This window comes from Dryocola mayonis (assembly GCF_051307045.1).
Lineage (GTDB): Bacteria > Pseudomonadota > Gammaproteobacteria > Enterobacterales > Enterobacteriaceae > Dryocola.
The window spans coordinates 4,200,666-4,258,336 of sequence record NZ_CP150452.1 but is presented as its reverse complement, the minus strand read 5'-3'; the positions used below and the strand labels follow the sequence as shown (position 1 = coordinate 4,258,336).

37 protein-coding genes, 1 tRNA gene, 3 rRNA genes and 13 pseudogenes (2 of these 54 cut by a window edge) are annotated in these 57,671 nt (G+C 53.9%); 22 read left to right on the top strand and 32 right to left on the bottom strand.

What is annotated here, in order from left to right:
- Positions 1–299, bottom strand: the 5' end (the start) of a protein-coding gene (locus tag WLO32_RS20550) for a LacI family DNA-binding transcriptional regulator (RefSeq protein ID WP_435946737.1). It extends 730 nt beyond the left edge of the window; only the first 299 of its 1,029 coding nucleotides appear in the window; it begins with the start codon at positions 297–299; the stop codon falls past the left edge of the window.
- 271 nt (positions 300–570) lie between these two features.
- Here WLO32_RS20550 and WLO32_RS20545 point away from each other — a divergent pair, with 271 nt between their 5' ends.
- From WLO32_RS20545 to WLO32_RS20535, 3 genes and pseudogenes are all read left to right on the top strand, one after another.
- Complete coding sequence (locus WLO32_RS20545; protein WP_435946736.1) at positions 571–1,014, top strand: PTS sugar transporter subunit IIA; 444 nt, start codon at positions 571–573, stop codon at positions 1,012–1,014.
- Positions 1,015–1,029: 15 nt separating this feature from the next.
- Positions 1,030–1,318: pseudogene (locus WLO32_RS20540) on the top strand (PTS sugar transporter subunit IIB).
- 12 nt (positions 1,319–1,330) lie between these two features.
- Complete coding sequence (locus WLO32_RS20535; RefSeq protein ID WP_435946735.1) at positions 1,331–2,587, top strand: PTS ascorbate transporter subunit IIC; 1,257 nt, start codon at positions 1,331–1,333, stop codon at positions 2,585–2,587.
- Between the two features lie 57 nt (positions 2,588–2,644).
- Here the strand turns inward: WLO32_RS20535 and phoU are convergent, their stop codons facing one another.
- The 5 genes and pseudogenes from phoU to pstS form a co-directional block, all read right to left on the bottom strand.
- Positions 2,645–3,370, bottom strand: coding sequence for a phosphate signaling complex protein PhoU (phoU, locus tag WLO32_RS20530; protein ID WP_121267553.1), 726 nt, complete (start codon positions 3,368–3,370; stop codon positions 2,645–2,647).
- Between the two features lie 13 nt (positions 3,371–3,383).
- Entirely contained in the window at positions 3,384–4,157 is a 774-nt protein-coding gene (gene pstB / locus WLO32_RS20525; RefSeq protein ID WP_435946734.1) for a phosphate ABC transporter ATP-binding protein PstB, read from the bottom strand.
- A gap of 47 nt (positions 4,158–4,204) precedes the next feature.
- Positions 4,205–5,095: a phosphate ABC transporter permease PstA gene (pstA, locus tag WLO32_RS20520; protein WP_435946733.1), complete on the bottom strand. Its 891-nt coding sequence runs from the start codon at positions 5,093–5,095 to the stop codon at positions 4,205–4,207.
- Positions 5,092–6,054, bottom strand: coding sequence for a phosphate ABC transporter permease PstC (gene pstC, locus WLO32_RS20515; RefSeq protein WP_435946732.1), 963 nt, complete (start codon positions 6,052–6,054; stop codon positions 5,092–5,094). Before pstC ends, pstA begins: the two co-directional genes overlap by 4 nt.
- Positions 6,055–6,182: 128 nt before the next feature.
- Positions 6,183–7,224: pseudogene (gene pstS, locus WLO32_RS20510) on the bottom strand (phosphate ABC transporter substrate-binding protein PstS).
- Between the two features lie 196 nt (positions 7,225–7,420).
- Here pstS and WLO32_RS20505 point away from each other — a divergent pair.
- Positions 7,421–7,828 carry a hypothetical protein gene (locus WLO32_RS20505; protein ID WP_435946731.1) on the top strand — a complete coding sequence of 136 codons (408 nt, stop codon included), beginning with the start codon at positions 7,421–7,423 and terminating at the stop codon, positions 7,826–7,828.
- 39 nt (positions 7,829–7,867) lie between these two features.
- Here WLO32_RS20505 and WLO32_RS20500 read toward each other — a convergent pair whose 3' ends face one another.
- The 16 genes and pseudogenes from WLO32_RS20500 to asnC all read right to left on the bottom strand — a co-directional run bounded on the left by WLO32_RS20500 (position 7,868) and on the right by asnC (position 25,105).
- On the bottom strand, positions 7,868–9,430 hold the full coding sequence (locus WLO32_RS20500) for a methyl-accepting chemotaxis protein (RefSeq protein ID WP_435946730.1): 1,563 nt from the start codon (positions 9,428–9,430) through the stop codon (positions 7,868–7,870).
- A 494-nt stretch (positions 9,431–9,924) separates the two neighbouring features.
- Positions 9,925–11,754, bottom strand: coding sequence for a glutamine--fructose-6-phosphate transaminase (isomerizing) (gene glmS, locus WLO32_RS20495; RefSeq protein ID WP_435946729.1), 1,830 nt, complete (start codon positions 11,752–11,754; stop codon positions 9,925–9,927).
- 200 nt (positions 11,755–11,954) lie between these two features.
- Positions 11,955–13,325, bottom strand: a complete 1,371-nt coding sequence (glmU, locus tag WLO32_RS20490; protein ID WP_435946728.1) for a bifunctional UDP-N-acetylglucosamine diphosphorylase/glucosamine-1-phosphate N-acetyltransferase GlmU — start codon at positions 13,323–13,325, stop codon at positions 11,955–11,957.
- Between the two features lie 324 nt (positions 13,326–13,649).
- A complete protein-coding gene (locus tag WLO32_RS20485; protein ID WP_121263706.1) occupies positions 13,650–14,069 on the bottom strand; it encodes a F0F1 ATP synthase subunit epsilon in 420 nt (139 codons plus the stop codon).
- Positions 14,070–14,089: 20 nt separating this feature from the next.
- A complete protein-coding gene (gene atpD / locus WLO32_RS20480) occupies positions 14,090–15,472 on the bottom strand; it encodes a F0F1 ATP synthase subunit beta (protein ID WP_121263708.1) in 1,383 nt (460 codons plus the stop codon).
- A 34-nt stretch (positions 15,473–15,506) separates the two neighbouring features.
- Complete coding sequence (gene atpG, locus WLO32_RS20475) at positions 15,507–16,370, bottom strand: F0F1 ATP synthase subunit gamma (RefSeq protein ID WP_121263710.1); 864 nt, start codon at positions 16,368–16,370, stop codon at positions 15,507–15,509.
- Positions 16,371–16,420: 50 nt separating this feature from the next.
- Positions 16,421–17,963, bottom strand: a pseudogene (gene atpA, locus WLO32_RS20470) (F0F1 ATP synthase subunit alpha).
- Positions 17,964–17,975: 12 nt separating this feature from the next.
- Positions 17,976–18,509, bottom strand: coding sequence for a F0F1 ATP synthase subunit delta (gene atpH, locus WLO32_RS20465; RefSeq protein WP_435946727.1), 534 nt, complete (start codon positions 18,507–18,509; stop codon positions 17,976–17,978).
- A gap of 14 nt (positions 18,510–18,523) precedes the next feature.
- Complete coding sequence (gene atpF, locus WLO32_RS20460; protein ID WP_121263716.1) at positions 18,524–18,994, bottom strand: F0F1 ATP synthase subunit B; 471 nt, start codon at positions 18,992–18,994, stop codon at positions 18,524–18,526.
- A gap of 61 nt (positions 18,995–19,055) precedes the next feature.
- Positions 19,056–19,295: a F0F1 ATP synthase subunit C gene (gene atpE, locus WLO32_RS20455; RefSeq protein ID WP_000429386.1), complete on the bottom strand. Its 240-nt coding sequence runs from the start codon at positions 19,293–19,295 to the stop codon at positions 19,056–19,058.
- Positions 19,296–19,343: 48 nt separating this feature from the next.
- Positions 19,344–20,162, bottom strand: coding sequence for a F0F1 ATP synthase subunit A (atpB, locus tag WLO32_RS20450; RefSeq protein WP_121263719.1), 819 nt, complete (start codon positions 20,160–20,162; stop codon positions 19,344–19,346).
- 8 nt (positions 20,163–20,170) lie between these two features.
- Entirely contained in the window at positions 20,171–20,551 is a 381-nt protein-coding gene (gene atpI / locus WLO32_RS20445) for a F0F1 ATP synthase subunit I (protein ID WP_435946726.1), read from the bottom strand.
- A 612-nt stretch (positions 20,552–21,163) separates the two neighbouring features.
- A pseudogene (rsmG, locus tag WLO32_RS20440) lies at positions 21,164–21,788 on the bottom strand (16S rRNA (guanine(527)-N(7))-methyltransferase RsmG).
- Positions 21,789–21,847: 59 nt separating this feature from the next.
- Positions 21,848–23,737: a tRNA uridine-5-carboxymethylaminomethyl(34) synthesis enzyme MnmG gene (gene mnmG, locus WLO32_RS20435; protein ID WP_435946725.1), complete on the bottom strand. Its 1,890-nt coding sequence runs from the start codon at positions 23,735–23,737 to the stop codon at positions 21,848–21,850.
- Between the two features lie 369 nt (positions 23,738–24,106).
- The gene (mioC, locus tag WLO32_RS20430) at positions 24,107–24,556 is read right to left on the bottom strand and encodes an FMN-binding protein MioC (protein WP_435946724.1); all 450 of its coding nucleotides are present in this window, start codon (positions 24,554–24,556) and stop codon (positions 24,107–24,109) included.
- Positions 24,557–24,646: 90 nt separating this feature from the next.
- The gene (gene asnC, locus WLO32_RS20425) at positions 24,647–25,105 is read right to left on the bottom strand and encodes a transcriptional regulator AsnC (RefSeq protein WP_121264658.1); all 459 of its coding nucleotides are present in this window, start codon (positions 25,103–25,105) and stop codon (positions 24,647–24,649) included.
- A gap of 158 nt (positions 25,106–25,263) precedes the next feature.
- Between asnC and asnA the strand changes: the two genes are divergently transcribed.
- Positions 25,264–26,256, top strand: coding sequence for an aspartate--ammonia ligase (gene asnA / locus WLO32_RS20420; protein ID WP_435946723.1), 993 nt, complete (start codon positions 25,264–25,266; stop codon positions 26,254–26,256).
- 2 nt (positions 26,257–26,258) lie between these two features.
- Here asnA and viaA read toward each other — a convergent pair.
- Together viaA and ravA are read right to left on the bottom strand one after the other, a co-directional pair.
- Positions 26,259–27,711: pseudogene (viaA, locus tag WLO32_RS20415) on the bottom strand (ATPase RavA stimulator ViaA).
- Positions 27,711–29,204 (bottom strand): ATPase RavA, encoded by a 1,494-nt coding sequence (gene ravA / locus WLO32_RS20410; RefSeq protein ID WP_435946722.1) that lies wholly within the window; start codon positions 29,202–29,204, stop codon positions 27,711–27,713. Before ravA ends, viaA begins: the two are co-directional and overlap by 1 nt.
- A gap of 224 nt (positions 29,205–29,428) precedes the next feature.
- Here ravA and kup point away from each other — a divergent pair, with 224 nt between their 5' ends.
- The 7 genes and pseudogenes from kup (at position 29,429) to rbsR (ending at position 37,414) form a co-directional block, all read left to right on the top strand.
- Entirely contained in the window at positions 29,429–31,297 is a 1,869-nt protein-coding gene (kup, locus tag WLO32_RS20405; protein WP_435946721.1) for a low affinity potassium transporter Kup, read from the top strand.
- 296 nt (positions 31,298–31,593) lie between these two features.
- A complete protein-coding gene (gene rbsD / locus WLO32_RS20400) occupies positions 31,594–32,013 on the top strand; it encodes a D-ribose pyranase (RefSeq protein ID WP_435946720.1) in 420 nt (139 codons plus the stop codon).
- A 7-nt stretch (positions 32,014–32,020) separates the two neighbouring features.
- The gene (gene rbsA / locus WLO32_RS20395; RefSeq protein WP_435946719.1) at positions 32,021–33,532 is read left to right on the top strand and encodes a ribose ABC transporter ATP-binding protein RbsA; all 1,512 of its coding nucleotides are present in this window, start codon (positions 32,021–32,023) and stop codon (positions 33,530–33,532) included.
- Positions 33,532–34,498, top strand: a pseudogene (gene rbsC / locus WLO32_RS20390) (ribose ABC transporter permease). The gene rbsA and the pseudogene rbsC overlap by 1 nt, the downstream one beginning before the upstream one ends.
- A 28-nt stretch (positions 34,499–34,526) precedes the next feature.
- Entirely contained in the window at positions 34,527–35,414 is an 888-nt protein-coding gene (gene rbsB / locus WLO32_RS20385) for a ribose ABC transporter substrate-binding protein RbsB (protein ID WP_435946718.1), read from the top strand.
- A gap of 74 nt (positions 35,415–35,488) precedes the next feature.
- A pseudogene (gene rbsK, locus WLO32_RS20380) lies at positions 35,489–36,419 on the top strand (ribokinase).
- 2 nt (positions 36,420–36,421) lie between these two features.
- Complete coding sequence (gene rbsR / locus WLO32_RS20375; protein ID WP_435946717.1) at positions 36,422–37,414, top strand: ribose operon transcriptional repressor RbsR; 993 nt, start codon at positions 36,422–36,424, stop codon at positions 37,412–37,414.
- Here rbsR and mdtD read toward each other — a convergent pair.
- On the bottom strand, positions 37,411–38,805 hold the full coding sequence (mdtD, locus tag WLO32_RS20370; RefSeq protein WP_435946716.1) for a multidrug transporter subunit MdtD: 1,395 nt from the start codon (positions 38,803–38,805) through the stop codon (positions 37,411–37,413). The two genes, rbsR and mdtD, sit on opposite strands and share 4 nt — an antisense overlap.
- 40 nt (positions 38,806–38,845) lie before the next feature.
- A pseudogene (locus WLO32_RS20365) lies at positions 38,846–39,545 on the bottom strand (FadR/GntR family transcriptional regulator).
- A 492-nt stretch (positions 39,546–40,037) separates the two neighbouring features.
- Here WLO32_RS20365 and WLO32_RS20360 point away from each other — a divergent pair.
- The 4 genes from WLO32_RS20360 (at position 40,038) to rrf (ending at position 45,081) form a co-directional block, all read left to right on the top strand.
- A 16S ribosomal RNA gene (locus WLO32_RS20360) occupies positions 40,038–41,579 on the top strand.
- An 85-nt stretch (positions 41,580–41,664) separates the two neighbouring features.
- A tRNA-Glu gene (locus WLO32_RS20355) sits at positions 41,665–41,740 on the top strand.
- A gap of 212 nt (positions 41,741–41,952) precedes the next feature.
- Positions 41,953–44,859, top strand: a 23S ribosomal RNA gene (locus WLO32_RS20350).
- A gap of 106 nt (positions 44,860–44,965) precedes the next feature.
- Positions 44,966–45,081, top strand: a 5S ribosomal RNA gene (gene rrf, locus WLO32_RS20345).
- Together the 16S, 23S and 5S rRNA genes with 1 tRNA gene alongside form the textbook arrangement of a ribosomal RNA operon.
- A 90-nt stretch (positions 45,082–45,171) precedes the next feature.
- On the opposite strand, the pseudogene mobB reads toward rrf, so the two are convergent.
- Together mobB and mobA are read right to left on the bottom strand one after the other, a co-directional pair.
- A pseudogene (mobB, locus tag WLO32_RS20340) lies at positions 45,172–45,679 on the bottom strand (molybdopterin-guanine dinucleotide biosynthesis protein MobB).
- Entirely contained in the window at positions 45,679–46,260 is a 582-nt protein-coding gene (gene mobA, locus WLO32_RS20335) for a molybdenum cofactor guanylyltransferase MobA (protein WP_435946715.1), read from the bottom strand. Before mobA ends, mobB begins: the two are co-directional and overlap by 1 nt.
- A gap of 72 nt (positions 46,261–46,332) precedes the next feature.
- On the opposite strand from mobA, the gene WLO32_RS20330 reads away from it, so the two are divergent.
- The 3 genes from WLO32_RS20330 (at position 46,333) to dsbA (ending at position 48,316) form a co-directional block, all read left to right on the top strand.
- The gene (locus tag WLO32_RS20330) at positions 46,333–46,602 is read left to right on the top strand and encodes a YihD family protein (RefSeq protein WP_435946714.1); all 270 of its coding nucleotides are present in this window, start codon (positions 46,333–46,335) and stop codon (positions 46,600–46,602) included.
- Between the two features lie 76 nt (positions 46,603–46,678).
- Positions 46,679–47,665, top strand: coding sequence for a serine/threonine protein kinase (locus WLO32_RS20325; protein ID WP_435946713.1), 987 nt, complete (start codon positions 46,679–46,681; stop codon positions 47,663–47,665).
- A 27-nt stretch (positions 47,666–47,692) separates the two neighbouring features.
- Entirely contained in the window at positions 47,693–48,316 is a 624-nt protein-coding gene (gene dsbA / locus WLO32_RS20320) for a thiol:disulfide interchange protein DsbA (RefSeq protein ID WP_435946712.1), read from the top strand.
- Positions 48,317–48,329: 13 nt separating this feature from the next.
- On the opposite strand, the pseudogene WLO32_RS20315 reads toward dsbA, so the two are convergent.
- A pseudogene (locus WLO32_RS20315) lies at positions 48,330–49,236 on the bottom strand (acyltransferase).
- A gap of 446 nt (positions 49,237–49,682) precedes the next feature.
- Here WLO32_RS20315 and polA point away from each other — a divergent pair.
- Positions 49,683–52,477 (top strand): annotated as a pseudogene (gene polA, locus WLO32_RS20310) (DNA polymerase I).
- Positions 52,478–52,773: 296 nt separating this feature from the next.
- On the opposite strand, the pseudogene yihA reads toward polA, so the two are convergent.
- Positions 52,774–53,410: pseudogene (yihA, locus tag WLO32_RS20305) on the bottom strand (ribosome biogenesis GTP-binding protein YihA/YsxC).
- A 571-nt stretch (positions 53,411–53,981) separates the two neighbouring features.
- Here yihA and yihI point away from each other — a divergent pair.
- Both yihI and hemN read left to right on the top strand, forming a co-directional pair.
- A complete protein-coding gene (gene yihI / locus WLO32_RS20300; protein ID WP_435946711.1) occupies positions 53,982–54,497 on the top strand; it encodes a Der GTPase-activating protein YihI in 516 nt (171 codons plus the stop codon).
- A gap of 190 nt (positions 54,498–54,687) precedes the next feature.
- On the top strand, positions 54,688–56,061 hold the full coding sequence (hemN, locus tag WLO32_RS20295) for an oxygen-independent coproporphyrinogen III oxidase (RefSeq protein ID WP_435946710.1): 1,374 nt from the start codon (positions 54,688–54,690) through the stop codon (positions 56,059–56,061).
- Between the two features lie 36 nt (positions 56,062–56,097).
- Here the strand turns inward: hemN and glnG are convergent, their stop codons facing one another.
- On the bottom strand, positions 56,098–57,510 hold the full coding sequence (gene glnG, locus WLO32_RS20290) for a nitrogen regulation protein NR(I) (RefSeq protein WP_435946709.1): 1,413 nt from the start codon (positions 57,508–57,510) through the stop codon (positions 56,098–56,100).
- 8 nt (positions 57,511–57,518) lie between these two features.
- Positions 57,519–57,671: pseudogene (glnL, locus tag WLO32_RS20285) on the bottom strand (nitrogen regulation protein NR(II)); it runs 898 nt beyond the window's last position.

Sequence of the window (57,671 nt, the reverse complement as noted above, 5' to 3'; positions counted from 1 at the left end):
TCGTTTTTGTTCAGCACCTGCTGTAACGACTGCATAAAACAAGAGCTGGCTTTGTCCGTCAGGGAAGGGATCAGCACCGCGACGGTGTCGCTGTGGCCGGACGCCAGCGCTCCCGCGGCCCGATTGGGGATATAGCCCAGTTCTTCAACGGCCTGCTCGATTTTTTCCCGCAGCTTGTCAGAAACCTGCTCCGGCGTTCTTAGCGCCCGGGAAACCGTCATGGTTCCGACGCCCGCAAAATTCGCCACTTCCTGCAGCGTGACCCGGCCCGTACCGCGGCGCTTACGCGTTTTTTCCATCCTCACTCCCCGGACATCTATAACACACTGTTTTCATTATTTTTATTCCGCCAGTGGCTGGTATACCACACTGTTTAAGCAGGTACCTCTCCTGTCGCATTGTATATGCGCAGCCCCGATATAGCCAAAGCCGGGTGGCGGATAAATGATAGCGCTATCACATTATCTGATAGCGCTATCAGGTAGCGCTATCAAACGAGACGAACATCACATTATTGCGTCCATAAACGCTCTACTCTCCTCTCCATCATCATCTGGAGGCATCAATCGCATGTTAAAAAATCTCTTAACTGCCGAGGTCATTCAGGTCGTGGAGCAGGCAAAAGACTGGCGTGATGCCGTCGCGCTTTCATGCCGCCCGCTGCTTGAAAATGGTTCTGTCGAGCCTCGTTACGTGGAGGCCATTTATCGCTCTCATGAGGCTATCGGCCCTTACTATGTGGTGGGTCCGGGCATAGCGATGCCTCACGCCCGTCCGGAAGACGGGGCGAACAGGCTATCGCTGGCCCTGACCCTTATTACTTCCGGCGTGAACTTCGATGCTGATGGAAACGATCCGGTGAAGCTGCTGATCGTGCTGGCTGCAACCGACAGCACCAGCCACATTGAGGCCATTTCCCAGCTCGCCGGGTTATTTGATAACGAACAAGACATCCAGGCCATTCTGACGGCCAAAACCACGCAGGACATTTTGTCCGTCATTGCGCGCTATTAATCCAGGAGAACAATTATGAAAATTACGGTGGTTTGCGGTAACGGTTTAGGCACCAGCCTGATGATGGAAATGAGCATCAAAAATATTCTGAAAGAGCTGGCCCGTAAGCGCGGATGTCGATCATGTCGATCTGGGCTCCGCCAAAGGCACGGCAAGCGATATTTTTGTCGGCACCAAAGACATCGCCGAGCAGTTAGTCGCCCAGTCGGTGGCCGGCAAAATCGTCGCGCTGGACAACATGATTGATAAGAAAGCGATGAAAGAGCGTCTTTCCGCGGCATTAACCGAATTAGGCGCGCTGTAAGCGGAGGCTGATATGGATTTCTTTCGTTTTTTGATGAGCGATGTGCTTTCCGAACCGGCGGTGCTGGTCGGTTTAATCGCCCTGATAGGGCTGATTGCGCAGAAGAAACCGGTTACAGAATGCATTAAAGGCACCGTCAAAACCATTATGGGTTTTGTGATTTTAGGCGCAGGGGCGGGCCTGGTTGTCTCATCGCTGGGGGATTTCGCCACTATTTTCCAGCACGCCTTTGGTATTCAGGGCGTCGTACCGAACAACGAAGCCATTGTCTCCGTGGCGCAGAAAAGCTTCGGTAAAGAAATGGCGATGATCATGTTCTTCGCCATGGTTATCAATATCCTGATTGCCCGCTTCACGCCGTGGAAGTTCATCTTCCTGACCGGCCACCACACGTTATTTATGTCGATGATGGTAGCGGTGATTCTGGCAACCGCCGGCATGAGCGGCTTCACGCTGATTGCCGTAGGCTCGCTGGTGGTAGGCGTGGCGATGGTTTTCTTCCCGGCCATAGCGCACCCTTATATGAAAAAGGTTACCGGCTCTGACGATGTCGCCATCGGCCACTTCTCAACGTTATCCTACGTGCTGGCAGGCTTTATCGGCAGCAGGTTCGGTAACAAAGAGCATTCGACCGAAGACATGAACGTGCCGAAAAGCCTGCTGTTCCTGCGCGACACGCCGGTTGCTATCTCCTTTACCATGAGCATCATCTTCCTGGTGACCTGCCTGTTCGCCGGCGCCGAGGTGGTAAAAGAGCTAAGCGGCGGGAAAAACTGGTTCATGTTCTCGATCATGCAATCTATTACCTTCGCCGCCGGGGTGTATATCATTCTGCAAGGCGTACGCATGGTGATTGCGGAAATCGTTCCGGCGTTCAAAGGGATTTCCGACAAGCTGGTGCCAAACGCCAAACCCGCGCTTGATTGCCCGGTAGTCTTCCCTTATGCGCCTAACGCAGTGCTGGTGGGCTTCCTGAGCAGCTTCGTCGCCGGTTTAATAGGTATGGTCGCGTTATATCTGCTGAATATGACGGTGATTATTCCGGGCGTGGTGCCGCACTTCTTCGTCGGCGCGGCGGCTGGGGTCTTCGGTAATGCCACAGGCGGGCGTCGCGGGGCCATTTTCGGCGCGTTCGCGCAGGGTCTGCTGATTACCTTCCTGCCGGTATTCCTGCTGCCGGTGCTGGGTAATATCGGCTTTGCCAACACCACTTTCAGCGATGCTGACTTTGGCGTGCTGGGGATTCTGTTAGGGATTATCGTTCGCTAATCTTACGTCAGACATAAAAACGCCAGCGTAAGCTGGCGTTTTTTTATCGAATGTTCATCACTCTTTCGGATCTTTTCCCGCCAGCAGCTTATCCAGCTCGTCGCCGCCGACGTGACGGAAGTCCTGTCCCTTCACGAAATAGAAAATGAACTCGCAGATATTCTGGCAGCGGTCGCCGATACGCTCGATGGAGCGGGCGCAGAACAGCGCGGTCAGCACGCTTGGAATGGTGCGCGAATCTTCCATCATATAAGTCATCAGCTGGCGCACGATGCCTTCATATTCCTGGTCGACTTTTTTATCTTCGCGATAAATACGCACGGCCTCGTCCAGGTCCATGCGCGCAAACGCATCCAGCACGTCGTGCAGCATCTGCACCGTGTGGCGGCCCAGCGACTCCAGGCTCACCAGCAGCGGCTGATGCTGCTGGGAGAATTTCTCCAGCGCCGTACGGCAGATTTTATCCGCCACGTCGCCGATGCGTTCCAGCTCGGAAATGGTCTTGATGATCGCCATTACCAGACGCAGGTCACTGGCCGTCGGCTGGCGCTTGGCGATGATGCGCACGCAGGCTTCATCAATAGCCACTTCCATCATGTTGACCTTCTGGTCGCCGGCAATGACGCGTTTCGCCAGCTCGCTGTCCTGGTTATGCATCGCCGTGATGGCGTCGGAGAGCTGCTGTTCCACCAGCCCGCCCATGGTCATCACCTGGGTGCGAATATGTTCCAGCTCAGCGTTAAACTGGCCTGAAATGTGTTTGTTGAGATTGAGGTTGTCCATCATGTTCTCCAAATCAACCGTAGCGGCCAGTAATGTAGTCTTCAGTCTGTTTTTTAGCAGGGGTGGTAAACAGCGTGTCGGTTTCGCTAAATTCAATCAGCTCGCCTAAGTACATAAACGCTGTGTGGTCGGAGCAACGCGCCGCCTGCTGCATATTGTGGGTTACGATCACCACGGTGTAATCCTGTTTCAGCTCGGTAATCAGCTCTTCGATGCGCCCGGTTGAAATCGGGTCGAGGGCCGAGCACGGCTCATCAAGCAGCAATACGTCCGGACGGATCGCGATGCCGCGCGCGATGCACAGACGCTGCTGCTGGCCGCCGGAGAGGCTGTATCCGCTCTGGTGCAATTTATCTTTGGTTTCATTCCACAGCGCGGCTTTGGTCAACGCCCACTGCACGCGCTCGTCCATATCGCTGCGCGAGAGCTTTTCAAACAGGCGCACGCCAAAGGCGATGTTGTCGTAAATCGACATCGGGAACGGCGTCGGCTTCTGGAAGACCATGCCCACTTTGGCGCGCAGCAGGGCGATATCCTGGCTGTGGGTAAGAATATTTTCCCCATCCAGCAGAATTTCGCCTTCGGCGCGCTGATCCGGATAGAGCGAATACATTTTGTTAAAGGTGCGCAGCAGGGTGGACTTGCCGCAGCCCGACGGACCGATAAACGCGGTAACCTGGTTCTTCGCAATATCCAGATTGATGTTTTTCAGGGCATGGAACTTTCCGTAGAAGAAGTTCAAGTCGCGAACCTGAATTTTGCCCGGGGCAGTATCAACCATACTCATCTGTTTCTCTATCTCCATCCGGCGCCGCGGTTGCCGCGCCGTAAAATTTAACCGTGTTTGCTCTTCGAGAAAATCACACGCGCCAGAATGTTCAACAGCAGCACGCACAGGGTAATAATCAGCACCCCGGCCCAGGCCAGCTGCTGCCACTCGGCAAACGGGCTCATGGCGAATTTGAAAATCGTCACCGGCAGGTTAGCCAGCGGCTGCATCATGTCCGTGCTCCAGAACTGGTTTGAGAGCGACGTGAACAGCAGCGGTGCGGTTTCACCCGCAATACGCGCAATGGCCAGCAGCACCCCGGTGATAATCCCGGAAACGGACGCTTTAAGCGTAATGGCGGAAATCATTTTCCACTTTGGCGTGCCCAGGGCGTAGGCCGCTTCCCGCAGGCTGTCCGGCACCAGTTTCATCATGTTTTCGGTGGTGCGAATCACGATGGGAATTTGCAGCAGCGCCAGCGCAATTACCCCGGCCCAGCCGGAGAAGTGCTGCATTTTCGCCACCACGACGGTGTAGACGAACAGGCCAACCACAATCGACGGAGCGGAAAGCAGGATGTCGTTGATAAAACGAATAACTTCCGCCAGCCATGATTTACGCCCGTACTCCGCCAGATAAATCCCGGCCAGAATGCCAAGCGGCGTGCCGAACACCGTCGCCCACAGAATCAGCAGGCCGCTGCCCGCGAGGGCGTTCGCCAGCCCGCCGCCGGCCGTATTCGGCGGCGGCGTCATTTCGGTGAACAACGCCAGCGACATGCCGTCGATGCCGCGGGTAACCGTTGAGAGCAGGATCCATACCAGCCAGAACAGGCCGAACGCCATGGTGCCCATCGAGAGCGTCAGGGCGATGCGGTTTTTCATGCGGCGCCGGGCCTGCATTTTGCGGCGAGACTCCGCCAGCCGTGCGTCAGATTGCACTTCCATCGCGGTCATGAGCGCGTCCCCTCGTTCTTCGCCAGGCGCATAATCATAAATTTAGAGATCGCCAGTACGATAAAGGTGATAACAAACAGGATCAGGCCAAGCTCCATCAGCGCGGCGGTATGCAGGCCGGATTCCGCTTCGGCAAATTCGTTTGCCAGCGCCGAGGTAATGCTGTTGCCCGGCATATACAGCGAGGCGCTGTCGAGCTGGTAGGTGTTGCCGATGATAAAGGTCACCGCCATGGTTTCGCCGAGCGCGCGGCCAAGGCCGAGCATTATGCCGCCGATAACGCCATTTTTGGTGAACGGCAGGACGATGCGCCAGATAACTTCCCAGGTGGTGCAGCCGATGCCGTAGGCCGACTCTTTCATCATCACCGGGGTTTGTTCGAACACATCGCGCATAACGGAGGCGATGTAAGGAATGATCATGATGGCGAGGATCACGCCTGCGGCGAGAATACCTATCCCGAACGCCGGGCCGGAGAACAGCGCGCCCACAATCGGCACTGAAGAAAGGATATTGCCCACCGGCTCCTGGAAATAAGTCGCAAACAGTGGCGCAAAGATAAACAGCCCCCACATGCCGTAAACGATACTTGGAATGGCGGCTAACAGTTCAATGGCGATACCTAACGGGCGGCGCAACCAGCCGGGCGCCAGTTCGGTTAAGAACAGCGCGATGCCAAAGCTCACCGGAACGGCAATCAGCAGCGCGATAAACGAGGTGACCAGCGTGCCGTAAATAGGCACCAGCGCACCGTAAATGTCGTTAGGCGCGTCCCACTCTTTGGTCCACAGGAACGAGAAGCCAAACTTCTGGATGCTCGGCCATGAGGAGATGATCAGGGAGATGATGATGCCGCCCAGCAGAAATAGCACAATCAGCGCAGCCAGTCTTACCAGCGCGCTGAATATCATATCGCCTTGTTTGCCAGGGGCTTTAAACGTCGGCTTACTCACAGCCATAAATTACTCTTTTAGTTAAATGCGTTTTTTACGAAATGCCCGGTAGCGTCAGGCTTACCGGGCCTGCAGGTTCTCTGCAGGGCGGATAAGCACGGTCGCCATCCGCCATCTTCGTCAAAAATTTACCGTTAGTACAGCGCCTTACCGGAACTGTCTTTCACATTGGTTTTCCATGCGGCGCGAACCTGCTCAACCACGGCGTCCGGCAGAGTAGCGTAATCAAGGGCATTCGCCTCTTTTGCGCCGTCTTTATACGCCCAGTCGAAGAACTTCAGCACCTCAGCGCCCTGCTGCGGATTCTTCTGCTCTTTGTGCACCAGAATGAAGGTGGTGGAGGTGATAGGCCACGCGTCCGCGCCTTTCTGGTTGGTCAGATCCTGAGCGAAACTTTTGCTCCAGTCTGCGCCTTTCGCCGCATTAGCGAAGTTCTCTTCAGACGGGCTTACCGGCTTGCCGTCGGCGGAAACCAGTTTGGTGTAGGCGAGGTTGTTCTGCTTGGCGTAAGCGTACTCGACGTAACCAATCGAGCCCGGCAGACGCTGCACGAAGGCTGCGATACCGTCGTTACCCTTGCCGCCCAGACCGGTTGGCCAGTTAACGGTGGAGCCTGCGCCGATTTTAGACTTCCACTCTTCGTTCACCTTCGCCAGATAGCTGGTAAAGACGAAGGAAGTACCGGAGCCGTCAGCGCGACGTACAACCGCGATATTCTGCTGCGGCAGCTTCATGCCCGGGTTGAGCTTAGCGATAGCTTCGTCATCCCATTTTTTAATTTTGCCCAGGTAGATGTCACCCAGGGTTTTACCGTCGAGCACCAGCTCGCCGGATTTAACGCCCGGCAGGTTAACCGCCAGCACAACGCCGCCGATAACGGTCGGGAACTGGAACAGGGCCTTCCTGCGCCAGCTTGTCATCCGCCAGCGGGGCGTCCGACGCGCCGAAATCCACGGTGTTAGCAATAATTTGTTTAACGCCACCGGAGGAGCCGATACCCTGATAGTTTACTTTGTTACCAGTTGATTTTTGGTAGGTATCTGCCCATTTGGCATACACCGGCGCAGGGAAGGTTGCACCGGCACCGGTCAGGCTTGCGGCAGCATTCACGCCGAAAGCGCTCAGGGATAAGGTCGCGGCGACAACAGTTGCGACGGTGGTACGCATAACTTTCATAATGTCTCCTGCAGAGGTGTGAACGTAATTCGTTGTTTAATGGATGCAGGATAGAAAATAGGACAGTTTGGTGACAGTTAAATGTACGAATTATGACAGTTTTATGACAGACGAATCTTTTCGTTACCTCCACATTTAATACATTGTTTATTAGTACAAATATCTTGTTAACCCCACATAAAAAATGGAATACGCAATGAGAAAATACCTGTCGGTTTTGTTATCAGCATCCCTGATGATTATTTCAGCTACCAGCTATGGAAAGGCAATAGAATATTCAGGATATGAGATGTTTCCCGATGGAATAGCCACCTTTAGCGGCAGCAACGACAAGGTCTTATCCTCTGGCTGGAAAATAAGAGACCTGGAGGAGATGAGAGCCACCTTAAATAAAACCTTTGCCAAACAAGATGATATACTCGGAAAAGCCGATGAACAATCGCGTAAAATAAGCGATCTGACCAACAAGATTTCACAACTCGAAAGCAAGAATTCGGCCCAGGAAAGCAAAATCGATCGGTTGCAAAGCAGCCTTGATGAGATGAAGCGCAGCAACGATAGCCTCTCGAATCAGATGAAAGACTTATCAAGCAAAGTGAAGTGATGGAACGCACCCCGCCATCAGCTGGCGGGGTGTGACGTTTTACTCAACCGAAAACGATTTTGCAAGATTATGCGAACGCTTGCTTTCTCCCATCAGCCGGAAGAAACCGACCCTGTCCATAAGCTGCCGGGCCTGTTCATGAAGGCTGGAAGAGGCCCTTGAGGTTTGTGCGATCAGCGTAGTGTTTTGATGGGTAACGGTATCTATGGCGTTCATGCTTGCGGATACCTGCTCAATCACCAGATTTTGCTCCTCCGCTCCCGCTTTAATTTCCTCTATCAGGCTGGAAACCTGCGTGACGGAATCGACAGCGGTTTTGATTTTATCGTTGGTTTCCGTGACCAGCTGGACGCCGCTGGCAATTTCCGAAGTGGTCTGATTAATCAGGCTGCGAATTTGCTGCGCCGCTGTTGAACTGCGCTGCGCCAGGCTACGCACCTCGCTTGCGACAACCGCAAAGCCACGCCCCTGCTCGCCCGCGCGGGCAGCCTCAACCGCGGCGTTAAGCGCCAGAATATCCGTCTGGCCGGCAATATTGGTAATAATGCTGTTAATTTCCGAAATAGCCTTTGAGCTCTCCTGAATAGTGTTCATCAGCAGCCGGGTTTCTTCAGCAGCGTTACCTCCCTCCATAGCCATTCGTTTGGCGTTACAGACGAGATCGTTAGCCTGGACGGCATTTTCCACGTTGCGCTTAACCGTGTCCCTGATTTGCTCCATGCTGGCCGTCGTTTGCTGCAAGGCTTCGGTATTGGAAGAAAGCTTATTACTGCCGCTGGAAATTTGATTGGCGCCGGCGGTAATAGTCTCTGCGCTGTTACGTACCTGAGAAATTAGCTTGATGAGATTATCCTGCATGCTCTTCAGGCCGCGAATGGTTTCCCCGATTTCATTACAGCTGCCGTCATCAATGCTGGCGGCCAGGTTCCCTTTCCCCACCTCCTGAAGATGCTGATTAACGGTATTTAAGCGATCGATAATCTGCCTGCGCAACCAGATGCGCGTCAGGAAAAACACGCACAGGGTGAAAGATATAGATATAATGGCGATCAGGTAGCCTGAATAAGCCGAGCGCTCGATTTGCGCATTAATTTTAACTTTCATATCATGGCTGAGCTTTGAATATTCATTCACGCCGGCCCAAAAAGGCGCCGACGAGCTGCCTAAATTCAAATCCGTAGCCTCGCCTTTTTCAATGCTGGCTATTTTTTCCGTTACCACCTTAAGATAAAGATCGAGCGCGGCCTGGGTTTTTTCAGAAATACCTTGTGCGGCGGCCATTTCCTTCGGCGCTTTAACCCATTCAGCCACGATAGCTCGCGACTCATCGGAAACCTTCTTTATGGAACCGACCATGGCGTTGTTAAACACGCTGTTTGCGTACCTGTCATAGGCGATATAATTAAGCTGCGCGCTGATATCAAAGACCTTTACGATAACCGAGGCCAGCTTCTCTTTTTGCTCATCTAATTTTTCGACTTTGCTGTAAAGATCCTGTGATTTGAAGAGTGAATAGGTAGAGCTTACGGAGATAAAAGTTAATAAGAATAAAAAGAACAACAAAATAATCTGTATAGCGGTATTAATTTTTAAATTAAACATTCAACACACCAATATATTATTCACCCAAAGACATGAACGAGACAGGAATTAATTTAAATAATGAGAAATCACTCACTATAAACTTTAGCTTTATTGATATATTAATATTCATCGAATCTATAATCACCTCACTCATCCTTAAGTCAGTTAAGAATTGATGCTACGATAAAGTGACGCGGATTTACAAGATAAAACATACAATTTAATATCGCGAAATATAGATGCAAAACCGCTGCGTATTCCGGCGATAATAATCATTATTCAGCGGTTGTTTATTGCTGATTTATTTCTTACCCTGTCTTAAAGCTGACAGGCGAAAGCACTATATCGCTAATAACTTACCGGATAACGAGGGACAGGATGCGCAGGAAGCGGCTTCAGGGAAAAGAGAAAAGCGAGGAATTTCAATAATCCGACCGCGAATTCCGATGAACAGCTACATCGGAAAACGCGATCGAATTAAATCTTAACGGTCAAACGCAACGGGCGTGGCGTTATTCCACGGTAACCGATTTTGCAAGGTTACGCGGCTGATCCACATCGGTGCCTTTGATCAGCGCCACGTGGTAGGACAGCAGCTGCAACGGCACGGTGTAGAAGATAGGCGCGATAACCTCTTCTACATGCGGCATCTCGATGATGTGCATATTGTCGCTGCTGGCGAAGCCGGCATCCCGGTCAGCGAAGACGTACAGCTGGCCGCCGCGGGCGCGCACTTCTTCAATGTTGGATTTCAGCTTTTCCAGCAGTTCGTTGTTTGGCGCCACAACGATAACCGGCATATCCGCGTCGATCAGCGCCAGCGGGCCATGTTTCAGCTCGCCTGCCGCATAGGCTTCCGCGTGGATGTAAGAGATCTCTTTAAGCTTCAGCGCGCCTTCCATAGCGATGGGATACTGATCGCCGCGGCCTAAGAACAGCGCGTGATGCTTGTCGGAGAAATCTTCCGCCAGCGCTTCAATGCGCTTGTCCTGCGAGAGCATTTGCTCGATACGGCTTGGCAGCGCCTGCAGCCCGTGCACGATATCGTGCTCAATCTGCGCGTCAGCCCCTTTCAGACGACTCAGCTTCGCCACCAGCATCAGCAGAACGGTCAGCTGGGTAGTAAAGGCTTTGGTGGAGGCCACGCCGATTTCGGTGCCGGCGTTAGTCATCAGCGCCAGATCGGATTCACGCACCAGGGAAGAACCCGGCACGTTACAAATGGCCAGCGAGCCCAGATAGCCCAGCTCTTTCGACAGGCGCAGGGCCGCCAGGGTATCCGCCGTTTCGCCGGACTGGGAAAGGGTGATCATCAGGCTGTTACGACGCACCGCGGATTTGCGATAGCGGAACTCGGAGGCGATTTCCACATCGCAAGGCACGCCGGCCAGCGATTCAAACCAGTAGCGAGAAACCATCCCGGAGTTGTAGGAGGTGCCACAGGCTACGATCTGAATGTGCTCAACCTGAGACAGCATTTCGTTGGCTTTTGGACCCAGCTCGGTCAAATCCACTTCGCCGTGGCTGATGCGCCCGACCAGGGTGTTTTTGATGGCGTTAGGCTGCTCGTAAATCTCTTTTTGCATGTAGTGGCGATAAATACCTTTATCGCCCGCGTCATACTGCAGACTGGATTCGATGTCCGGGCGCTGAACCTGCTCGCCTTTAGTATCAAACACGGTGACGGCGCGACGGGTTACCTCAGCGATATCGCCTTCTTCCAGGAAGATAAAGCGGCGGGTCACCGGCAGCAGCGCCAGCTGGTCGGAAGCGATGAAGTTTTCACCCATGCCCAGGCCGATAACCATCGGGCTGCCGGAGCGCGCGGCCAGCAGAACGCCCGGGTTACGGGTATCCATAATGACCGTGCCGTACGCGCCACGCAGCTGAGGAATAGCGCGCAGCACCGCTTCACGCAGCGTACCGCCCTGTTCCAGCTCCCAGTGGACTAAGTGAGCAATAACTTCGGTGTCGGTCTGTGAGGCAAAACGGTAGCCGCGCGCCTGTAAGGCTTCACGCAGCGGCTCGTGGTTTTCGATAATGCCGTTGTGAACGACCACAATGTGTTCAGACACATGTGGGTGAGCATTAACTTCAGAAGGTTCGCCGTGAGTCGCCCAACGGGTGTGGGCGATACCGGTTCCGCCGTGCAGCGCGGTTTCTTCGGCGGCTTCAGCCAGTTTCTGGACTTTACCCAGACGACGCAGGCGGGTTACATGACCCTGTTCGTCCACGACCGCCAGGCCCGCAGAGTCATAGCCACGGTATTCCAGACGACGTAATCCTTCGAGAAGGATTTCAGCAATATCACGTTGCGCGACCGCGCCAACAATTCCACACATAGTAGTTAATTCCTGATAATGGCGTTCCCGCCATATGTTGTCGCTGACCTGTATTTCCCGGTTATCCGGGGCCCCGAGCCTTGTAGAGAGTGGGGTTATAGTTTTGGTACTGCACCGGGCGGAGGAATTATGGTTTCCCCTCGCCAAAATTTTTACCCGGGCAGACGGGCAGCGCTGCGCTTACCCGTCTGCTGATACAATTACTTTTTCTTCACCGGACGCTGCCAGCCCTGAATATGGGTCTGTTTTACGCGGCTGACGACTAATTCATTTTCGGCCACGTTACGGGTGACGGTAGTGCCTGCGCCGATGGTCACGCCGCTGGCAACGGTGACCGGAGCCACCAGCTGGGTGTCGGACCCGACAAACACATCGTTACCGATAATGGTTTTGTGCTTGTTTGCGCCGTCATAGTTGCAGGTGATGGTGCCCGCGCCAATGTTCACGTTGTCGCCGATTTCCGCATCGCCCAGATAGCTTAAATGACCCGCTTTCGAGCCTTTACCCAGACGCGCTTTTTTCATTTCGACGAAGTTACCGACGTGCGCGCCTTCCGCCAGCTCGGCCCCCGGACGCAGACGTGCGAAAGGACCAATGGTGCAGGCAGCCGCCAGCCGGGAATCTTCCACGACGGAATAAGGGCTTATTTCGCAGTCGTCGCCGATAACGCAGTTTTTAAGCACGCAGCCGGCGCCGATTTTGACGCGATGGCCGAGGGTGACGTCGCCTTCAATAATTACATTAGTATCGATCTCTACATCACGCCCGTGGGACAAGACGCCGCACAGATCGAAGCGCTCAGGATCGCGCAGCATAACCCCCGCCAGCAGCAATTTATCAGCCTGTTCGGTCTGATATACGCGCTCAAGCCGGGAGAGCTGCAGGCGGTTGTTCACGCCTTCCACTTCGCTTAGCCTTTCCGGATGCACCGCCGTGATTTCACGCCCTTCCTGATGCGCCAGCGCAATGATATCGGTGATATAGAATTCACCCTGGGCATTGTTGTTATCCAGCTTGCCCAGCCAACGCTTAAGATCCGCGCCGTTGGCAATCAAAATGCCGGTGTTGATTTCGTTAATTTTGCGCTGCTCTTCCGTGGCGTCTTTGTGTTCCACAATGCCGACAACGGTGCCATTTTCACGATTGATACGGCCATAACCGGTTGGATCGTCAAGTTTTACGGTCAGCAGGCCGATGCCGCCCTGCGGTTTGGCCTCGCACAGACGCGTGAGCGTTTCAACGGAAATCAGCGGCACGTCGCCGTACAGCATCAGGATGTCTTCATCATCCGCAAAGAACGGGGCTGCCTGCTGCATCGCATGGCCTGTGCCCAGCTGCTCGGCCTGCAAAACCCAATTCAGGGAGTCATCGCTAAGGGTTTGTTTAAGCAGATCGCCGCCGTGGCCGTAAACCAGATGCACGCGCTGTGCGCCTAAATTATTAGCCGCATCAATGACATGCTGCACCATTGGTTTCCCGGCAAGGGTATGCAGCACCTTCGGGAGGTCGGAATACATGCGGGTCCCTTTGCCTGCGGCAAGGATCACCACGCTCATCGCACTGTTTGACATACGCGTCCTGACTTTTAATTGTGAGAGAAGTAAAACGATTTCACGTTGAAATTTCTACATATTTTGCAGCAAAAAACCCGTTGCCGGAAATTCAGGCTTTAACGGGGATTTATCCTGCCTGCTGCGCTCAAGTGTAGGCAGATTCAGGCCAAAAATGTATAGCCCATCGGCCTTAATCGCGGCATCTCTTTGGATTACCGCTTCTTTTCGACCGGGAATAAAGCCGCCCGGCGGTGATAAAAAGCGGTAAAGTTGTCATATTGATGGCAAAAAAAAATGCCAGTGAGGAAATACTCACTGGCATTTGTCTTTTCAAGCAGGTAGTTACATCGCTTTTCTGGTCAACTCGATAACGCGCAGTTTCGCGATCGCCTTAGCCAGTTCAGCAGAAGCCTGAGCGTAGTCCACATCACCGTGGGAGCTGTGGATGTGCTCTTCCGCTTTACGTTTCGCTTCCAGAGCTCGCGCTTCGTCGAGATCCTGGCCGCGAATTGCGGTATCAGCCAGCACGGTAACCGTGCCCGGCTGCACTTCCAACACACCACCGGACAGGTAGATGTACTCTTCATGTCCGTGCTGTTTCACGATGCGGATCATACCAGGCTTAATGGCGGTGAGCAGCGGGGCGTGGCCTGGGTAAATCCCCAGTTCACCTTCGCTACCCGTTACCTGGATCTTTTCGACCAGACCAGAGAACATTTGTTGCTCTGCGCTGACGACGTCCAGGTGGTAAGTCATTGCCATGTCACCCTCCGATTAAGGCGTTAAAGTTTTTTAGCTTTCTCAACGGCTTCGTCGATAGAGCCAACCATGTAGAACGCCTGCTCTGGCAGATGGTCGTATTCGCCGTCCATGATGCCTTTAAAGCCACGGATGGTGTCTTTCAGCGACACATATTTGCCTGGAGAACCGGTAAAGACTTCCGCGACGAAGAACGGCTGAGACAGGAAGCGCTGGATCTTACGCGCGCGTGCTACCACCAGTTTATCTTCTTCAGACAGCTCGTCCATACCGAGGATGGCGATGATGTCTTTCAGTTCCTGGTAACGTTGCAGAATAGACTGCACGCCGCGCGCGGTGTCGTAGTGTTCCTGACCTACAATCAGCGGATCCAGCTGACGGCTGGTGGAGTCCAGCGGGTCTACTGCCGGATAGATACCCAAAGAGGCGATCTGACGGCTCAGTACCACGGTTGCATCTAAGTGAGCAAAGGTGGTGGCTGGTGATGGGTCAGTAAGGTCATCCGCAGGTACGTATACCGCCTGAACGGAAGTGATGGAGCCGGTTTTCGTGGAGGTAATACGCTCCTGCAAAACACCCATCTCTTCTGCAAGCGTAGGCTGATAACCTACCGCAGATGGCATACGGCCCAGCAGTGCGGAGACTTCCGTACCGGCCAGGGTATAACGGTAGATGTTATCGACGAACAGCAGAACGTCGCGGCCTTCATCACGGAATTTCTCCGCCATGGTCAGACCGGTCAGCGCAACGCGCAGACGGTTGCCCGGTGGCTCGTTCATCTGGCCGTAGACCAGGGATACTTTGTCCAGAACGTTGGAGTCGGTCATTTCGTGGTAGAAGTCGTTACCCTCACGAGTACGTTCGCCCACGCCTGCAAACACAGAGTAACCGGAGTGCTCGATCGCGATGTTACGGATAAGCTCCATCATGTTTACAGTTTTGCCTACGCCCGCACCGCCGAACAGACCAACTTTGCCGCCCTTCGCGAACGGACACATCAGGTCGATAACTTTGATGCCGGTTTCCAGCAGATCCTGGGAGCTTGCCAGCTCTTCGTAGGTTGGAGCAGGGCGGTGGATAGCCCAACGCTCTTCTTCACCGATGTCGCCTTTCATGTCGATTGGATCGCCCAATACGTTCATGATACGGCCCAGAGTGGCTTTACCCACTGGCACTTCGATTGGGTGATCGAGGTTGGTGACAACCAGACCGCGACGCAGACCGTCAGAAGTCCCCATGGCGATGGTACGAACCACGCCACCACCGAGCTGCTGCTGCACTTCCAGCACCAGACGGTCATTACCGTTTGTAACCTCGAGGGCGTCGTACACTTTTGGTACGGCATCCTGAGGGAACTCGACGTCCACCACGGCGCCGATTACCTGGATAATCTTTCCAGTAGCCATCTTGTTGAATCCTCTACGTAATTCGTAAACCTGGTTATACCGCGGACGCGCCACCGACGATTTCGGTGAGTTCCTGAGTAATGCTGGCCTGACGAGCTTTGTTGTATACCAACTGCAGCTCTTTAATCAGGCTGCCGCCATTGTCGGTAGCGGCTTTCATCGCCACCATTCGTGCGGCCTGCTCGCTGGCCAGGTTTTCTACGACGCCCTGATAAACCTGAGATTCCACATAACGACGCAGCAGGGTATCCAGCAGCGCTTTCGGATCAGGTTCATACAGATAATCCCAGGATTTCTTTTTCAATTCGCCGTCTTCTGCTGGCGGTAACGGCAGCAGCTGGGTGATTGTCGGAACCTGAGACATAGTGTTTATAAATTTGTTGCTGACAACATACAGCTTGTCCAGACGGCCTTCATCATAGGCCTGCAACATCACTTTCACCGGGCCAATCAACTCGGACAGGGAAGGGTTATCGCCCATACCGGTCACCTGAGCAACAACATTGCCGCCCACGGAGTTGAAGAAAGAGACGCCCTTAGAGCCGATCATCGCGATTTCGCTCTGAACGCCTTTATCGGACCACCCTTTCATGTCAGCCAGCAGCTTTTTGAACAGGTTAATGTTCAAGCCACCGCACAGACCACGGTCAGTGGACACCACCAGGTAGCCCACGCGTTTGACTTCGCGTTCATCCAGGTAGGGGTGTTTGTATTCCAGATTACCCAGAGCAAGGTGGCCAATCACTTTACGCATGGTGTCTGCGTAAGGACGGCTGGCGGCCATGCGTTCCTGCGACTTACGCATTTTGGACGCGGCGACCATTTCCATTGCTTTGGTGATCTTCTGCGTGTTCTGGACGCTTGCGATCTTACTACGTATCTCTTTTGCGCCGGCCATGAGCTTCTCCTCAATGCCTTGCGGCTTGCCCTAAGACAAGCCGCCAGACTTTACCAGGACTGAGTTGCTTTGAAGGAATCGAGGATGCCTTTCAGCTTGCCTTCGATTTCGTCGTTATAGCCACCAGATTGGTTGATTTCCTGCATCAGCGGAGCATGGTCACGGTCAACGTACGCCATCAGAGCGGCTTCGAAGCTACCGATTTTAGCCAGTTCCACATCTTCGAGGTAACCACGTTCAGCAGCGAACAGAACCAGAGACTGCTGTGCCACGGACATCGGCGCATACTGTTTCTGTTTCAGAAGCTCGGTCACTTTCTGACCGTGGCTCAACTGTTTACGGGTCGCATCGTCAAGATCAGATGCAAACTGAGAGAACGCAGCCAGTTCACGATACTGCGCCAGAGCGGTACGAATACCACCGGACAGTTTTTTCATGATCTTGGTCTGAGCTGCACCACCAACACGGGATACAGAGATACCCGGGTTAACCGCAGGACGAATACCGGCGTTAAACAGGTTGGATTCCAGGAAGATCTGACCATCGGTAATGGAGATTACGTTGGTCGGAACGAACGCGGAAACGTCACCAGCTTGCGTTTCGATAATTGGCAGCGCGGTCAGAGAACCGGTTTTCCCTTTCACTTCACCTTTGGTGAAGGCTTCAACGTATTCGGCGTTAACACGCGCAGCACGCTCCAGCAGACGGGAGTGGAGGTAGAATACGTCGCCCGGGAACGCTTCACGACCTGGTGGACGACGAAGCAGCAGGGAGATCTGGCGGTAAGCAACGGCCTGTTTGGACAGGTCATCGTATACGATCAGCGCATCTTCACCGCGGTCACGGAAGTATTCGCCCATTGCGCAACCGGCATACGGCGCCAGGTACTGCAGCGCAGCGGATTCAGAAGCGGTAGCGACAACCACGATGGTGTTAGCCAGCGCGCCGTGCTCTTCGAGCTTACGCACTACGTTCGCGATGGTTGAGGCTTTCTGGCCGATAGCAACATAGATACATTTGATGCCGGAATCACGCTGGTTGATGATGGCATCGATCGCCAGCGCGGTTTTACCGGTCTGACGGTCACCGATGACCAGCTCACGCTGGCCACGGCCGATTGGAATCATGGCGTCAACAGACTTATAGCCGGTCTGTACCGGCTGGTCTACGGACTGACGCTCGATTACGCCCGGTGCAATCGCTTCAACGGCGGAAAAACCGTCATGCTCAAGTGGACCTTTACCGTCGATTGGCGCACCCAGGGTGTTCACCACGCGGCCCAGCAGGGCCACGACCGACAGGAACTTCAAGAATACGGCCGGTACACTTAACCTTCATGCCTTCGGCAAGGTCAGCGTACGGACCCATGACTACCGCACCTACAGAGTCACGCTCGAGGTTCAGTGCGATAGCGTAACGGTTTCCCGGCAGGGAAATCATCTCACCCTGCATAACATCGGCCAGGCCGTGTACGCGGATGATACCGTCACTTACGGAAACAATAGTACCTTCGTTGTGAGCTTCGCTCACTACATTGAACTGAGCAATGCGCTGCTTGATCAGTTCGCTGATTTCGGTGGAATTCAGTTGCATGCTCCAGTCCCCTTAAGACTGCAAGACGTCTGTCAGGCGATCAAGACGGCCGCGTACGCTGCCATCAATGACCATATCACCCGCACGGATGATGACACCTGCCATTACAGACTTATCAATTTTGCAATTCAGCTTCACTTTGCGTGACAGACGTTTTTCCATCGCGGCGCTGATTTTCGAGAGCTGTGCTTCACTCAGTGCGCTGGCGGAAGTCACTTCGACTTCAACCGTGGCCTCCTGGGCTGCACGCAGTTGCACGAATTGCTCCAGAACATCAGGAAGAACCCTCAGACGCCCGTTTTCAGCCATCACCCGAATCAGGTTCTGGCCGTTCGCGTCGAGTTGGTCACCACAGATAGTGATAAACGACTCAGAGAGCGTTTCCGGAGCCAGGGCTCCGGAAAGAAGCTCTGCCATTTCTTCGTTTTTCGACACCTCGGCGGCGAAAGCCAGCATATGCTGCCAGTTATCGACGCTGTGGTGTTCAACGGCAAAGTCAAAAGCTGCTTTGGCGTAGGGGCGAGCTACAGTAACAAATTCAGACATCAGCCCCTCCCTCCTTACAGTTCAGCGACCAGTTTATCAACGATGTCGCTGTTAGCAGCTTCATCCACGGAACGTTCAATGATCTTCTCGGCACCGGCGATAGCCAGCAGAGCGACTTGCTTACGCAGCTCTTCGCGAGCGCGTTTACGCTCTGCGTCGATTTCTGCCTGAGCCTGTGCGACGATTTTGTTGCGTTCCTGCTCTGCCTCGGTTTTAGCTTCTTCAACGATTTGAGCACGGCGTTTGTTCGCCTGTTCAATAATCACCTGAGCTTCTGCTTTGGCTTTTTTCAGCTGGTCGGTCGCGCTGGCCTTTGCAAGGTCAAGGTCCTTATGTGCACGTTCTGCAGAAGCGAGGCCGTCAGCAATTTCTTTTTGACGCTTCTCGATGGCAGCCATTAACGGCGGCCATACGTACTTCATACAGAACAGAACAAACAGGACAAACGCGATGGCCTGGCCGAGGATTGTTGCGTTAAGATTCACAGCACAATGCCTCTTTGTTAGTTAACGTTCTGATATTGCTTGGTATCTTAAGCAACGCTCACTACGCGACGGCGAACATCACGTACAGACCCAGACCAACAGCGATCATCGGGATTGCATCTACCAGACCCATAACGATAAAGAACTGAGTACGCAGCAGAGGAATCAGATCAGGTTGACGCGCAGCGCCTTCCAGGAATTTGCCCCCGAGGATGCCGATACCGATCGCAGCACCGATTGCCGCCAGACCCATCATCACAGCGGCAGCCATGTACAGCAGATCCATATTCAGGTTTTCCATGACAGTCTCCAGTTTGTTTCAGTTAAAACGCAGTAGTGGTAAGTAAAATCAATGCTCTTCGGACGCCATCGACAGATAGACAATCGTCAGAACCATGAAGATGAAGGCTTGCAGCGTAATGATCAGGATGTGGAAAATGGCCCATGGCACATTCAGAATCCACTGTGACCACCACGGCAGCAGGCCAGCAATCAGAATGAAAATCAGCTCACCGGCATACATGTTGCCGAACAGTCGCAGACCCAGTGATACAGGCTTGGACAGCAGGCTTACCCCTTCAAGGATTAAGTTGACAGGAATAAATGCCCAGTGATTGAACGGCTGCAGCGTCAGCTCTTTCGTGAAGCCGCCTATGCCTTTCATTTTGATGCTGTAGAACAGAATAAGGATGAATACGCCAAGCGCCATGGACAGGGTGATGTTCACGTCCGCAGACGGTACCACGCGCAGCGCAGGCAGGCCGAAGACGTGCTCGCCGATGTACGGCAGCAGATCGATTGGCAGCAGGTCCATCAGGTTCATCAGGAATACCCAAACGAAGATCGTCAGGGCCAGTGGAGCGATAACCTTGCTTTTGCCATGGTACATGTCTTTCACGCTGCCATGCACAAAGCCAATAATCAGCTCAATCGCCGTCTGGAACTTGCCCGGTACGCCGCTGGTGGCGGTTTTCGCGACCTTGCGGAAGATAACCAGGAACAACAGACCCAGAACCACTGAGAAGAACATGGAGTCAATGTTGAGCGTCCAGAAGGTGGCCGGGGGGTTATGCGGATCCACCAGCGAGAAAGTACGCAGGTCCAACTGAAGGTTATTCAGGTGGTGGCCTATATACTCCTGCGGTGTAGAGATTTCTCCTGCAGACATGATGCCTCTTACCCTTTGTTGTTAATTACAGCTGGTGCGAGTATCTGCACAACCAGCACCGATAACCAGGTCACTATCAGCGGCAAAACCACCGCCTTAAAGCCTGCCAGCGCCACCACCAGAATGATAAAACTCGCAACCACCTTTAACACTTCACCGATGGCGAATGTCCAGGCCACGCGGCCTCTAGCGGGTGTATGCGCCTGATGACGCCAGGCAAAAATCATAAACAATACGTTTGGCAGCCAGGCTGCCAGGCCTCCGCCGACAGCAGAAGCGCCCCATGAGGGGTCTTTGAGGCAAAACAGCAATCCCATTGCCATCACTGCCAGAAACTGAACGAACAGAAGCTTACGGGCCATGTTCCAACTTAAGAGCGACACCGACATGACGTTTCCTTCTCCCTTAGAGGTATGTCGCGTGTCGTATAAAACTGTCTTTACGACTCAGAGTCAAGCCTCAAAAAGCGAGCAAATTATACGGTGCGGCCCCGTGATTTCAAACATTAAGTAGCAAAAAGGTGAACAAATGTTTAAATAATTTTCTGCACGCTTATTTTTCAACTTTTGCTGATTCCTGGACATTTCCTGAAAAAGTGCAAATAAGCAAATGAACGGCCCGGCAAAGCGTGTTCGCGATCACATATTAGACAACCCACATCCGTCATCCATTCGCCTGTCTCTGAAAGCAATAATGACAGGTGATTGATAAATAAGCTGATTACGGCATACTCTTTTGAAAATAAAGCGCAACACGATAAAAACCTTTTATTGACATTTTTGTTAAACCTTTAACAAATTGTCATTCCATTTTGTGGATGGATTTTTAGCAGGTTTATATTTTCAGTGTTGATTATTTCCCTGCTTAGCAATACCGCCAGCGTTAAAAATCAGGAAAACATTTGTTGCCGCTTGGTTAAATGTAACCGTCGGTGTCGATAATAATGGCCCGCCTTTTTAACCTTGTTGAAACATCGCTTTTTCCACTTTTTTTGATAAATATTAATTTCTGTTTGGCTTAATAATCACCAGATGCCGTTCGCCATCAAGCGCAGGAACCTGCAAACGGATGATTTCTTCTACGCTAAATGCCGCCGGCAGCGCGGCGATTTCATCGTCCGGGCGCAGGCCCTTTGAGCGCGTAAAAACGGCCCTTTTCCGCCGGCAGGTGATGACACCAGTTCACCATATCCGTCAGGGAAGCGAACGCACGGCTAATGACGCCGTCAAAGCCGGGTTCGCCGGGGAAGGCTTCCACGCGGCTTTGCACCGGCGTGATGTTATCAAGATGCAGTTCGTGCTGAACCTGGCGCAGGAAACGCACGCGCTTGCCTAAGCTATCAAGCAGGGTGAAATGCGCGTCCGGACGAACGATAGCCAGCGGAATGCCGGGCAGTCCCGGGCCTGTGCCCACATCAATAAAACGCGTCCCTTGCAAATGCGGCTCAACGACGATGCTGTCGAGTATATGCCGGACCAGCATTTCGTCAGGATCGCGTACCGAAGTCAGGTTATACGCTTTGTTCCATTTGTGGAGCAGCTCAACGTAGCCCACCAGCTGTTGCTTCTGGTTTTCAGGAAGCGTAATGCCGGCGTTTTCCAACAGACGATTCAGTTTGTTCAACACGGTTTTCAGTACCCATCAAAAAAAGGGGCCAGGATAACCTGGCCCTGATTAACGCATTATCAGGCGCTGCGGCGCAGCAACCCTTGTTTTTTTAGCCAGACAAGCAAAATTGAAATCGCGGCGGGCGTGATCCCCGAAATACGCGATGCCTGCCCGATCGACACAGGTTTATGATCGTTGAGTTTGGCGATCACTTCGTTAGAAAGGCCGCTGACCTGACGGTAATCCAGCGTGGCGGGCAGCACGGTGTTCTCATTGCGCTGCTGCTTATCGATTTCGTCCTGCTGACGAGCGATATAGCCCTCATATTTAACCTGTATCTCTACCTGTTCCGCAGACTGGCGATCTTCAAGCCCCGGCGCAAAAGCCGAAAGCTGCATCATGTCGGCGTAGGTCATTTCCGGGCGACGCAGCAGATCTTCGCCGTTCGCTTCCCGCGACAAAGGCGCGCTCAGCTTCGCGTTCACCTCTTCGACCTGTGCCGAATGCGGATGCAGCCAGATATCTTTCAGGCGCTGGCGCTCACGCTCGATATTTTCCAGTTTTTCGTTAAAGCGCGCCCAGCGTTCGTCATCCACCAGGCCCATTTCACGGCCGGCGGCGGTTAAACGCAGGTCGGCGTTATCTTCGCGCAGCATCAGGCGGTATTCGGCGCGCGAGGTAAACATGCGGTACGGCTCTTTGGTGCCGAGGGTGCAAAGATCGTCCACCAGCACGCCAAGGTATGCCTGGTCGCGACGCGGCGCCCAGCCTTCTTTTTCGGCAGAGTAGCGGCCGGCGTTCAGACCAGCCAGCAGGCCTTGCGCCGCGGCTTCTTCATAACCGGTGGTGCCGTTGATCTGGCCGGCAAAGAACAGACCCTGAATATATTTGCTTTCAAGGGTGGGTTTCAGATCTCGCGGATCGAAGAAGTCATACTCAATGGCGTAGCCCGGGCGGACGATCTTCGCGTTCTCCATGCCCTGCATGGAGCGAACGATCTGCATCTGTACGTCAAACGGCAGGCTGGTGGAAATGCCGTTTGGATAAATTTCGTTGCTGGTCAGCCCTTCTGGCTCAAGGAAGATTTGGTGCTGATTGCGATCGGCAAAACGCATCACTTTATCTTCGATAGACGGGCAGTAACGCGGACCAATACCTTCGATAACGCCTGCATACATCGGGCTGCGATCGAGGTTATTACGAATAACGTCGTGGGTTTTTTCGTTGGTATACGTGATGTAGCACGGCACCTGAGCAGGATGCTGGTTCACATTCCCCATAAACGAGAAAACCGGCAGCGGGCTGTCGCCGTTTTGTTGCGCAAGCATGCTGAAATCGATTGTGCGGGCATCGATACGCGGAGGCGTACCCGTTTTCAGGCGGTTGACGCGCAGCGGCAGTTCACGCAGACGGCGTGAAAGCGAGATGGACGGCGGATCGCCGGCCCGGCCACCGCTGTAGTTGTCCAGTCCGATATGAATTTTGCCATCGAGGAAAGTCCCGACGGTCAGCACCACGGCTTTGGCGCGGAACTTCAGTCCCATCTGGGTAACCGCGCCGACAACGCGATCGTTTTCCACAATCAGATCTTCTACCGCCTGCTGGAAGATCATCAGGTTGGGCTGGTTCTCCAGCGCCGTACGCACGGCCTGCCGGTACAGCACGCGGTCTGCCTGTGCACGGGTAGCCCGTACCGCAGGGCCTTTGCTGGCGTTTAGTATCCTAAACTGTATGCCGGCATGATCGATCGCTTTCGCCATCAATCCGCCCAGTGCGTCCACTTCCTTAACCAGATGTCCCTTGCCAATACCGCCGATCGCCGGATTACAGGACATCTGTCCCAGCGTGTCGATATTGTGTGTCAGAAGAAGGGTCTGTTGACCCATTCGGGCTGCGGCCATCGCGGCCTCGGTGCCTGCATGACCCCCGCCAATGATGATGACGTCAAAAGGATCTGGATAAAACATGGTGACTGCCTCGTGGTTAAACGGGAGGGTGACTGATTCCCGGGTTGGCGATTCTACTCAACTTTAGTCGATGGAGAAAGTACCGGGATCCTCACTAATTAAAAGAAGATCTTTTTTATTTAAAGATCTCTTTATTATGATCTCTTATTAGGATCGCCCTGTGCTGTGGATAACCCGTTTTAAGCTAAAGAGATCAAATAATTGGGATAGATCGTTTGCTGTGAATGATCGGTGATCCTACGCAGTATAAGCTGGGATCAAAAGCGAGGGTTATGCACAACTCAAAAAGTGAACAGCAGTTGTTCTTTGGATAACTACCGCTTATTACGAGCTTTTAAGCATAGTTATACACAAAAAAAAGGCCGATCTTTACAAATCCTGGAGTAAATCTTTCCAGGATCCGACCCAAACTTCAGCCGGATCTTCAGGAATGTCATGATCGAGGATGTTCACCTTCAGTAAAGAACCCACTCGTTTTGCTCCGCAATCGCTAAGCAAGGCGTCCATTTTTTCAATGGCGCCGCAAAAAGTATCGTATTCACGGCTGCCGATACCCACTGCACCATAGCGAAGGTTGCTCAGATCCGGGCGTTCTTCCTTTATTGCATCGTAAAGGGGCTGCAGATTATCCGGCAGATCGCCTGCGCCATGCGTCGAGGAGACAATCAGCCATACGCCGCTGGTTTGCAGATCTTCAAGCAGCGGCCCGTGCAGCGTTTCGGTGGAGAAACCCGCTTCATTCAGCTTCTCAGCTAAATGTTCAGCCACATATTCGGCACTGCCAAGCGTACTGCCACTAATCAGAGTAATGTCTGCCATTGCGATCCCGCCTTTACAAGTCGTCGCGTATTGTACGCTGTGTAAGGCCTGCGATCTACCTGTGGATAATATGGGTATTACATTTAGCCCTTATGGCCTGATCGTCCGCATAATGGGGTTCTGCAGGGAGATCAAAGTCTCGGTGGACTGAATTTCATCAATTGTTTGGATCTTGTTGATAAGTACCTGCTGCAGCGCATCTATCGAGCGGCACATCACCTTAATAAAGATGCTGTAGTGGCCGGTGGTGTAGTAGGCCTCGGTCACCTCTTCGAGGCTTTCCAGCCTGGCCAACGCGGAGGGATAGTCTTTCGCGCTTTTTAAAATAATGCCGATAAAGCAGCAAACGTCGTAACCCAACTGCTTGGGGCTGACGTCGATACGCGCCCCGGTGATAATGCCTGCCTGCTTCATCTTCTCTACGCGGACGTGGATTGTGCCGGGACTTACGCCGAACTGTTTGGCCAGCTCGGCGTATGCCGTACGCGCGTTTGCCATGAGCGCTTCAAGAATGCCGCGATCCAGATTATCGATCTGATAATTATCCATCACTTTTTCCTATGATTAATCACGAATATCTAATTTTTATAGCCTTAAATTAACTGATTAAAAAGAGGATGGCCTTTTTTATTATTGATTATTGAATGTGGTGCCCTTTCTGTTGCTTAATCACCGGTACTGAAACAACACAGCAAAAGAGAAGAGCCATGAAAACCGCCTACATCGCTAAGCAACGCCAGATTAGTTTTGTGAAATCCTATTTCTCACGCCAGCTTGAAGAAAAATTGGGTCTGATTGAAGTTCAGGCACCGATTCTCAGCCGCGTTGGAGATGGTACACAGGACAACCTGTCCGGCTGTGAAAAAGCGGTACAGGTAAAGGTGAAAACCCTGCCTGAGGCGCAGTTTGAAGTGGTGCATTCGCTGGCCAAATGGAAAAGAAAAATGCTCGGCCAGCATGACTTCAGCGCGGGCGAAGGGCTTTACACGCACATGAAAGCCCTGCGCCCCGATGAAGATCGCCTGACCCCGATCCACTCTGTTTATGTCGATCAGTGGGACTGGGAACGCGTGATGGGCGATGGCGAACGCCATCTGGGCACCCTGAAGCAGACCGTGGAAAGCATCTGGGCGGCGATGAAAGCCACGGAAGCGGCCGTTGCCGAACAGTATGGCCTTGCCTCCTTCCTGCCGGAACAGATTCACTTTGTTCACAGCGAAGAGCTGCAGCAGCGCTTCCCGGAGCTGGATGCAAAAGGCCGCGAACGCGCTATCGCCAAAGAGCTGGGCGCCGTGTTCCTGATTGGCATCGGCGGCAAGCTGGCCGACGGCAAACGTCACGACGTTCGCGCCCCGGATTATGATGACTGGTCAACCCGCAGCGAAGGCGGTTTCTGCGGTCTGAACGGCGACATTCTGGTGTGGAACCCGGTGCTGGAAGATGCGTTCGAGCTCTCTTCTATGGGGATCCGCGTGGATGCCGAAGCCCTGAAACGCCAGCTGGCGGTGACCGGCGATGAAGATCGTTTGCAGCTTGAATGGCACCAGTCCCTGCTCAAAGGCGAAATGCCGCAAACTATCGGCGGCGGCATCGGCCAGTCTCGTCTGACCATGCTGCTGCTGCAACAGCCGCATATCGGCCAGGTGCAGTGCGGCGTATGGCCGGCCGCCGTGCAGGATAAGGTCGACGCCCTGCTGTAATTTTAACGCTGCCAGCGGCGCAGCAGGCGGCTACGCATCCCGGTATCAAAGCGCCAGATATGGTCGAAAATGCGCATGATGCCGGGTTTGCCGTGTCCCGACATCGCCACCGCGTGAAAACGATGCTGGTGCGCCTGCTGTAGCCCCTTCACTTTATTTACCAGCTCATCGGGCAGCCGCTGGGCGATAAAATCTGAAATAACCACCGCGTCGGCGTCAAACCATTCGCTGCCCTGCATTTTCTCGACGATCGAACGAAAACAGCTGGCCAGATCGGTGCCGCCGCGAAAGCGCTGGCTGAGAAAACGAATTGCCTGCTCAATGCCGTCTTTACCGCAGACTTCATAGCGCACCACTTCGCTGGAAAACAGCATAATGAAACAGCGGCGGTTATCCGCCAGCGCGATGCGCATCAGCGCCAGGCAAAAAGCCTTGGCGCACTGTTCATTAAAGCCCCCCATTGAACCCGAAGTGTCTACGCAGACAATAAATGGCCCGCGCGGCTGCTCGTCAAAATCCTGATGGACGACGGGGCGTTCCACCACCTTTTCCCGCCATGAATCGCCGTGCAGGCGATAGGTAAGAAGCTGTTTTTCCACCAGCCGCCGGTAGAATTCAAACTCCAGCTCGGTGATGCCGAGCGTTGCCAGTTCCGGCGGCAGCAGGCGCAGAATATCGTCGCTGCGCTGCAGGCCGTCGACCTGTTCAGGCACGGTGGCGGGCTCGCGCACCATCATGCGCCAGCTTTCCATCGGCGAGTCTTTTCTCGGAACAACTTTGGCCTCTTTTGAACGCCCGAGCTGTTCGGCAAGCTTCATTAATTCAGGCTGGGCCGGCGAGAAACTCGCCGTACTGCACGATTAGCTGGTAGTCGCCGCGCTTAAGCGTGCCGGCGCTCATGTCCCACAGCCTTCCGGCCGCATTATCGTTTTCCGACAGCACGGGTTCCAGCTGGCCGCTTAGCGCCAGGCGAGCCTGAACCTCTGCCAGCAGGCTGTCGCGTTCTTCTTCAAGCAATTGCTGATTAAGCGAGGTCGCCTGCACCACCAGGCTCAGCCGCCAGCGCTGTAAAAACAGGGTTTGCTGCGCTGGGGTAAAATGAGGATGTTCCGCGATCAGCGCCTGCGCCTGTGCAAAAAAAGGGGAGCTGATGCTTTTTAGCAGCGCCAGTATCTCAGGCTGTTTAACGATAAGCTGGCTGGTGGTGAGCAACTGGCTTTCCTGATAGCACAATACCTCTCTTGCCAGCTCCGGCGGCGCCTGGGTGTCATGCAGCCTGGCCTTGAGCAGCTCACGCCAGCGCGGAATATCCTGCGTGACGGCATTTTTTAGCCGTGGGAATTTTTCAAAGAAGACGGCCAGCTGGGGAGCGGCCAGCAACGTCAGTATTATCTCTTCTATCATCTCTCCTTCGCTGATAGCGAGAATAACGTCGAGCGTCTCCAGGCTCAGCATTATTGCCGGGCCTCTTTGATCTGTGCGGCGACATCCTGCAGGCTGGCCTCAATTTTGCCCAGCCAGTCGCTGTGGATAAACAGGCATTTTTGCTGATCGTTAAAACGTTCGTGCTGCTGGTGAAGCGCGGCTTCGAGATCGTCAAACTGTTGTTTGATCTCATCCGGCATTCCCTGCTGCTGTTTGCCGGGCATCACCAGCCGGGTGCCCTGCAGGCTGACGTCCCTGATAACCAGGTGCTGTGTGGCATCCACCTCCAGGTTCAGCGTCTGGGCGAATCCAATGCCGTTAAGCTTTCCGCGGATCTCGCCGCCTTTTATCAGCCACTGCGCCAGGGCTTCACGGTTTATCGCAATATGGATGACCTCAATATCGTGCAGCTTCATCGGCTGCTGGAGCAACAGCGTCAGGGTTTCTCCGCTGAGATAATCGGGAAGCTCGTAGTGAGGACGGCGGCTGAACATGCCGCCCTGCTTGCTCAGGGTGATGGCTTCCCGATCGCTGTGCTGTTGCTGCAGCTGGATGCGGCGCTGCACGATAGCGCCCAGCTTGCTGAGCATCGCATGCTGCTGCCATGCCTGCCCGGTCATCAATATTTCCAGCTGCTGCTGCATCAGATTCATGGCCGCGGTGTCATGCCACAGGCAGTCTTTTAAAAGAATAAGATCGATTGGCGCCACGGCGCTTCTGCCGCTGAAGAAGGCGCTGGCCTGCAGCAGACGAATGGCTTTTTTCCAGCGCCTGTCTGAAACATAGGGCGCGCCGGGCAGCTCTTCCAGCTGCAGGCGCAGGGTGAATATCAGCTCAAAGACATTATCGGGAAGCGCGACGGCGCCGATTTCCCGCTGCCAGCTAAAGTATTCTTCGTCGCTTACCTGGAGGCTTTCCGCCACGGGGTTTTCGTTTTCATCCTGCTGGCTGATGAGCATGGAGCGGAAATTGCCCTTCTCCTGCACTTTGTCGAGCCACAGGCGAATCAGCATGCGGTCGTATAAGGCTTCGAGGCTGCTGTCGGCCTCGGGAAGTTCGTTGGACGCGGCCACCAGCAGGCGCATCGGGATTTTCTCTTCGCTGGCCCCGTTTCGGAAGCGGCGTTCGTTGATGGCGGTTAGCAAAGTATTCAGAATGGCGGGCCCGGCCTTCCAGATCTCATCAAGAAAGACGATTTCCGCCTCCGGCAGGTAGCCTGCGGTGAGACGCTCGTAGCGCCCCTCATCTTTTAGCGCCTGGATGGACAGCGGTCCGAAAACCTCTTCCGGAGTGGAAAAGCGCGTCATCAGATATTCAAAAGCGCGGGCGTGCCGGAAGGCAAATTTAAGGCGGCGGGCAATCAGACTTTTGGCTATTCCCGGCGGCCCTAATAAAAAGACGCTCTCCCCGCTCAACGCCGCCAGCAGGCAAAGCCGAATGGCGTGGCTTCGTTCAAAAAGCCCTTTTTCAAGCGATGAGCTAAGCCGTGAAATTCTTTCAGCCAGTAAATGTGATTGAGCCATAATTAGCTTTGCATCCTTACGCGTTATCGCTGTGCGGAAAGGCGAGTATATCGTTTATCCATAAGCGCGTTAATGGATTGATGATCGGGCCTTTTTTCTCTGACCTAAGATAAGCTAATTGCATTTAGGGATACGATTTCCTCCATTATCGTGCATACTGTGCGCCTTTTTGTGGGCCAAGGGACTAAGCACACGCATTCAGGATTCCAACAAAAGATTAGTCTATGAGCGCTGATAATAAACAATCATTGCCCGCGATAACGCTGGCGGCAATTGGGGTGGTGTACGGTGATATCGGTACCAGCCCGCTTTATACCCTTCGTGAATGTCTGTCAGGTCAGTTTGGTTTTGGCGTCGAACGTGAAGCCGTATTCGGTTTCTTATCGTTAATTTTCTGGCTGTTGATTCTGGTCGTCTCCGTTAAGTATCTCACCTTCGTGATGAGGGCAGACAACGCCGGCGAAGGCGGTATTTTGACGCTGATGTCCCTGGCGGGGCGCAATACCTCGGCGAAAATGACCTCGGTGCTGGTGATCATGGGATTGATCGGCGGCAGCTTCTTTTATGGGGAGGTGGTCATTACCCCGGCGATATCGGTGATGTCGGCCATTGAGGGTCTGGAGATAGCCGCGCCGCAGCTTGATGCCTATATCGTCCCGCTCTCGATAATCGTCCTGACGCTGCTGTTTATGATCCAGAAACACGGCACGGGCATGGTGGGCAAGCTGTTTGCTCCGGTGATGCTGCTCTGGTTCCTGGTGCTGGCCGTGCTGGGCGCGCGCAGCATTATCGCTAACCCGGAAGTGCTGCAGGCATTAAACCCTTCCTGGGCGGTGCGCTTCTTCCTGGAATATAAATCGGTCTCGTTCTTTGCGCTCGGCGCGGTCGTGCTTTCTATTACCGGCGTGGAAGCGCTGTATGCGGATATGGGCCATTTCGGCAAGCTCCCTATTCGCCTTGCCTGGTTTTCCGTGGTGCTGCCGTCGCTGGTGCTGAACTACTTCGGCCAGGGCGCGCTATTGTTGAAAACGCCGGCGGCGATTAAAAACCCCTTCTTCCTGCTGGCGCCTGACTGGGCGTTGATTCCGTTGATGATTCTGGCGACGCTCGCCACGGTTATCGCCTCGCAGGCGGTGATCTCCGGCGTCTTCTCTCTGACTCGCCAGGCGGTGCGTCTGGGCTATCTGTCGCCAATGCGCATCATCCACACCTCGGAAATGGAATCCGGGCAGATTTACGTTCCGGCGATTAACTGGATCCTCTATATCTCCGTGGTGATTGTGATTGTCAGCTTCGAGCATTCCAGCAACCTGGCCGCGGCCTATGGGATTGCGGTGACCGGCACTATGGTGCTGACCTCCATTCTTCTGTGCACCGTGGCGCGCAAAAACTGGCACTGGAATAAGATTGCCGTGCTGCTGATGGGCTTTGGCTTCCTGTGCATCGATATTCCGCTGTTTACGGCAAACGTCGTCAAAATATTCTCCGGCGGCTGGCTGCCGCTTTGCCTGGCGCTGGTGATGTTTATCATCATGACCACCTGGAAGAGCGAGCGTTTCCGCCTGCTTCGCCGCATGCATGAGCACGGCAACTCTCTGGAAGCGATGATCGCGTCGCTGGAGAAATCGCCGCCGGTTCGCGTACCGGGCACGGCCGTGTATATGTCCCGCGCGCTGAACGTTATTCCTTTCGCGATGCTGCATAACCTCAAGCACAACAAAGTATTGCATGAGCGCGTGGTGCTTCTGACGCTGCGTACCGAAGACGCGCCTTACGTTCATAACGTGAAGCGCGTTTCTATCGAGCAGCTTTCGCCAACCTTCTGGCGCGTGGTGGCGAGCTACGGCTGGCGCGAAACGCCGAACGTGGAAGAAATCTTCCACCGCTGCGGGCTTGAGGGGCTAAGTTGCCGAATGACGGAAACCTCGTTCTTTATGTCCCACGAGTCGCTGATCATCGGCAAACGCCCGTGGTATCTGCGCCTGCGCGGCAAGCTGTTCCTCGCGCTCCAGCGCAACGCCCTGCGGGCGCCGGACCAGTTTGAGATCCCGCCAAACAGGGTTATCGAACTGGGAACGCAGGTCGAAATCTGACTCTGACGCCCCTTTATCCGAAGGGGCGCCTTTATGAAAAAGCCAGAACGGCGCGGGTTGCCGGCTTTTTTGCTTAACGCCATAAAAATCAATGAATTGATTATCCAAAAAACCCTCCTTCTTTTTAAGCCCTGAGTCGATTGTATGCCTGAACGCGCTCTCATTTTTTCCGCGCCGTAATTTGCGGGCGAAACGTTTCGATAGCGATCACATTTCCACGATCCGACGGTTGTTTTATCGCCGCAATATTCCCTACACTCTGGATCAGCGAAACGTTTCGCTAGTGGAGTAAGAAAATGAAGAAAGGCACCGTTCTCAACGCTGATATCTCGTCCGTTATTTCTCGTCTTGGCCACACCGATATGCTGGTGGTCGCCGATGCCGGCCTGCCGGTTCCGCGCGGCACGCAGCGTATTGATTTGGCGCTGACGCACGGCGTGCCGGGTTTTATGCAGGTCGTGGATGTAATCACGCAGGAAATGCAGGTTGAGGTGGCGATCCTCGCTCAGGAAATTCAACAACATAATCCTCAGCTCCACGAAACGTTGCTCAAACACATCGAGCAACTGCAACAACTCCAGGGAAATACCATAGCTGTTCGTTATCTCAGCCATGAGCAGTTCAAGCAGCAAACCGCACAGGCACACGCGGTTATTCGCAGCGGGGAGTGTTCCCCGTATGCGAATATCATTCTCTGTGCCGGCGTAACTTTCTGAGGCCGGTATGGAACCTTTACTGCAACTCAAAGGGATCGATAAGTCGTTCCCCGGCGTAAAAGCCCTTTCTGGCGCCGCGCTGAACGTTTACCCGGGACGCGTGATGGCGCTGGTGGGTGAAAACGGCGCGGGTAAATCCACCATGATGAAAGTGTTAACCGGCATTTATCAGCGCGACGCCGGTTCGCTGCTATGGCTGGGCCAGGAAACCACCTTTAACGGCCCGAAATCCTCCCAGGAGGCGGGCATCGGCATCATCCATCAGGAGCTCAACCTGATCCCGCAGCTCAGCATTGCGGAAAACATCTTCCTCGGGCGCGAGTTTGTCACCCGCTTCGGTAAGATCGAATGGAAGAAGATGTATGCCGAGGCGGACAGGCTGCTGGCAAAGCTCAACCTGCGCTTTAAGAGCCAGAAGCTGGTGGGCGATCTGTCGATTGGCGATCAGCAAATGGTCGAGATAGCCAAGGTGCTGAGCTTCGAGTCGAAGGTCATCATTATGGATGAGCCTACCGATGCGCTGACTGATACCGAAACCGAATCGCTGTTCCGCGTTATCCGCGAGCTGAAAGCGCAGGGGCGCGGCATCGTTTATATCTCTCACCGCATGAAAGAAATTTTTGAAGTTTGCGATGACGTGACGGTGTTCCGCGACGGCCAGTTTATTGCCGAACGCGAAGTCGCCACGCTCACCGAAGACTCGCTGATCGAAATGATGGTGGGCCGCAAGCTTGAAGATCAGTATCCGCGCCTGAATAAAGAGCCGGGCGAGGTTCGTCTGCGTGTTGATAACCTGTCCGGGCCGGGCGTGAATGACGTTAGCTTCACCCTGCGTAAAGGGGAAATTCTTGGCGTCGCCGGGTTGATGGGCGCAGGCCGCACCGAATTAATGAAAGTGCTGTACGGCGCGCTGCCGCGTAGCGGTGGCTATGTGGCGCTCGATGGCCGTGAGGTGGTGGCGCGTTCCCCGCAGGATGGCCTGGCGAACGGCATCGTTTACATCTCAGAAGACCGTAAGCGCGATGGGCTGGTGCTGGGCATGTCGGTAAAAGAGAACATGTCGCTTACCGCGCTGCGCTATTTCAGCCACAACGTCGGTAGCCTGAAGCACAAAGACGAGCAGCAGGCGGTGCAGGACTTCGTTCGCCTGTTCAACGTCAAAACCCCTTCGATTGAGCAGCCGATTGGCCTGCTCTCCGGCGGTAACCAGCAAAAGGTCGCCATCGCCCGCGGGCTGATGACGCGTCCGAAAGTGCTTATTCTCGACGAGCCGACCCGCGGCGTTGACGTTGGGGCGAAAAAAGAAATTTATCAGTTAATTAACCAGTTTAAAGCCGATGGGTTAAGCATCATTCTCGTGTCGTCAGAAATGCCGGAAGTGTTAGGCATGAGCGATCGCATTATGGTGATGCATGAAGGGCATCTGGGCGGGGTATTCACCCGTGAAGAGGCTACCCAGGAAGTATTGATGGCGGCGGCTGTCGGTAAGCTAAATCGCGTGAATCAGGAGTCTGTATAATGAGCACCCAGTCTGTTTCTTCCCGTCGCTGGTTCACCAAAGCGTGGCTGTTGGATCAAAAATCGCTGATCGCCCTGCTGGTGCTGATTGCCATCGTCTCGAGCCTGAGCCCGAACTTTTTCACCATCAATAACCTGTTTAACATCCTGCAGCAAACCTCCGTGAACGCCATTATGGCGGTGGGGATGACGCTGGTCATTCTTACTTCCGGGATCGACCTGTCCGTCGGTTCTTTACTGGCGCTGACCGGGGCGGTGGGCCGCCTCGATTGTTGGCTTAGAAGTGAATGCGCTGGTGGCGGTTGCCGCGGCGCTGGCGCTGGGAGCCGCAATCGGGGCCGTGACCGGCGTTATCGTTGCCAAAGGGCGCGTACAGGCGTTTATCGCCACCTTAGTCATGATGCTGCTGCTGCGCGGCGTGACCATGGTGTACACCAACGGCAGCCCGGTAAACACCGGCTTCTCGGATAACGCCGATCTCTTTGGCTGGTTTGGTATCGGCCGCCCGCTGGGTATCCCTACGCCGGTTTGGATCATGGGGATTGTCTTCCTGGCGGCGTGGTACATGCTGCACCACACCCGTCTGGGCCGTTATATTTACGCGCTGGGCGGCAACGAAGCGGCGACGCGCCTTTCCGGCATCAGCGTTAATAAAGTAAAAATTATCGTTTATTCGCTTTGTGGTCTGCTGGCTTCTCTGGCCGGGATCATCGAAGTGGCGCGCCTTTCCTCCGCACAGCCAACCGCGGGCACCGGCTATGAGCTGGATGCTATCGCCGCCGTTGTGCTGGGCGGCACAAGCCTTGCGGGCGGCAAAGGGCGTATCGTCGGCACGCTAATCGGCGCGCTGATCTTAGGCTTCCTGAACAACGGACTGAATTTATTAGGTGTTTCTTCCTATTACCAGATGATCGTCAAAGCAGTGGTTATTTTACTGGCGGTGCTGGTGGACAACAAAAAGCAGTAACAATCATAACCCTACAGGACATCTGACTATGAATATGAAAAAACTGGCTACTCTGGTTTCCGCTGTTGCGCTGAGCGCCACCGTTAGCGCAAACGCCATGGCGAAAGACACCATCGCGCTGGTTGTTTCCACGCTGAACAACCCGTTCTTCGTCTCCCTGAAGGACGGCGCGCAGAAAGAAGCCGACAAGCTGGGTTACAACCTGGTGGTGCTGGATTCCCAGAACAACCCGGCTAAGGAACTGGCGAACGTGCAGGATCTGACCGTACGCGGCACTAAACTGATGCTGATTAACCCAACGGATTCCGATGCCGTGGGCAACGCGGTAAAAATGGCTAACCAGGCTAAAATCCCGGTGATTACCCTCGACCGTATGGCAAACCAGGGCACCGTTATCAGCCACATCGCATCCGATAACGTAGCGGGCGGTAAAATGGCCGGCGACTTTATCGCCAGCAAAGTGGGCGAAGGCGCAAAAGTTATCGAACTGCAGGGGATCGCTGGCGCATCCGCCGCTCGTGAACGCGGTGAAGGTTTCAAACAGGCTACCGCTGCGCACAAATTTACCGTACTGGCGAGCCAGCCGGCGGACTTCGACCGTACTAAGGGCCTGAACGTTATGCAAAACCTGCTGACCGCGCATCCGGATGTGCAGGCAGTCTTTGCTCAGAACGACGAGATGGCGCTGGGCGCGCTGCGCGCGCTGCAAACCGCAGGCAAATCTGACGTGCTGGTGGTCGGCTTCGACGGTACGGCCGACGGCGTGAAAGCGGTAGAAGGCGGCAAGCTGGGCGCAACGGTGGCGCAGATGGCTGACCAAATCGGCGTTATCGGCGTGGAAACGGCGGATAAGGTCTTAAAAGGCGAAAAAGTCGAGTCTAAAATCCCGGTCGATCTGAAGCTGGTCACCAAATAAGTCGACATAACGGAAAAGCAGGGCATCGCGCCACCTGACAGAAGCCGGGTGGCGCACTCAACCGGACAGAAAAAATGAAAACGAAAGGCAGTCTCGTCGTCCTTGGCAGTATCAACGCCGACCACATCCTTAACCTCGAACATTTCCCCACGCCGGGTGAAACGGTTACCGGACAGGAATATCAGGTCGCGTTTGGCGGAAAGGGGGCAAACCAGGCCGTTGCCGCCGGGCGCAGCGGCGCCGACATTGCCTTTATTGCCTGCGTGGGTGACGACGATACCGGCAGCCGCGTGTGCAAACAGTTAGCCTGCGATAAAATCGACACCTCTCCAATCGGCACTATTAAAGATGCGGCAACGGGCGTTGCGCTGATCTTTGTCAACGGCGCCGGGGAAAACGTCATCGGTATTCATGCCGGAGCCAACGGCGCGTTAACGCCTGAACGGGTGGCGGAACAGCAGCAGAGAATTGCCGATGCCTCCGCGCTACTGATGCAGCTGGAGTCGCCGCTGGAAAGCGTGCTGGCCGCGGCGAAAATCGCTCATCAGCACCAGACTAAAGTGGTGCTCAACCCCGCGCCCGCCTGTGAACTGACCGATGAACTGCTGGGGCTGGTGGATATGATCACCCCGAACGAAACCGAAGCGGAAAAGCTCACCGGTATTCGCGTTACAAACGACGACGATGCGGCAAAAGCCGCGCGGGCGTTGCACGACAAAGGCATTGCAACCGTCATTATTACGCTCGGCAGCCGCGGCGTCTGGCTGAGCGAGCAGGGCAAAGGGCGGCGCGTGCCGGGGTTTAAAGTTAAAGCCGTGGATACTATCGCGGCGGGCGATACCTTTAACGGCGCGCTGGTTACGGCTCTGCTGGAAGAGAAACCGATGGCCGAGGGCCATCCGCTTTGCCCATGCCGCCGCCGCCATTGCCGTAACCCGTAAAGGCGCCCAGCCTTCGGTGCCCTGGCGTCATGAAATCGACGAGTTTTTGCAGCAGCAGGGGTAATCATGGCCACCATGAAAGATGTCGCTCGCCTCGCGGGCGTCTCCACCTCGACGGTTTCACACGTCATCAATAAAGACCGTTTCGTGAGCGAGGCTATACGCGAAAAGGTCGACGCGGCTATCAAATCCCTGAACTACGCGCCTTCCGCGCTGGCGCGTAGCCTCAAACTTAATCAGACCCACACCATCGGCATGCTAATCACCGCCAGCAGCAACCCCTTTTATTCTGAGCTGGTGCGCGGCGTGGAGCGCAGCTGCTTTGAGCGCGGCTACAGCCTGGTGCTGTGCAATACCGAAGGCGACGAGCAGCGCATGAACCGCAACCTGGAGACGCTGATGCAAAAGCGCGTCGACGGGCTGCTGCTGCTGTGTACCGAAACCCATCTGCCTTCGGCTGAGATCATAAATCGCTACCCCTCCATTCCCACGGTAATGATGGACTGGGCGCCGTTTGAAGGCGAAAGCGACGTGATTCAGGATAACTCCCTGCTGGGCGGCGAAATGGCGACTCAGCACCTTATTGATAACGGCTATACCCGCATCGCCTGTATCGCCGGCTCGCAGGATAAAACGCCCGCGCGGCTGCGGCTGGAAGGCTATCGTCGGGCAATGCGCAGCGCCGGGCTTGAGATCCTGCCGGGATATGAAATCATCGGCGACTTTGAGTTTCAGGGCGGGTTTACGGCCATGAACTCGCTACTGGCTCTGGAAAATCCGCCTCATGCGGTATTCACCGGCAACGATGCGATGGCGGTGGGCGCTTATCATGCCCTCTACCAGGCTGGTTTGCAGGTGCCGAAAGATATGGCCGTGGTGGGCTACGATGACATCGAGCTGGCGCGCTACATGGCGCCGCCGCTTACGACCATTCACCAGCCGAAAGATGAGCTGGGCGAGCTGGCCGTTGACGTGCTGATTCATCGCATGGCGCAGCCCGGCCTTGAGCAGCAGCGCCTGCTGCTTACGCCTGAGCTGGTGGTGCGCGGATCCGTCTAACGCTTATGGCGTTCCTTAATCAGGTTGCGTCCATCTTTTGGACGCAGCAGCAAGAACACCAGCGCGGAAACTAACGTCACCGCGCCCATTGTCAGAAACGTATAGTGGAACTGCTCGACGGTATTGATACTGTCGATCCCTTCATAAAGGCGAAGCACTGCCGCACTGACCGCCACCCCAAGGCTGATGGAAAGCTGCTGCGTCACGGCCAGCACGCTGTTGCCGCTGCTGGCGTTTTCATCGGTGAGATCGGCAAGGGCGATGGTATTCATGGCGGTGAACTGCGTGGACATGGCCATCCCAAGGATAAAGAGCGGCAGAATCAGCAGGCCTATCTCCATTCCCGGCGACTGCAACGAGAACTGTCCAATCAGCAGGCCAATCAACAGCGTGACGCCGACCAGGGTTTTCCTGTAGCCGAACCAGCGCAGCACCTGGGTCACGGTAGATTTTGCCAGCAGCGACCCGAACGCGGTGGGCGCCATCATGCAGCCCGCAATTAGCGCCGTATAACCAAATCCAACCTGAAGCATTAAAGGCATAAGGAAGGGCACGCATCCGGTCCCGAGCCGCGAGGCAAGGTTGCCGGCGATGCCAACGGAGAAGGTTCTGGTTTTGAACATAGGCAAAGCGATAAGCGGCGCGGGATGCCGGCGCGCATGCCATATGTACGCCATCAGCAGGAGCAGCCCGCCGAGGATAATCAGAATACCGATATAGCTGGCAACGATACGCTCGCCAAACAGCTCCATGCCGCTTGAAATCAACACCAGGCCCAGGCCGAATAAAAGAAAGCCCTGCATATCAAAGCCGCGACGCGGGGTTGTAAAGTTGGGCATGTATTTCCGGGCGTAGAGCAACCCGAGAATGCCGATAGGGATATTAATAAGGAAGATCCAGTGCCAGCTCGCCCACGTCACCAGCACGCCGCCGAGCAGCGGACCTAAAATCGGCCCCACCAGGCCTGGCATGGTAACGAAGTTCAGCACGGGCAGCAGTTCGCTACGCGGATAAGCGCGCAGTAAAGCCAGGCGGGCAACCGGCATCATCATCGCCCCGCCAATGCCCTGCACTACGCGGAAGATAACCAGCTGGCTTAGCGAGCCGGACATGGCGCAGGCAAACGAGCCCAGCGTAAAGAGGGAGACCGCTATCATAAACACGCGTCGGGTGCCGAAGCGGTCGGCAAGCCAGCCGCTGACGGGGATCAGCATCGCGACGGTCAGGGTGTAGCTGATAATCGCAGACTGCATCGCCAGCGGTGAACGATCGAGGCTGTGAGCGATTGCGGGTAGCGCGGTATTAAGGATGGTGGCATCCAGCGCCTGCATAAAGAAAGCCATCGCCGCAATCCACGGCAGCCCGGCCATACTACGAGCAGTTTTGGTCATTAGAATCCTGATGTTTTAAAGCAGCCAGGAACGTCTGCGTTTAGCCGTTGGCGAAGGGTTCCTGTAAGAGCGCCTGTCCTGCAATTAAGGCAGCCTGGCCGTTTCCCTGGGTGATGGCATCAACGATAGCCTGGTGCAAATCGAGTTTGATTACTTCGTTATCGGTTATGGCAGTGAAGTAATTGTAATAAATAGAACGGAATAAGTTAGCGAAAGAACAAAGGAAAGGGTTACCGCTCATTTCATAGATATGTTCATGGTAGGCCATATCCACTTCTATCCAGCGTTCGCGGTCAAAAGAGGTCTGCAGTTTCACCATCTCGGTCATCAGCTCGTTGAGATAGGCTTTCTGTTTGCCGTCGCCATTTATAGCTGCGAGCGAGCAGGGCCTGCGGCTCCAGGCTATTGCGCATGACAAGGAAGTAATCCACGACGTCATTGAAATTTTCCTCGGTCATCCACCAGGTGAGCAGCTCCTTATCAAGGAAGTTCCAGTGGCTGCGGGGCATAACGCGGGTGCCGATGCGCGGGCGAGGCAGAACCATTCCTTTCGCCGTCAAAGTCTTTACCGCTTCCCGCACGGCGGTGCGGCTAACGCTGAATAATTCACCCAGTTCTATTTCACCGGGTAAAATGCTGCCTGCTTCATACTCCCCACGCAGAATGCGCTGCGCCAGTTTTTCCGCAAGGATATAAGAAAGGTTCTTTTGCGCAGCGAGCTGTTGTGCAGATAAAGACATTTATGCAATTCCTTTAGCTATGTTTCTTTTTTTAGTATGCCATCTGACGTCGTTTTCTGATGCTTAAAACAGCAAATATCCCTGATTGCAGGCCGCGGCTGGCGGTTTTGGTGAAAAAAAAGGCGGTCGGTAAAATTTTTGAAATAAACCCTTGTCAGCCTCAGAAAAATCCCTATACTGCGCCTCCACTGACACGGCACAACGGCTTACAAACCGGCCCGTCAGGCAGACGAAAGCGAAAATAAACGCTTGACTCTGCAGGAGGAAAGCGTAATATACGCCACCTCGCAACAGCAGGCTTCGCCGCTGATTGCACTGCTCTTTAACAATTTATCAGACAATCTGTGTGGGCACTCGCAGGATTGATATCTCAGCACCTCCGGGTGCAAAAAAATATCAAGTCTTGAAGAGTGACCAGACAGTAATTCATTAGTGAATTATGTGAATGTAATCTTTGAGCATCGCTTCACGTGTTGAAGCACATCAAGCTTTTAATTGAAGAGTTTGATCATGGCTCAGATTGAACGCTGGCGGCAGGCCTAACACATGCAAGTCGAACGGTAGCGGGAAGAAGCTTGCTTCTTTGCCGACGAGTGGCGGACGGGTGAGTAATGTCTGGGAAACTGCCTGATGGCGGGGGATAACTACTGGAAACGGTAGCTAATACCGCATAACGTCGCAAGACCAAAGAGGGGGACCTTCGGGCCTCTTGCCATCAGATGTGCCCAGATGGGATTAGCTTGTTGGTGGGGTAACGGCTCACCAAGGCGACGATCCCTAGCTGGTCTGAGAGGATGACCAGCCACACTGGAACTGAGACACGGTCCAGACTCCTACGGGAGGCAGCAGTGGGGAATATTGCACAATGGGCGCAAGCCTGATGCAGCCATGCCGCGTGTATGAAGAAGGCCTTCGGGTTGTAAAGTACTTTCAGCGAGGAGGAAGGTGCTGAGGTTAATAACCTCAGCAATTGACGTTACTCGCAGAAGAAGCACCGGCTAACTCCGTGCCAGCAGCCGCGGTAATACGGAGGGTGCAAGCGTTAATCGGAATTACTGGGCGTAAAGCGCACGCAGGCGGTCTGTCAAGTCGGATGTGAAATCCCCGGGCTCAACCTGGGAACTGCATTCGAAACTGGCAGGCTAGAGTCTTGTAGAGGGGGGTAGAATTCCAGGTGTAGCGGTGAAATGCGTAGAGATCTGGAGGAATACCGGTGGCGAAGGCGGCCCCCTGGACAAAGACTGACGCTCAGGTGCGAAAGCGTGGGGAGCAAACAGGATTAGATACCCTGGTAGTCCACGCCGTAAACGATGTCGACTTGGAGGTTGTTCCCTTGAGGAGTGGCTTCCGGAGCTAACGCGTTAAGTCGACCGCCTGGGGAGTACGGCCGCAAGGTTAAAACTCAAATGAATTGACGGGGGCCCGCACAAGCGGTGGAGCATGTGGTTTAATTCGATGCAACGCGAAGAACCTTACCTACTCTTGACATCCAGAGAACTTTCCAGAGATGGACTGGTGCCTTCGGGAACTCTGAGACAGGTGCTGCATGGCTGTCGTCAGCTCGTGTTGTGAAATGTTGGGTTAAGTCCCGCAACGAGCGCAACCCTTATCCTTTGTTGCCAGCGGTTAGGCCGGGAACTCAAAGGAGACTGCCAGTGATAAACTGGAGGAAGGTGGGGATGACGTCAAGTCATCATGGCCCTTACGAGTAGGGCTACACACGTGCTACAATGGCGCATACAAAGAGAAGCGACCTCGCGAGAGCAAGCGGACCTCATAAAGTGCGTCGTAGTCCGGATCGGAGTCTGCAACTCGACTCCGTGAAGTCGGAATCGCTAGTAATCGTGGATCAGAATGCCACGGTGAATACGTTCCCGGGCCTTGTACACACCGCCCGTCACACCATGGGAGTGGGTTGCAAAAGAAGTAGGTAGCTTAACCTTCGGGAGGGCGCTTACCACTTTGTGATTCATGACTGGGGTGAAGTCGTAACAAGGTAACCGTAGGGGAACCTGCGGTTGGATCACCTCCTTACCTTAAAGATACAACCCGCGCAGTGCTCACACAGATTGTCTGATAGAAGTAAAGAAGCAAGGCGTCTTGCGAGTGAGACTTCAGTGTCCCCTTCGTCTAGAGGCCCAGGACACCGCCCTTTCACGGCGGTAACAGGGGTTCGAATCCCCTAGGGGACGCCACTTGCTGGTATGTAAGTGAAAGATGCGTGCCGAACTATCTCAAAACTGATTCTCAGGAATCACGTTTGAGATATTTGCTCTTTAAAAATCCGGAACAAGCTGAAAATTGAAACGACATGTCGTCTCATTCTTCCGTAATAAAGAATGGGTTTACGATATGTTCGAGTCTCTCAAATTTTCATAATCTGAAGCGAAACATCTTCGGGTTGTGAGGTTAAGCGACTAAGCGTACACGGTGGATGCCCTGGCAGTCAGAGGCGATGAAGGACGTGCTAATCTGCGATAAGCGCCGGTAAGGTGATATGAACCGTTATAACCGGCGATTTCCGAATGGGGAAACCCAGTGCAATCCGTTGCACTATCGTTAAGCCAATACATAACTTAACGAAGCGAACCGGGGGAACTGAAACATCTAAGTACCCCGAGGAAAAGAAATCAACCGAGATTCCCCCAGTAGCGGCGAGCGAACGGGGAGCAGCCCAGAACCAGCATCAGTTTGTGTGTCAGTGGAAGCGTCTGGAAAGTCGCAGGGTACAGGGTGATACTCCCGTACACAAAGGCACACCTTCTGTGAGTTCGACGAGTAGGGCGGGACACGTGGTATCCTGTCTGAATATGGGGGGACCATCCTCCAAGGCTAAATACTCCTGACTGACCGATAGTGAACCAGTACCGTGAGGGAAAGGCGAAAAGAACCCCGGCGAGGGGAGTGAAACAGAACCTGAAACCGTGTACGTACAAGCAGTGGGAGCCTCTTTATGGGGTGACTGCGTACCTTTTGTATAATGGGTCAGCGACTTATATTCTGTAGCAAGGTTAACCGTATAGGGGAGCCGCAGGGAAACCGAGTCTTAACTGGGCGTTAAGTTGCAGGGTATAGACCCGAAACCCGGTGATCTAGCCATGGGCAGGTTGAAGGTTGGGTAACACTAACTGGAGGACCGAACCGACTAATGTTGAAAAATTAGCGGATGACCTGTGGCTGGGGGTGAAAGGCCAATCAAACCGGGAGATAGCTGGTTCTCCCCGAAAGCTATTTAGGTAGCGCCTCGTGAATTCATCTCCGGGGGTAGAGCACTGTTTCGGCTAGGGGGCCATCCCGGCTTACCAACCCGATGCAAACTGCGAATACCGGAGAATGTTATCACGGGAGACACACGGCGGGTGCTAACGTCCGTCGTGAAGAGGGAAACAACCCAGACCGCCAGCTAAGGTCCCAAAGTCATGGTTAAGTGGGAAACGATGTGGGAAGGCACAGACAGCCAGGATGTTGGCTTAGAAGCAGCCATCATTTAAAGAAAGCGTAATAGCTCACTGGTCGAGTCGGCCTGCGCGGAAGATGTAACGGGGCTAAACCATGCACCGAAGCTGCGGCAGCGACACTATGTGTTGTTGGGTAGGGGAGCGTTCTGTAAGCCGTTGAAGGTGGACTGTGAGGTCTGCTGGAGGTATCAGAAGTGCGAATGCTGACATAAGTAACGATAAAGCGGGTGAAAAGCCCGCTCGCCGGAAGACCAAGGGTTCCTGTCCAACGTTAATCGGGGCAGGGTGAGTCGACCCCTAAGGCGAGGCCGAAAGGCGTAGTCGATGGGAAACAGGTTAATATTCCTGTACTCGGTGTTACTGCGAAGGGGGGACGGAGAAGGCTATGTTGGCCGGGCGACGGTTGTCCCGGTTTAAGCGTGCAGGCTTGTGTTCCAGGCAAATCCGGAACACTTTAAGGCTGAGGCGTGATGACGAGGCACTACGGTGCTGAAGTGACAAATGCCCTGCTTCCAGGAAAAGCCTCTAAGCATCAGGTAACACAGAATCGTACCCCAAACCGACACAGGTGGTCAGGTAGAGAATACCAAGGCGCTTGAGAGAACTCGGGTGAAGGAACTAGGCAAAATGGTGCCGTAACTTCGGGAGAAGGCACGCTGGCGCGTAGGTGAAGTCCCTTGCGGATGGAGCTGAAGCCAGTCGAAGATACCAGCTGGCTGCAACTGTTTATTAAAAACACAGCACTGTGCAAACACGAAAGTGGACGTATACGGTGTGACGCCTGCCCGGTGCCGGAAGGTTAATTGATGGGGTCAGCCGCAAGGCGAAGCTCTTGATCGAAGCCCCGGTAAACGGCGGCCGTAACTATAACGGTCCTAAGGTAGCGAAATTCCTTGTCGGGTAAGTTCCGACCTGCACGAATGGCGTAATGATGGCCAGGCTGTCTCCACCCGAGACTCAGTGAAATTGAACTCGCTGTGAAGATGCAGTGTACCCGCGGCAAGACGGAAAGACCCCGTGAACCTTTACTATAGCTTGACACTGAACACTGGTCCTTGATGTGTAGGATAGGTGGGAGGCTTTGAAGCGTGGACGCCAGTCTGCGTGGAGCCAACCTTGAAATACCACCCTTTAATGGCTGGTGTTCTAACGTAGACCCGTAATCCGGGTTGCGGACAGTGTCTGGTGGGTAGTTTGACTGGGGCGGTCTCCTCCTAAAGCGTAACGGAGGAGCACGAAGGTTAGCTAATCACGGTCGGACATCGTGAGGTTAGTGCAAAGGCATAAGCTAGCTTGACTGCGAGAGTGACGGCTCGAGCAGGTGCGAAAGCAGGTCTTAGTGATCCGGTGGTTCTGAATGGAAGGGCCCATCGCTCAACGGATAAAAGGTACTCCGGGGATAACAGGCTGATACCGCCCAAGAGTTCATATCGACGGCGGTGTTTGGCACCTCGATGTCGGCTCATCACATCCTGGGGCTGAAGTAGGTCCCAAGGGTATGGCTGTTCGCCATTTAAAGTGGTACGCGAGCTGGGTTTAGAACGTCGTGAGACAGTTCGGTCCCTATCTGCCGTGGGCGCTGGAGAATTGAGGGGGGCTGCTCCTAGTACGAGAGGACCGGAGTGGACGCATCACTGGTGTTCGGGTTGTCATGCCAATGGCACTGCCCGGTAGCTAAATGCGGAAGAGATAAGCGCTGAAAGCATCTAAGCGCGAAACTTGCCCCGAGATGAATTCTCCCTGAGACTTCAAGTCTCCTGAAGGAACGTTGAAGACGACGACGTTGATAGGCTGGGTGTGTAAGTGCAGCGATGCATTGAGCTAACCAGTACTAATGATCCGTGAGGCTTAACCTTACAACACCGAAGGTGTTTTGTGAGAGACAGAATAATTTGATTTTCAGCCTGAACCGAGATTTTAAGCCGGTGGTCATGAACAGTGACGGCCGGAGAACAGAATATGCCTGGCGGCAACAGCGCGGTGGTCCCACCTGACCCCATGCCGAACTCAGAAGTGAAACGCCGTAGCGCCGATGGTAGTGTGGGGTCTCCCCATGCGAGAGTAGGGAACTGCCAGGCTCCAAACAGACAGAAAGGCCATCCGCAAGGATGGCCTTTCTGTCGTCTGCGTTTTACAGAAAAATAGCCTGCTCCAGTCGCAGGCAAAGCTTACTTTTTCAGCCAGGCAGTAATAAAATCCGCTATCTGTTCGGGTGAATTTATATCCAGAACGGGTATTTGCTGAGCTGCAAGGCTCACGTCGCAAGCGATAGCTATAACATGAGCATCGATCTCTAACTCTTCAACATCGTGAGCAATCCCTTCTCTGTAGAGCAGGATCTTCGGCACCTCTTCGTGTTTAAAGCCCTCCACCAGTATTAAATCCAGCGAAGAGGCATCCATCCGGCCTGCGAGCTTTCGCAAATCAAGCTCAGGTTCGTCAGGCGTCTCGGTCATCAGCGCCCAACGTTTCCGGCTGGCGACGATAGTCTGCGCCGCACCCGCTTTACGCAGCTCGTAGCTGTCTTTGCCTGGCTTATCGACATCCATATCGTGATGGGTGTGTTTTATCAGGGCCCGGACGAATTCCTCGTTCAATAAGCAAAGGGATGAGCCGCTTTAAAAGCGTTGTTTTTCCCGTGCCGCTCCACGCGGCGAAGGCCAGTAACGGCACCATTACGAACTCTCCCAGCGAGCGAGATCTGCAGGCGAGTTTACATTAACGAAGTTTTGCTGCCGATCGGGGAAGATAACGGCGTGGCCGCCCGCCTCGCGCAGGAAAACCATTACGCGCCGCTCGCCTGCCTTCAGGTAGTTCTCAAGCGGAGCTATGAGCTTGCGGTGAATCAGCGCGATGGTTGGATGATCTCGTTCTCCGTCATTTACCCAGACAGCGGGGTATTGTCCCCGTGCGTCCCAAAGCCGGGATGCGAGATCTTGCGGAACCATTGGCGTATCACAGGGGCAAAACAGGAACCATTCGTTATCCAGCTTCTGCATTACCGACAATATTCCCGCCAGGGGCCCAGGATAATCCGGGAGCGCATCGCTCACAACGTCTACGCCGGCGGAACGATATTTTTCAATATTACGGTTGGCGCTTATGGCTATTTTACCGACCTGCGGCGCGAGCTTCTTTACGACATGCTCAAACAGCGGCCGACCGTTTAATATAACCAGTCCTTTATCCTGCCCGCCCATTCTCGTCGCCCGCCCGCCAGCCAGCACAACCCCTGCTACTTCTGTTAAACGTCTCACTAATATCGCCTCTTTTAATGTGGGTTTGAGCCTGCTAACGTGTGTCATTCCGCAAGTGAAAGGAGCACCACCATGAAATGTAAGCGTCTTAACGAACTGCTTGAGCTGCTTCAGCCCGCATGGCAAAAAGAGCCAGATCTCAACCTGATTCAATTTTTGCAGAAACTCGCCGCAGAGTCAGGTTATACCGGTGAACTGGCCGATCTCACTGATGATGTACTGATCTATCACCTGAAAATGCGCGATTCCGCGAAAGATGCCGTTATTCCCGGTATTCAGAAAGATTACGAAGAAGATTTTAAAACCGCTCTGCTGCGCGCGCGTGGGGTAATTAAAGAGTAAAAGCTTGTAAGCCAGTCCACTATCGCGGCTACGAAATGTTATCCTGAATTATTCGTATTTACTGCCGGTTGCCTGGATGACGGACAGCGCTTTCAATTTTCAGACTCTACATCCGGATACCATCATGGATGCCCTTTTTGCACAGGGTATACGGGTGGATTCCGGGTTAACCCCTTTAAACAGCTTCGAGAACCGCGTCTATCAGTTTCAGGACGAGGATCGCAAACGCTACGTGGTGAAATTTTATCGCCCGCACCGCTGGTCCGCAGAGCAGATCGAAGAAGAGCATCGGTACGCAACAGAGCTGCTGGCGGATGAAGTGCCGGTTGCAGCTCCCCTTTCTTATGCCGGCAGCACCTTGCTCAGGCACCAGGGTTTTATGTTCGCGGTCTTTCCAAGCCTGGGCGGACGGCAGTATGAAACCGATAATATCGATCAAATGGAGTGGGTCGGGCGCTATCTTGGCCGCATTCACCAGACCGGCCGGCGCACGCTTTTTGAAAAGCGGCCGTCAATCGACCTGGATGAATATCTGTTTGAACCCAGAGCCCTGTTTGAACAAACCTCTTTAGTGCCGGCTGCGTTAAAGCCCGCTTTTCTGAAGGCGACAGACGCGTTAATCGATGAAGTAAAGCTTCACTGGCACGATGGCTTTGAACCCCTGCGCTTACACGGCGACTGTCATCCCGGCAATATCCTCTGGCGCGACGGCCCCTTGTTTGTCGATCTTGATGACGCCCGTAACGGCCCCGCTATTCAGGATATCTGGATGTTGCTCAACGGCGATAAAGCCGAACAGCGCATGCAGCTTGAAACTATTATCGAAGCTTATGAAGAGTTTACTCCCTTCGATGCAAACGAAATTGCCCTTACTGAACCTTTACGGGCAATGCGTATGGTTTATTATCTCGCGTGGATTATGCGGCGCTGGGATGATCCCGCTTTTCCCAGAAATTTTCCCTGGCTTACCGAGGAAGATTACTGGCGGAGACAGACTGCAACCTTCACAGAGCAGGTCCGGGTTCTGCGTGAACCTCCATTAAAATTAACGCCAATGTATTAGTCAGTACTATTCAGGAGAGAGTGGATTATGAAAAAGATTTGGCTGGCACTAGCGGGTATGATTCTGGCATTCAGTGCCTCGGCTGCCCAGTTCACCGATGGTAAAGAGTACGTTACCCTCGATAAACCCGTCGCAGGCGAACCGCAAGTGTTAGAGTTTTTCTCTTTCTACTGCCCGCACTGCTACCAGTTTGAAGAAGTGCTTCATGTTTCTGATAACGTGAAGAAAAACCTGCCGGAAGGCACAAAAATGACTAAATACCACGTTGAGTTCCTGGGCCCGTTGGGCAAGGATCTGACGCAGGCATGGGCCGTAGCAATGGCGCTTGGCGTGGAAGACAAAATCACTGCGCCTATGTTTGATGCCGTGCAAAAAACGCAAACCGTACAGAACACCGACGATATCCGTAAAGTGTTTATCGACGCGGGTATAAAAGCCGAAGAGTACGATGCGGCTTGGAACAGCTTTGTGGTGAAATCTCTGGTCGCTCAGCAGGAGAAAGCCGCCGCCGATCTGCAGCTGCAGGGCGTGCCTGCCATCTTTGTTAACGGCAAATACCAGCTGAATCCGCAGGGTATGGATACCAGCAGTATGGACGCCATGGTTAAGCAATATGCTGATGTCACCAGATTCCTGGTGCAGAAAAAATAATAAAGAAAGCCGGTCACTGACCGGCTTTCTTCTTTTGCATAAGGGTGGTGAGCAGAACATCCTTTTCGTGCCACAGCGTATTAAGCCATGCCTGGAAGCGGCGTTTAAAGCCTTTGTCATTGACGTAGTCGCCGTGTAACTCCTCCATAACGGGCACCAGCGAAACGCGTACCACAATCCTCGTCATCTTCCCGGTCAACATATCGTAAAACGGTGAACGCGCATTTTCCGGATAGCATAGCGTGACGTTTAAAAGCTTATCGAACTGCGAACCAAGGACGTTCAGCGCCATCGCAATCCCGGCGGCCTTAGGAGGCAGCAGATTCTGAAATACCGAGCGCGTCTCAAGGTGTTTTTCCTGGGTAAAACGCGACCCTTCGACGAAGTTAACAATCGTCGTAGGATGCGAGCGAAATTTTTCACAAGAACGGCGTGTTGTTTCTACGTCCTTGCCGCGTCGCTCAGGGTGGCGTAATAAATAGCTGCGTGAGTAGCGCTTCATAAAGGGCATATCCAGCGCCCAGCAAGCCAGCCCGATAAAAGGCACCCATGCCAGCTGCTGCTTGAGAAAGTATTTATTCATAGGGATATGTTTGCGAAACAGCACGCATAAAATCACGATATCCGCCCAGCTGCGATGGTTGCAGATTAATAAATACCAGCTTTTCTTATTCAGTCCTGCAAGGGCCCTCGACGTCCCATTTCAAATGGGGGTTAAGGCGCAGCAGCAGAGCTAAACTTTCGCACCAGCAGTACATCATCAAGTCTGCAAATAACGAGATCGATCGCCAGATAGCAGGAACCGGTAACAGAAGCTTAATGATGCCGGCGATAATAATCGGCACGGAGCATGCGACCGTCACCAGAATGGTCAGAGCGACACTCAGCATCAGGGTGATCGCAGCGAAAAATCTCGACATAAGAGTAACTTTCAGAAAGACAGGAAACGGGGTGATGGGGCTCAGGGCAACAAGCGGGGAATTTTACCAGAGTTTCAGGCCGGAGATTACTCAAAAAGCCGCACTCTTCTTAATGTGTTTCATTCCACAGGGAAATATTCGCGTCTTATAACATAAATTGTTTTTATATCCACATTCAATGATAACGAAACGCCTGGCGTCCTTGCGAATAAAACACGTATAAATAGTTGATTAAAAAACAAATATATTAACCACATCAAAATGATTTCTTCAGGATATTAATCAGTTATAAAACTATACACAAAGTTATCCACAATCACGATCTTGCGTAAGATCTCGCGGATCAATAAAACTTTTTGCCTAATATGCCCCAAAAGCTCATGTTTTTGGCCAGGCTATGGCATCCTTTAGCTATATATTTAAAACCAGGCATGGAACGGAACACTATGGTTCAGATCGCGCAAAACCCGCTTATCCTCGTTGATGGCTCCTCCTATCTTTATCGGGCTTATCACGCCTTTCCTCCTTTGACTAACAGCCGCGGTGAACCAACAGGCGCCATGTACGGCGTGCTGAATATGCTGCGCAGCCTGTTGCTGCAGTATCAACCGACCCATGCTGCGGTAGTCTTTGATGCGAAGGGTAAAACTTTCCGCGACGAGTTGTTTGAGCACTACAAATCCCATCGACCACCGATGCCGGACGACCTGCGCGCTCAGATTGAACCTCTTCATGCCATGGTTAAAGCTATGGGGCCTGCCGCTACTGGCGGTTTCAGGCGTAGAAGCGGACGACGTCATAGGTACGCTGGCGCTGGAAGCTGAGAAAGCGGGGAGGCCGGTCCTTATCAGCACCGGCGATAAAGATATGGCCCAGCTGGTCACGCCCGGCGTTACGCTAATCAACACCATGACCAACACTATTCTGGGGCCGGAAGAAGTTTGCACCAAATACGGCGTGCCGCCGGAGCTGATCATCGACTTCCTCGCGCTGATGGGCGACTCCTCAGATAACATTCCGGGCGTTCCCGGCGTCGGGGAAAAAACAGCCCAAGCGCTGCTGCAGGGATTAGGCGGTCTGGACGCGCTGTACGCCAACCCGGAAAAAATCGCCGGGCTCAGCTTCCGCGGCGCGAAAACCATGGCCGCGAAGCTTGAGCAAAGCAAAGAGGTGGCTTACCTCTCGTATCAGCTTGCGACCATTAAAACCGACGTCGAACTGGAGCTGACCTGCGAACAGCTGGAAGTGCAGCAGCCGGCGGCGGAAGAGCTGCTTGGCCTGTTTAAGCATTACGAATTCAAACGCTGGACGACGGATGTTGAAGCCGGAACCTGGCTGCAGGCTAAGGGCGCCAAAGCCGCCGCGAAACCGCAAAAAACGATTGAGATTGAAGTCGAGCCTGAGGCCGAAGAAGAAACAAGCGCACTTTCTTATGACAACTACACCACCATTCTTGACGAGCAGGAGCTGCAGCAGTGGATCGTCCGGCTGAAGAAAGCGCCTTACTTTGCTTTTGACACCGAAACCGACAGTCTCGATAACGTGAGCGCAAACCTGGTCGGCCTCTCTTTTGCAACGGAGCCGGGCGTCGCCTGTTACATCCCGGTTGCGCATGACTACATTGATGCACCCGATCAGCTTCCTCTTGCGCGGGTGCTTGAACTCCTCAAGCCGCTGCTTGAAGATGAAAAAGTGCTTAAAGTTGGTCAAAACCTGAAGTTTGACCGCGGTATCGTTGGAAACTATGGCATTGAACTGCGCGGCATCGCCTTTGATACCATGCTGGAGTCCTATATTCTGGATAGCGTAGCGGGCCGCCATGATATGGACAGCCTGTCCAGCCGCTGGCTTAAGCATAAAACCATTACTTTTGAAGAGATTGCCGGCAAAGGCAAAAAACAGCTGACTTTCAACCAGATCGATCTGGAGCAGGCCGGGCGCTATGCGGCGGAAGATTCGGACGTCACGCTGCAGCTGCACCTGAAAATGTGGCCAAAGCTCGAAAAAATCGAAGGGCTGCTTAACGTCTTCAATAATATTGAAATGCCGCTGGTGCCGGTGCTTTCGCGCATTGAACGCAACGGCGTGAAAATTGACCCGGCCGTTTTGCATACGCATTCTGAACAGCTCACCAAACGTCTGGCCGAGCTGGAGATTAAAGCGCACGAGATCGCCGGCGAGGCGTTTAACCTTTCATCTCCGAAACAGCTGCAGACCATTCTTTTTGAAAAGCAGGGCATTAAGCCGCTGAAGAAAACGCCGGGCGGCGCGCCGTCAACGTCGGAAGAAGTGCTGGAAGAGCTGGCGCTGGACTATCCGCTGCCTAAAGTCATTCTTGAGCACCGCGGGCTGGCGAAGCTGAAATCGACCTACACCGATAAGCTGCCGCTGATGATAAATCCAAAAACCGGGCGGGTGCACACCTCTTATCATCAGGCCGTTGCGGCGACGGGGCGTTTATCGTCTACCGATCCGAACCTGCAAAACATCCCGGTGCGTAACGAAGAAGGACGTCGTATTCGCCAGGCGTTTATCGCACCGGAAGATTACGTCATTGTTTCCGCTGACTACTCGCAGATTGAGCTGCGTATTATGGCGCACCTCTCCCGCGACAAAGGCCTGCTTAACGCCTTTGCCGAAGGCCTGGATATCCACCGAGCGACGGCGGCGGAGGTCTTCGGGCTTGCGCTGGAAAGCGTGTCCGGAGAACAGCGTCGTAGCGCAAAAGCGATTAACTTCGGCCTGATTTACGGCATGAGCGCTTTCGGGCCTGTCCCGTCAGCTCAATATTCCGCGTAAAGAGTCCCAGAAATATATGGATCTCTACTTTGAGCGCTACCCCGGCGTGCTGGGATACATGGAGCGTACGCGCGCTCAGGCCAAAGAGAAGGGCTATGTTGAAACGCTCGACGGCCGTCGTTTGTATCTGCCGGACATCAATTCCAGCAACGCCGCGCGCCGCGCAGGCGCTGAACGTGCGGCGATCAACGCCCCGATGCAGGGGACGGCGGCGGATATTATCAAACGCGCGATGATCGCCGTGGATGAATGGCTGCAAAAAGATGAGCCGCGCGTGAAGATGATTATGCAGGTTCACGATGAGCTGGTGTTTGAAGTGCATAAAGATGACGTTGAAGCCGTGTCCGAAAAAATCCGCGAACTGATGCAAGGCAGCATGAAGCTGGACGTGCCTTTGCTGGTGGAAGTGGGCTGCGGTGCAAACTGGGATGAAGCTCATTAAACCATCGGCTTTGGCGCCGCTTTTTTGTAACTAAGCAACATAAGTCATAGCTTTTTGTGATGATGCTTCAAGAACGGTATGTAAATAGTGAAAAAAAACTACAAAAAATGCTTTTTCAACCGGATAAAAAGGAGTAGAGTTATTTGCGTAGGGTACAGAGGTAAGATGTTCTATCTTTCAGACCTTTTACTTCACGTAATCGGATTTGGCTGAATATTTTAGCCGCCCCAGTCAGTAATGACTGGGGCGTTTTTTATTGGGCGCTACCCAAAACAGGCGGACGAAACCGCCTGCCGTTACTCTTCGGCGCCTTCTTCCTCGAACGCCGGCGGAATGTCGTTATACCAGCTGTCCAGCTTGTGGCGCAGTTTATCGACGCCAATTTTCTTCAGTGAAGAAAAGGCTTCAATCTCAATATCCCCACCGAAAGCCGCAGCGGCTTCGCGCACCATATTAAGCTGTGCTTTACGCGCGCCTGAAGCCAGTTTGTCTGCTTTGGTTAACAGCAGCATCACCTGAATATTGCTCGCCACGGCCCACTGAATCATCTGCTGATCGAGATCTTTAAGCGGATGGCGGATGTCCATCAGCACCACCAGCCCTTTCAGGCTGTTGCGCTTTTGCAGGTATTCGCCCAGCGCGCGCTGCCATTTAATTTTTACTTCTTCCGGCACTTCGGCGTAGCCGTAGCCCGGTAAATCCACCAGGCGTTTCCCCTCGGCAACCTCGAACAGGTTGATAAGCTGGGTACGGCCAGGCGTTTTACTGGTGCGCGCCAGGCCTTTCTGATTGGTCAGCGTGTTTAACGCGCTCGATTTCCCCGCGTTAGAGCGGGCCTGCGAAAGCAACCTCAATACCGGTATCGGAAGGCAGATGGCGAATATCCGGCGCGCTAAGCACGAAATGGGTCAGTTGGTAGTTCCAGTTTGTCAAAAGGTTGTCTCCGTCAGGATGAGCATTGAGGGGATTATACCTGAACGTACGGAAAAGACCGTGTTTCTCACCGGGTGCAGACATTCCCCTACAGAATGTGAGAAATCTGCCATTGCTGCTGGCAGACATCGCGGAGACTTTCGAATGAAGAATCAATAAATGAATTTAATTAACAAGCAATTATCTTTATACAGCCTGCGGCTTGCTGACTTTAAGTAAAATTATAACCTTGTCGTCTTCATGGTTAAGCGTAAAGTAAGCGGCACAGGCAAGGGAGCCGGAAAGGATAGCAACTCAGGATGAGGGTTCAGGATCGTCAGGATGACGAAGAACCAGGAAATGCCAGGAGGCAGCGTCTGGAGACGCGGTAAAAGGATCGGGGACACAACACGGAAAGTTGCTTGCGAAGGAAAGACAGGGCGTCGAACGCAGACAGGGATTGTGCGGCCTGCAAAGGTAGTGAAACAAGAAAAAAGGCGACAGGTTAACCTGCCGCCTTTTTTCTTTGCTTGCTTTCTGCTAGATTCCGCCGCAATTCTATACTGAATAAAACGGCTTAAGACAACTCATCATGAAGCAACAAAACTCAGCATCACAAGGCAACAAAACGGCGAAAGTTCGTCGTAAATCGCGCGAAGAGATAGACCAGGAAGCGCGCGACCGTAAGCGCCAGAAAAAACACCGCGGCCATTCGGCTGGCAGCCGTGCCAACGGCGGCGTTCAGGCGCAGGGCGCTAAAGGCGCGGGGCAGCCAAAAGATCCACGCATCGGCAGCAAAAAACCCGTCGCTCTGGGCGTTACCGACGCCCCGGTCGCGAAACCAAAACAGCACAAACCGAAGAGCGAGAAACCTATGCTTTCACCGCAGGCCGAGCTGGATATGCTGGAGAACGATGAGCGCCTGGACGCGCTGCTGGAACGTCTTGAAGAAGGCGAGGCGTTAAGCGCCGAAGAACAAACCTGGGTCAATGAAAAGCTCGACCGTATTGATGCGCTGATGGAACAGCTCGGCATCGCTTATGACGACGATGAAGACGAAGAAGATAAAGGCGACGACTTAATGCGTCTGCTGAAGGGTGGTAACTAGCGTTTACTCCCATGGGATTACCTGTTTTTATCGTGGTTATTCCGCTGGTGTGTTATCTGCTGTGGTTATTCGTTAAACTACGGCGGTTGTCGCGATTGCAGAATTCGTTGCGCCGCAGGCTCTTCGCTCAGGGGAAGGTCCTGCCGTCTACGCTTCGTCAACGCAGGCGGCATCACCGGAAGGAGTGAGTATGTCTGAGCAGTTAATCGACTGGGATCTGGCCCTGATCCAGAAATATAATTATTCAGGGCCCCGTTATACCTCTTATCCCACCGCGCTGGAGTTTTCTGAAAACTTTGGCGAGGCGGCGTTTCTGCAGGCGGTCGCTCGTTATCCCGAGCGCCCGCTGTCGCTGTACGTGCATATCCCGTTCTGCCACAAGCTGTGCTACTTCTGCGGCTGCAATAAGATAGTGACCCGTCAGACCCATAAGGCGGATCGGTATCTCGACGCGCTGGAACAGGAGATCGCCCATCGTGCGCCGCTGTTTAAAGGCCGTCAGGTCAGCCAGATGCACTGGGGCGGCGGCACCCCTACCTACCTGAGCAAAGAGCAAATCAGCCGTCTGATGGGGCTGCTACGCGGCCATTTTGACTTTATTGCCGATGCCGAGCTGTCCATCGAAGTGGATCCGCGGGAAATCGAGCTTGACGTGCTCGACAGGCTGCGCGAGGAAGGCTTCAATCGCCTGAGCATGGGCGTGCAGGATTTCAATAAAGAGGTGCAGCGTCTGGTGAACCGCGAGCAGGATGAAGAGTTTATCTTTGCCCTGATTAACCGCGCTCGCGAGCTGGGCTTCACTTCGACAAATATCGATCTGATCTACGGCCTGCCGAAACAAACGCCGGAAAGCTTCGCCTTTACCTTAAGCCGCGTTGCCGAGCTTAGCCCGGATCGCCTGAGCGTTTTCAACTACGCGCATTTGCCGACGCTGTTTGCCGCACAGCGTAAAATCAAAGACGCTGACTTGCCAGACGCCCGGCAAAAGCTCGATATTTTGCAGGAAACCATAGGTTCGTTGACCGCCGCCGGCTACCAGTTTATCGGAATGGACCATTTTGCCCGTCCGGATGATGAGCTGGCCGTAGCCCAGCGTGAAGGAAAGCTGCATCGCAATTTCCAGGGCTACACGACGCAGGGCGATACCGATCTGCTGGGCATGGGCGTATCCGCCATCAGCATGATCGGCGACTGCTACGCGCAGAACCAGAAAGAGCTCAAAACCTACTATCAGCAGGTTGATGACCGGGGCGACGCGCTGTGGCGGGGGCTTGCGTTAACGCGCGATGACTGTATCCGTCGCGACGTTATCAAGTGGCTTATCTGCAACTTCCAGCTGAAGTTTGCCGACGTTGAACGCCAGTGGGACGTGAATTTTGCAGAATACTTCGCCGAAGACCTTAAGCTGCTTGCGCCGCTGGCAAAAGACGGGCTGGTGGAAGTGGACGAGCACCGCATTCAGGTCACCCCAAAAGGCCGCCTGCTGATCCGCAATATCTGCATGTGCTTTGACGTTTATCTCCGGCAGAAAGCGCGCCTGCAGCAGTTCTCGCGCGTTATCTGAATAAAAAGGCGGGTTATCCGACCCGCCTTTTTTGCTCTACTCCATTCCCAGCTCTTTTAGCTTGCGCGTCAGGGTATTTCTTCCCCATCCCAGCAGCCGGGCCGCTTCCTGCTTGTGCCCCTGCGTATGGCGCAGCGCGGTTGTCAGCAGCGTGCGCTCCATTTCAGGCTGAGCTTCTGAAAGCAGGTTTTGATGACCGGAACGCAGGGCGCGATCGGCCCACTGCGCCAGCATGGTCGCCCAGTTATCCGGCAGCGTCTGCGACGTACCGGTTTCCGGCACCGTGGTTTCAAACAGCTCGCCCGGTAAATCCTGAATCAGCACCTCCTGACCCGCGGCCATGACCGTCAGCCAGCGGCAGGTATTCTCCAGCTGGCGCACATTGCCAGGCCAGGCAAGGCGCGTCAGCGCATTTTCCGTTTCCGGATGGAGCAGCTTCGCCTCCACGCCCAGTTCGCGAGCCGCAACCTGCAGGAAGTGACGCGCGAGGCGAGGAATGTCTTCACGACGTTCGCGCAGCGGCGGCAAATGCACGCGGATAACGTTCAGGCGGTGGAACAGATCCTCACGGAATTTACCTTCCTGCACGCGCAGCTCAAGGTTCTGGTGGGTGGCGGCGATAATACGCACATCCACTTTCACCGGCGCGTAACCGCCAACGCGGTAAAACTGGCCGTCAGCCAGCACGCGCAGCAGGCGGGTTTGCACATCCAGCGGCATATCGCCGATTTCATCCAGGAACAGCGTGCCGCCATCCGCCTGTTCAAAACGGCCCTGACGAATCTGATTTGCGCCGGTAAACGCGCCTTTTTCATGGCCAAACAATTCAGACTCAATCAAATCCTTGGGGATTGCCGCCATATTTAAGGCAATAAAAGGCGATTTAACGCGCGGGCTGTGGCGATGTAGGGCGTGAGCGACAAGCTCTTTACCCGTACCCGATTCGCCGTTGATCAGCACGCTGATGGAGGAGCGGGACAAACGGCCAATAATGCGAAAGACGTCCTGCATGGCAGGCGCTTCGCCGATGATATCGGTGGTGGGCCCGAAGACCGGCGCATTGCGCGGCTGCTGCTGTTCCTGATAATGGCTGATGGCGCGCTCGACCAGCGCGACGGCTTCGTCAATATCAAAAGGTTTAGGCAGATAATCAAACGCCCCCTGCTGATAGGCGCTGACGGCAGCATCCAGATCGGAATGCGCGGTCATTATGATGACCGGGAGCATCGGATGCCGTTGTTTTATCTGCTTTAGCAGCGCCAGCCCATCCATCCCCGGCATACGAATGTCGGATAACAAGACGTCCGGGGTTTTGGTTGCAAGGGCGTCCAGCACCTCATTGCCACTCTCAAACGTGGTGCAGCTTAAACCAGCTCCGGTCAGCGCGCGTTCCAGCACCCAACGGATGGAGCTATCGTCATCAACGATCCAAACTATCCCTCGTTGCATACAAACCTCTACTTACGAATAGGCAGGTAAACGGAAAATTCGGTATGGGCCCGGCCAACTGTTGAATTCGATTTTCCCCGAATGCTGATCGATAAGGTTGCGCGCAATAGAAAGGCCCAGACCGGTGCCCCCTTCGCGTCCGCTTACCATCGGATAGAACA

Excerpts from the sequence above, each read along its gene's own strand:
- WLO32_RS20545 (WP_435946736.1), top strand. The coding sequence starts at position 571 with ATGTTAAAAAATCTCTTAACTGCCGAGGTCATTCAGGTCGTGGAGCAG.
- WLO32_RS20535 (WP_435946735.1), top strand. The coding sequence starts at position 1,331 with ATGGATTTCTTTCGTTTTTTGATGAGCGATGTGCTTTCCGAACCGGCG.
- phoU (WP_121267553.1), bottom strand. The coding sequence starts at position 3,370 with ATGGACAACCTCAATCTCAACAAACACATTTCAGGCCAGTTTAACGCT.
- pstB (WP_435946734.1), bottom strand. The coding sequence starts at position 4,157 with ATGAGTATGGTTGATACTGCCCCGGGCAAAATTCAGGTTCGCGACTTG.
- pstA (WP_435946733.1), bottom strand. The coding sequence starts at position 5,095 with ATGACCGCGATGGAAGTGCAATCTGACGCACGGCTGGCGGAGTCTCGC.
- pstC (WP_435946732.1), bottom strand. The coding sequence starts at position 6,054 with ATGGCTGTGAGTAAGCCGACGTTTAAAGCCCCTGGCAAACAAGGCGAT.
- WLO32_RS20505 (WP_435946731.1), top strand. The coding sequence starts at position 7,421 with ATGAGAAAATACCTGTCGGTTTTGTTATCAGCATCCCTGATGATTATT.
- WLO32_RS20500 (WP_435946730.1), bottom strand. The coding sequence starts at position 9,430 with ATGTTTAATTTAAAAATTAATACCGCTATACAGATTATTTTGTTGTTC.
- glmS (WP_435946729.1), bottom strand. The coding sequence starts at position 11,754 with ATGTGTGGAATTGTTGGCGCGGTCGCGCAACGTGATATTGCTGAAATC.
- glmU (WP_435946728.1), bottom strand. The coding sequence starts at position 13,325 with ATGTCAAACAGTGCGATGAGCGTGGTGATCCTTGCCGCAGGCAAAGGG.
- WLO32_RS20485 (WP_121263706.1), bottom strand. The coding sequence starts at position 14,069 with ATGGCAATGACTTACCACCTGGACGTCGTCAGCGCAGAGCAACAAATG.
- atpD (WP_121263708.1), bottom strand. The coding sequence starts at position 15,472 with ATGGCTACTGGAAAGATTATCCAGGTAATCGGCGCCGTGGTGGACGTC.
- atpG (WP_121263710.1), bottom strand. The coding sequence starts at position 16,370 with ATGGCCGGCGCAAAAGAGATACGTAGTAAGATCGCAAGCGTCCAGAAC.
- atpH (WP_435946727.1), bottom strand. The coding sequence starts at position 18,509 with ATGTCTGAATTTGTTACTGTAGCTCGCCCCTACGCCAAAGCAGCTTTT.
- atpE (WP_000429386.1), bottom strand. The coding sequence starts at position 19,295 with ATGGAAAACCTGAATATGGATCTGCTGTACATGGCTGCCGCTGTGATG.
- atpB (WP_121263719.1), bottom strand. The coding sequence starts at position 20,162 with ATGTCTGCAGGAGAAATCTCTACACCGCAGGAGTATATAGGCCACCAC.
- atpI (WP_435946726.1), bottom strand. The coding sequence starts at position 20,551 with ATGTCGGTGTCGCTCTTAAGTTGGAACATGGCCCGTAAGCTTCTGTTC.
- mnmG (WP_435946725.1), bottom strand. The coding sequence starts at position 23,737 with ATGTTTTATCCAGATCCTTTTGACGTCATCATCATTGGCGGGGGTCAT.
- mioC (WP_435946724.1), bottom strand. The coding sequence starts at position 24,556 with ATGGCAGACATTACTCTGATTAGTGGCAGTACGCTTGGCAGTGCCGAA.
- asnC (WP_121264658.1), bottom strand. The coding sequence starts at position 25,105 with ATGGATAATTATCAGATCGATAATCTGGATCGCGGCATTCTTGAAGCG.
- asnA (WP_435946723.1), top strand. The coding sequence starts at position 25,264 with ATGAAAACCGCCTACATCGCTAAGCAACGCCAGATTAGTTTTGTGAAA.
- ravA (WP_435946722.1), bottom strand. The coding sequence starts at position 29,204 with ATGGCTCAATCACATTTACTGGCTGAAAGAATTTCACGGCTTAGCTCA.
- kup (WP_435946721.1), top strand. The coding sequence starts at position 29,429 with ATGAGCGCTGATAATAAACAATCATTGCCCGCGATAACGCTGGCGGCA.
- rbsD (WP_435946720.1), top strand. The coding sequence starts at position 31,594 with ATGAAGAAAGGCACCGTTCTCAACGCTGATATCTCGTCCGTTATTTCT.
- rbsA (WP_435946719.1), top strand. The coding sequence starts at position 32,021 with ATGGAACCTTTACTGCAACTCAAAGGGATCGATAAGTCGTTCCCCGGC.
- rbsB (WP_435946718.1), top strand. The coding sequence starts at position 34,527 with ATGAATATGAAAAAACTGGCTACTCTGGTTTCCGCTGTTGCGCTGAGC.
- rbsR (WP_435946717.1), top strand. The coding sequence starts at position 36,422 with ATGGCCACCATGAAAGATGTCGCTCGCCTCGCGGGCGTCTCCACCTCG.
- mdtD (WP_435946716.1), bottom strand. The coding sequence starts at position 38,805 with ATGACCAAAACTGCTCGTAGTATGGCCGGGCTGCCGTGGATTGCGGCG.
- WLO32_RS20330 (WP_435946714.1), top strand. The coding sequence starts at position 46,333 with ATGAAATGTAAGCGTCTTAACGAACTGCTTGAGCTGCTTCAGCCCGCA.
- WLO32_RS20325 (WP_435946713.1), top strand. The coding sequence starts at position 46,679 with ATGACGGACAGCGCTTTCAATTTTCAGACTCTACATCCGGATACCATC.
- dsbA (WP_435946712.1), top strand. The coding sequence starts at position 47,693 with ATGAAAAAGATTTGGCTGGCACTAGCGGGTATGATTCTGGCATTCAGT.
- yihI (WP_435946711.1), top strand. The coding sequence starts at position 53,982 with ATGAAGCAACAAAACTCAGCATCACAAGGCAACAAAACGGCGAAAGTT.
- hemN (WP_435946710.1), top strand. The coding sequence starts at position 54,688 with ATGTCTGAGCAGTTAATCGACTGGGATCTGGCCCTGATCCAGAAATAT.
- glnG (WP_435946709.1), bottom strand. The coding sequence starts at position 57,510 with ATGCAACGAGGGATAGTTTGGATCGTTGATGACGATAGCTCCATCCGT.